General features: G+C 62.5%; 56 protein-coding genes (2 of these 56 running past the window's edge). 48 read left to right on the forward strand and 8 right to left on the reverse strand.

Annotated elements, in window-relative coordinates; genetic code table 11:
• Positions 1 to 1,985 carry the final stretch of a malto-oligosyltrehalose synthase gene (locus tag RCH10_RS07345; protein WP_409051881.1) on the forward strand. 3,250 nt of this gene lie to the left of the window's left edge, so the window shows 1,985 of its 5,235 coding nt (coding positions 3,251–5,235); its start codon lies beyond the left edge, outside the window; the stop codon is at positions 1,983 to 1,985.
• 29 nt (positions 1,986 to 2,014) lie between these two features.
• On the opposite strand, the gene RCH10_RS07350 is transcribed toward RCH10_RS07345, so the two are convergent.
• Positions 2,015 to 3,631, reverse strand: a complete 1,617-nt coding sequence (locus RCH10_RS07350) for a phospholipase D family protein (protein ID WP_409051882.1) — start codon at positions 3,629 to 3,631, stop codon at positions 2,015 to 2,017.
• 107 nt (positions 3,632 to 3,738) lie between these two features.
• Between RCH10_RS07350 and RCH10_RS07355 the strand changes: the two genes are divergently transcribed.
• The 3 genes from RCH10_RS07355 (at position 3,739) to RCH10_RS07365 (ending at position 7,041) form a co-directional block, all read left to right on the forward strand.
• A complete protein-coding gene (locus RCH10_RS07355) occupies positions 3,739 to 5,892 on the forward strand; it encodes a TonB-dependent receptor domain-containing protein (RefSeq protein ID WP_409051883.1) in 2,154 nt (717 codons plus the stop codon).
• Positions 5,893 to 6,245: 353 nt separating this feature from the next.
• The gene (locus tag RCH10_RS07360; protein ID WP_323494715.1) at positions 6,246 to 6,698 is read left to right on the forward strand and encodes a DUF3429 domain-containing protein; all 453 of its coding nucleotides are present in this window, start codon (positions 6,246 to 6,248) and stop codon (positions 6,696 to 6,698) included.
• 43 nt (positions 6,699 to 6,741) lie between these two features.
• Positions 6,742 to 7,041, forward strand: a complete 300-nt coding sequence (locus RCH10_RS07365; RefSeq protein WP_409051884.1) for a TIGR03643 family protein — start codon at positions 6,742 to 6,744, stop codon at positions 7,039 to 7,041.
• 15 nt (positions 7,042 to 7,056) lie between these two features.
• On the opposite strand, the gene metK is transcribed toward RCH10_RS07365, so the two are convergent.
• Complete coding sequence (gene metK / locus RCH10_RS07370; protein WP_187054503.1) at positions 7,057 to 8,238, reverse strand: methionine adenosyltransferase; 1,182 nt, start codon at positions 8,236 to 8,238, stop codon at positions 7,057 to 7,059.
• A 14-nt stretch (positions 8,239 to 8,252) separates the two neighbouring features.
• Complete coding sequence (locus RCH10_RS07375; protein WP_323494712.1) at positions 8,253 to 8,492, reverse strand: hypothetical protein; 240 nt, start codon at positions 8,490 to 8,492, stop codon at positions 8,253 to 8,255.
• Between RCH10_RS07375 and RCH10_RS07380 the strand changes: the two genes are divergently transcribed.
• Both RCH10_RS07380 and RCH10_RS07385 read left to right on the forward strand, forming a co-directional pair.
• Positions 8,485 to 9,339 (forward strand): lysophospholipid acyltransferase family protein, encoded by an 855-nt coding sequence (locus RCH10_RS07380; protein WP_187054504.1) that lies wholly within the window; start codon positions 8,485 to 8,487, stop codon positions 9,337 to 9,339. The genes RCH10_RS07375 and RCH10_RS07380 overlap by 8 nt on opposite strands.
• Positions 9,336 to 10,211, forward strand: a complete 876-nt coding sequence (locus tag RCH10_RS07385; RefSeq protein ID WP_187054505.1) for a lipid A biosynthesis acyltransferase — start codon at positions 9,336 to 9,338, stop codon at positions 10,209 to 10,211. The genes RCH10_RS07380 and RCH10_RS07385 overlap by 4 nt, the downstream gene beginning before the upstream one ends.
• A 15-nt stretch (positions 10,212 to 10,226) precedes the next feature.
• On the opposite strand, the gene RCH10_RS07390 is transcribed toward RCH10_RS07385, so the two are convergent.
• Both RCH10_RS07390 and yihA read right to left on the reverse strand, forming a co-directional pair.
• Complete coding sequence (locus RCH10_RS07390; protein ID WP_409051885.1) at positions 10,227 to 11,144, reverse strand: alpha/beta fold hydrolase; 918 nt, start codon at positions 11,142 to 11,144, stop codon at positions 10,227 to 10,229.
• Positions 11,145 to 11,168: 24 nt separating this feature from the next.
• Positions 11,169 to 11,894 (reverse strand): ribosome biogenesis GTP-binding protein YihA/YsxC, encoded by a 726-nt coding sequence (gene yihA / locus RCH10_RS07395; RefSeq protein ID WP_323494708.1) that lies wholly within the window; start codon positions 11,892 to 11,894, stop codon positions 11,169 to 11,171.
• A 70-nt stretch (positions 11,895 to 11,964) separates the two neighbouring features.
• On the opposite strand from yihA, the gene RCH10_RS07400 reads away from it, so the two are divergent.
• From RCH10_RS07400 to RCH10_RS07420, 5 genes are all read left to right on the forward strand, one after another.
• The gene (locus RCH10_RS07400) at positions 11,965 to 12,609 is read left to right on the forward strand and encodes a c-type cytochrome (RefSeq protein WP_409051886.1); all 645 of its coding nucleotides are present in this window, start codon (positions 11,965 to 11,967) and stop codon (positions 12,607 to 12,609) included.
• Between the two features lie 199 nt (positions 12,610 to 12,808).
• Positions 12,809 to 15,019 (forward strand): cytochrome c biogenesis protein ResB, encoded by a 2,211-nt coding sequence (locus tag RCH10_RS07405; protein ID WP_409051887.1) that lies wholly within the window; start codon positions 12,809 to 12,811, stop codon positions 15,017 to 15,019.
• Between the two features lie 26 nt (positions 15,020 to 15,045).
• Positions 15,046 to 16,362, forward strand: coding sequence for a c-type cytochrome biogenesis protein CcsB (ccsB, locus tag RCH10_RS07410; protein WP_409051888.1), 1,317 nt, complete (start codon positions 15,046 to 15,048; stop codon positions 16,360 to 16,362).
• Positions 16,363 to 16,465: 103 nt separating this feature from the next.
• Positions 16,466 to 17,464, forward strand: a complete 999-nt coding sequence (msrP, locus tag RCH10_RS07415; protein ID WP_409051889.1) for a protein-methionine-sulfoxide reductase catalytic subunit MsrP — start codon at positions 16,466 to 16,468, stop codon at positions 17,462 to 17,464.
• Between the two features lie 8 nt (positions 17,465 to 17,472).
• On the forward strand, positions 17,473 to 18,156 hold the full coding sequence (locus tag RCH10_RS07420) for a sulfite oxidase heme-binding subunit YedZ (RefSeq protein WP_409051992.1): 684 nt from the start codon (positions 17,473 to 17,475) through the stop codon (positions 18,154 to 18,156).
• Here RCH10_RS07420 and lysA read toward each other — a convergent pair.
• The gene (lysA, locus tag RCH10_RS07425; RefSeq protein WP_323499917.1) at positions 18,123 to 19,343 is read right to left on the reverse strand and encodes a diaminopimelate decarboxylase; all 1,221 of its coding nucleotides are present in this window, start codon (positions 19,341 to 19,343) and stop codon (positions 18,123 to 18,125) included. The genes RCH10_RS07420 and lysA overlap by 34 nt on opposite strands.
• A gap of 80 nt (positions 19,344 to 19,423) precedes the next feature.
• Entirely contained in the window at positions 19,424 to 19,783 is a 360-nt protein-coding gene (lptM, locus tag RCH10_RS07430; protein ID WP_409051890.1) for an LPS translocon maturation chaperone LptM, read from the reverse strand.
• A gap of 12 nt (positions 19,784 to 19,795) precedes the next feature.
• Here lptM and cyaY point away from each other — a divergent pair, with 12 nt between their 5' ends.
• Positions 19,796 to 20,128: an iron donor protein CyaY gene (cyaY, locus tag RCH10_RS07435; RefSeq protein WP_323494700.1), complete on the forward strand. Its 333-nt coding sequence runs from the start codon at positions 19,796 to 19,798 to the stop codon at positions 20,126 to 20,128.
• A gap of 22 nt (positions 20,129 to 20,150) precedes the next feature.
• On the opposite strand, the gene RCH10_RS07440 is transcribed toward cyaY, so the two are convergent.
• Positions 20,151 to 22,556: a penicillin-binding protein 1A gene (locus tag RCH10_RS07440; RefSeq protein WP_409051891.1), complete on the reverse strand. Its 2,406-nt coding sequence runs from the start codon at positions 22,554 to 22,556 to the stop codon at positions 20,151 to 20,153.
• 231 nt (positions 22,557 to 22,787) lie between these two features.
• Between RCH10_RS07440 and RCH10_RS07445 the strand changes: the two genes are divergently transcribed.
• The 36 genes from RCH10_RS07445 to RCH10_RS07620 form a co-directional block, all read left to right on the forward strand.
• Positions 22,788 to 23,867 (forward strand): pilus assembly protein PilM, encoded by a 1,080-nt coding sequence (locus RCH10_RS07445; protein WP_187054894.1) that lies wholly within the window; start codon positions 22,788 to 22,790, stop codon positions 23,865 to 23,867.
• Positions 23,864 to 24,481 carry a PilN domain-containing protein gene (locus RCH10_RS07450; protein ID WP_409051892.1) on the forward strand — a complete coding sequence of 206 codons (618 nt, stop codon included), beginning with the start codon at positions 23,864 to 23,866 and terminating at the stop codon, positions 24,479 to 24,481. The genes RCH10_RS07445 and RCH10_RS07450 overlap by 4 nt, the downstream gene beginning before the upstream one ends.
• A 6-nt stretch (positions 24,482 to 24,487) precedes the next feature.
• A complete protein-coding gene (locus tag RCH10_RS07455; RefSeq protein WP_409051893.1) occupies positions 24,488 to 25,168 on the forward strand; it encodes a type 4a pilus biogenesis protein PilO in 681 nt (226 codons plus the stop codon).
• Positions 25,165 to 25,704 carry a pilus assembly protein PilP gene (locus RCH10_RS07460; protein WP_409051894.1) on the forward strand — a complete coding sequence of 180 codons (540 nt, stop codon included), beginning with the start codon at positions 25,165 to 25,167 and terminating at the stop codon, positions 25,702 to 25,704. Before RCH10_RS07455 ends, RCH10_RS07460 begins: the two co-directional genes overlap by 4 nt.
• Positions 25,701 to 27,845, forward strand: coding sequence for a type IV pilus secretin PilQ (gene pilQ / locus RCH10_RS07465; RefSeq protein ID WP_409051895.1), 2,145 nt, complete (start codon positions 25,701 to 25,703; stop codon positions 27,843 to 27,845). The genes RCH10_RS07460 and pilQ overlap by 4 nt, the downstream gene beginning before the upstream one ends.
• 25 nt (positions 27,846 to 27,870) lie before the next feature.
• Entirely contained in the window at positions 27,871 to 28,422 is a 552-nt protein-coding gene (locus RCH10_RS07470; protein ID WP_323499914.1) for a shikimate kinase, read from the forward strand.
• A 30-nt stretch (positions 28,423 to 28,452) separates the two neighbouring features.
• On the forward strand, positions 28,453 to 29,553 hold the full coding sequence (gene aroB, locus RCH10_RS07475) for a 3-dehydroquinate synthase (protein WP_409051896.1): 1,101 nt from the start codon (positions 28,453 to 28,455) through the stop codon (positions 29,551 to 29,553).
• Complete coding sequence (locus RCH10_RS07480; RefSeq protein WP_323499912.1) at positions 29,538 to 30,677, forward strand: deoxyguanosinetriphosphate triphosphohydrolase; 1,140 nt, start codon at positions 29,538 to 29,540, stop codon at positions 30,675 to 30,677. The genes aroB and RCH10_RS07480 overlap by 16 nt, the downstream gene beginning before the upstream one ends.
• Positions 30,665 to 31,924, forward strand: a complete 1,260-nt coding sequence (locus RCH10_RS07485; protein WP_409051897.1) for a CynX/NimT family MFS transporter — start codon at positions 30,665 to 30,667, stop codon at positions 31,922 to 31,924. Before RCH10_RS07480 ends, RCH10_RS07485 begins: the two co-directional genes overlap by 13 nt.
• Positions 31,925 to 31,952: 28 nt before the next feature.
• On the forward strand, positions 31,953 to 32,531 hold the full coding sequence (locus tag RCH10_RS07490; RefSeq protein ID WP_409051898.1) for a DUF1415 domain-containing protein: 579 nt from the start codon (positions 31,953 to 31,955) through the stop codon (positions 32,529 to 32,531).
• On the forward strand, positions 32,528 to 33,424 hold the full coding sequence (locus RCH10_RS07495; RefSeq protein WP_409051899.1) for a class I SAM-dependent methyltransferase: 897 nt from the start codon (positions 32,528 to 32,530) through the stop codon (positions 33,422 to 33,424). The genes RCH10_RS07490 and RCH10_RS07495 overlap by 4 nt, the downstream gene beginning before the upstream one ends.
• A 9-nt stretch (positions 33,425 to 33,433) precedes the next feature.
• Complete coding sequence (locus RCH10_RS07500; protein WP_409051900.1) at positions 33,434 to 34,129, forward strand: transposase; 696 nt, start codon at positions 33,434 to 33,436, stop codon at positions 34,127 to 34,129.
• Between the two features lie 181 nt (positions 34,130 to 34,310).
• Positions 34,311 to 39,056, forward strand: a complete 4,746-nt coding sequence (locus RCH10_RS07505; protein ID WP_409051901.1) for a glutamate synthase-related protein — start codon at positions 34,311 to 34,313, stop codon at positions 39,054 to 39,056.
• A 52-nt stretch (positions 39,057 to 39,108) separates the two neighbouring features.
• A complete protein-coding gene (locus RCH10_RS07510; RefSeq protein ID WP_409051902.1) occupies positions 39,109 to 40,587 on the forward strand; it encodes a glutamate synthase subunit beta in 1,479 nt (492 codons plus the stop codon).
• A gap of 69 nt (positions 40,588 to 40,656) precedes the next feature.
• Positions 40,657 to 41,511 carry an ABC transporter ATP-binding protein gene (locus RCH10_RS07515; protein ID WP_409051903.1) on the forward strand — a complete coding sequence of 285 codons (855 nt, stop codon included), beginning with the start codon at positions 40,657 to 40,659 and terminating at the stop codon, positions 41,509 to 41,511.
• Positions 41,508 to 42,290, forward strand: coding sequence for a lipid asymmetry maintenance ABC transporter permease subunit MlaE (mlaE, locus tag RCH10_RS07520; protein WP_409051904.1), 783 nt, complete (start codon positions 41,508 to 41,510; stop codon positions 42,288 to 42,290). The genes RCH10_RS07515 and mlaE overlap by 4 nt, the downstream gene beginning before the upstream one ends.
• Before the next feature lie 13 nt (positions 42,291 to 42,303).
• The gene (gene mlaD / locus RCH10_RS07525; RefSeq protein WP_323494684.1) at positions 42,304 to 42,810 is read left to right on the forward strand and encodes an outer membrane lipid asymmetry maintenance protein MlaD; all 507 of its coding nucleotides are present in this window, start codon (positions 42,304 to 42,306) and stop codon (positions 42,808 to 42,810) included.
• The gene (locus RCH10_RS07530) at positions 42,807 to 43,556 is read left to right on the forward strand and encodes a VacJ family lipoprotein (RefSeq protein WP_409051905.1); all 750 of its coding nucleotides are present in this window, start codon (positions 42,807 to 42,809) and stop codon (positions 43,554 to 43,556) included. The genes mlaD and RCH10_RS07530 overlap by 4 nt, the downstream gene beginning before the upstream one ends.
• Positions 43,557 to 43,698: 142 nt before the next feature.
• Positions 43,699 to 44,358, forward strand: coding sequence for a phospholipid-binding protein MlaC (locus RCH10_RS07535; protein WP_409051906.1), 660 nt, complete (start codon positions 43,699 to 43,701; stop codon positions 44,356 to 44,358).
• Between the two features lie 24 nt (positions 44,359 to 44,382).
• Complete coding sequence (locus tag RCH10_RS07540) at positions 44,383 to 44,661, forward strand: lipid asymmetry maintenance protein MlaB (protein ID WP_409051993.1); 279 nt, start codon at positions 44,383 to 44,385, stop codon at positions 44,659 to 44,661.
• Between the two features lie 83 nt (positions 44,662 to 44,744).
• Positions 44,745 to 45,692, forward strand: coding sequence for an ABC transporter ATP-binding protein (locus RCH10_RS07545; protein ID WP_409051907.1), 948 nt, complete (start codon positions 44,745 to 44,747; stop codon positions 45,690 to 45,692).
• On the forward strand, positions 45,689 to 46,453 hold the full coding sequence (locus tag RCH10_RS07550; protein WP_323494680.1) for an ABC transporter permease: 765 nt from the start codon (positions 45,689 to 45,691) through the stop codon (positions 46,451 to 46,453). The genes RCH10_RS07545 and RCH10_RS07550 overlap by 4 nt, the downstream gene beginning before the upstream one ends.
• Before the next feature lie 5 nt (positions 46,454 to 46,458).
• The gene (locus RCH10_RS07555) at positions 46,459 to 46,701 is read left to right on the forward strand and encodes a BolA family protein (RefSeq protein WP_409051908.1); all 243 of its coding nucleotides are present in this window, start codon (positions 46,459 to 46,461) and stop codon (positions 46,699 to 46,701) included.
• Positions 46,702 to 46,754: 53 nt separating this feature from the next.
• A complete protein-coding gene (gene murA / locus RCH10_RS07560; protein WP_323494678.1) occupies positions 46,755 to 48,044 on the forward strand; it encodes a UDP-N-acetylglucosamine 1-carboxyvinyltransferase in 1,290 nt (429 codons plus the stop codon).
• Positions 48,041 to 48,685, forward strand: a complete 645-nt coding sequence (hisG, locus tag RCH10_RS07565; protein ID WP_323494677.1) for an ATP phosphoribosyltransferase — start codon at positions 48,041 to 48,043, stop codon at positions 48,683 to 48,685. The genes murA and hisG overlap by 4 nt, the downstream gene beginning before the upstream one ends.
• Positions 48,686 to 48,735: 50 nt before the next feature.
• Complete coding sequence (hisD, locus tag RCH10_RS07570) at positions 48,736 to 50,067, forward strand: histidinol dehydrogenase (RefSeq protein WP_409051909.1); 1,332 nt, start codon at positions 48,736 to 48,738, stop codon at positions 50,065 to 50,067.
• A 97-nt stretch (positions 50,068 to 50,164) separates the two neighbouring features.
• Entirely contained in the window at positions 50,165 to 50,515 is a 351-nt protein-coding gene (locus tag RCH10_RS07575; protein ID WP_409051910.1) for a hypothetical protein, read from the forward strand.
• Positions 50,516 to 50,573: 58 nt separating this feature from the next.
• Positions 50,574 to 51,698 carry a histidinol-phosphate transaminase gene (gene hisC / locus RCH10_RS07580; RefSeq protein ID WP_409051911.1) on the forward strand — a complete coding sequence of 375 codons (1,125 nt, stop codon included), beginning with the start codon at positions 50,574 to 50,576 and terminating at the stop codon, positions 51,696 to 51,698.
• Positions 51,695 to 52,351, forward strand: a complete 657-nt coding sequence (hisB, locus tag RCH10_RS07585; protein ID WP_261802568.1) for an imidazoleglycerol-phosphate dehydratase HisB — start codon at positions 51,695 to 51,697, stop codon at positions 52,349 to 52,351. Before hisC ends, hisB begins: the two co-directional genes overlap by 4 nt.
• A 14-nt stretch (positions 52,352 to 52,365) precedes the next feature.
• Positions 52,366 to 53,013: an imidazole glycerol phosphate synthase subunit HisH gene (gene hisH, locus RCH10_RS07590; protein ID WP_323494672.1), complete on the forward strand. Its 648-nt coding sequence runs from the start codon at positions 52,366 to 52,368 to the stop codon at positions 53,011 to 53,013.
• A 24-nt stretch (positions 53,014 to 53,037) separates the two neighbouring features.
• Positions 53,038 to 53,781 (forward strand): 1-(5-phosphoribosyl)-5-[(5-phosphoribosylamino)methylideneamino]imidazole-4-carboxamide isomerase, encoded by a 744-nt coding sequence (hisA, locus tag RCH10_RS07595; RefSeq protein ID WP_409051912.1) that lies wholly within the window; start codon positions 53,038 to 53,040, stop codon positions 53,779 to 53,781.
• A 143-nt stretch (positions 53,782 to 53,924) separates the two neighbouring features.
• Positions 53,925 to 54,767: a D-hexose-6-phosphate mutarotase gene (locus RCH10_RS07600; RefSeq protein WP_409051913.1), complete on the forward strand. Its 843-nt coding sequence runs from the start codon at positions 53,925 to 53,927 to the stop codon at positions 54,765 to 54,767.
• 44 nt (positions 54,768 to 54,811) lie between these two features.
• Positions 54,812 to 55,612: an imidazole glycerol phosphate synthase subunit HisF gene (hisF, locus tag RCH10_RS07605; RefSeq protein WP_323494670.1), complete on the forward strand. Its 801-nt coding sequence runs from the start codon at positions 54,812 to 54,814 to the stop codon at positions 55,610 to 55,612.
• Between the two features lie 20 nt (positions 55,613 to 55,632).
• A complete protein-coding gene (gene hisI, locus RCH10_RS07610) occupies positions 55,633 to 56,025 on the forward strand; it encodes a phosphoribosyl-AMP cyclohydrolase (RefSeq protein ID WP_187054546.1) in 393 nt (130 codons plus the stop codon).
• Positions 56,022 to 56,399 (forward strand): phosphoribosyl-ATP diphosphatase, encoded by a 378-nt coding sequence (locus RCH10_RS07615; protein ID WP_323494669.1) that lies wholly within the window; start codon positions 56,022 to 56,024, stop codon positions 56,397 to 56,399. Before hisI ends, RCH10_RS07615 begins: the two co-directional genes overlap by 4 nt.
• A 9-nt stretch (positions 56,400 to 56,408) precedes the next feature.
• On the forward strand, positions 56,409 to 56,570 hold the start of the coding sequence (locus tag RCH10_RS07620) for a hypothetical protein (RefSeq protein WP_187054548.1). The gene runs 228 nt beyond the window's last position; only the first 162 of its 390 coding nucleotides appear in the window; the start codon lies at positions 56,409 to 56,411; its stop codon lies beyond the right edge, outside the window.

The raw sequence follows: 56,570 nt of genomic DNA on the forward strand, positions 1-56,570 counted from the left end.
AGGACACGCAATCATTCGCTCTCGACCTGGCTGCAGCCGGCGTGGTGGACGGGCTGCGTATCGACCATCCCGATGGTCTGTACGACCCGGCCCGCTACTTCCTGCAATTGCAGCAAGGCTATGCGCGGAGGGCGCGCCTGACGTTGCCCGATGTCGATGTGCAGGGTCGACCGGCGCGCCCGCTCTATGTCGTCGCAGAGAAGATCGCGGCGGCCAACGAAGAGGTGCCGGAGAGCTGGCATGTGCACGGCACCACGGGCTACCGCTTTGCCAACGTCGCCAACGGCGTGCTGGTCGATGCCGCGGCGGGGCCTGAGGTCGAACGCATCTGGCGCGACTTCAGCGGTGTCGATGCGTGCTTCGAGGCGCTCTCGCATGTCGGCAAGCGCGACGTGATTCGCACCGCGCTGGCGTCCGAACTCAACGTGCTCGCGACAGAGTTGGTGCGCCTCGCGCGCGCCGATCGCAGCACGCGCGACTACACGCTCAACGCGCTACGCCGCGCACTCGCCGAGGTCGCGGTGTGCCTGCCGGTGTACCGCACGTACTTCGTGCACAGCGCTTCGGAGCAAGACCAGCACTTCATCGCGCGCGCGGTGGAAGAGGCGCGGCGGCAGAGCCAGGACTCGGACTTGTCGGTGTTCGACTTCGTGCACCAGAGCCTGCTGGGCGAAGCCGTGCCGCTGGCATCGGCTGATTTGCAAGGGCGCGTGCACCACTTCGCGCGGCGCTTCCAGCAGTTCAGCGCACCGGTGTCGGCCAAGGGGGTCGAAGACACGGCCTTCTACCGTTACTTTCCGCTGAGTTCGCTGAACGAAGTGGGCGGCGAGCCGGGCACCTTCGGCATGACGGTGACCGAGTTTCACAGCGCCAGTGCCGACCGCGCGCTGCGCTGGCCGCACACCATGCTGGCGACGTCCACGCACGACAACAAGCGCTCCGAAGACGTGCGCAACCGCATCGACGTTCTTTCAGAAATGCCGGCTGCGTGGCAGGCCGCGATGACGCGATGGTCGGAGATGAACCAGCGCGTGCGCGACCGGCTTGAAGCCGAAGGCGCGCCGAGCGATTCACCTTCGCGTGCCGACGAATACCTGCTCTACCAAACCCTGCTCGGCACGCTACCGCCCGATGGATTCGACGATGAAACGCTCGCGCCGTATGCCGAGCGCATCGTGCAATACCTGTTGAAGGCGGCGCGCGAATCGAAATCGCACACGCGGTGGACCGCCCCCAACGAGGCCTACGAAGCGGCGCTCGAAGGCTTCGTACGCGGGCTGCTGTCCGGCGTGCAGGGCAACGTGTTCCTGCGCGATTTGCAGGCTTTTGGCGATACCGTGGCCTGGCTCGGCGCGTGGAACAGCATCACGCTGATGTTGCTCAAGTACGGCTCGCCGGGCGTTCCCGATCTGTACCAGGGCAACGAGTTGATGGACCTGAGCCTGGTCGATCCGGACAACCGCCGACCGGTCGACTACGACTGCCGACAACGCTGGCTGCAACAGCTCGATGACTTGCCGCAAGGGCGGGGTCTGGCCGATGAAGTGGGCTCGCTGGCACGCGCACCGCACGATGGAAGGGCCAAGCTGTGGGTGGTGCGGCGCCTCCTGGCATTGCGTCGCGACAAGTCTGCTTTGTTCCGCGACGGCGGGTATGCCGCGCTCGGCATCGACGGCCCGAAGTCCGAGCATGCATTGGCGTTCGAGCGGCGGCTCGACGACGATGTGCTCATCGTCGCGGCGGTGCGCCGATTCGCAGGGCTCACTGCGACGACCGGGCCGGAGAACGGCGTACCTGCATTGCCGGGTGGCGAGGTCTGGCAGGGCACGGTGCTTCGTCCGCCGAATGCGCCCGAAGGCAGCGCGTGGGAAAACTTGTTGACCGGCGAACGCCTGGTCGTCGAGCAAGGTGCGCTGCAGCTCTCATCGTTGTTCGGCAAGTTCCCCGGCGCGGCGCTCGTGCCGTGGTCGGATCGTTCGGCCTGAAGCGTCGATGCTTCAGGAGATGCCGGGCGTCACAGCAAGTCGCTCGGTACGAACCAGGAGAAGAACAGCAGCTTGAGCCGCACGATCATGCTGGCCTCGGGCTCGTCGTCGAAGACATCGTCGGTGCCGTCCGTGCTGAACCACTGAACCTGGTCGGTGCCGGGCTTCAACTTGAGTCTGTACACGCCCTGGGCTTCATCGATCTGAAACGCTTCGATGAGCTGGTGCGCCAGCTCGAAGCTTTGCACCCGAACGCCTAACTCGGTGTTGAGGCGGGCCGAACGCGGATCGAAATTCATCGAGCCGACCAGCACCGATTCGCGATCGATCAGCGCGAGCTTTGCGTGCAAGCGGCCTCGCGATTGTGCGAACGTCTTGCGCAAGTTGAGGCTGCGCTTGATCTGCACCGAGCTCACTTCGTACAGCTCGACGCCGAGCTTGACCATCGCGACCCGGTAGTTGTTGTAGTTGATGTTGACCAGTGGCTCGTCGGTGTCGGCAAGCGAATTGGTCCCCACTGTCATGTTGACGCCGCGCCCGCGCAGCCGCCGCATCTGATCGAGGCCGGCATCGCCAGGAATGAAGTACGGCGAGATCACCACGATGTCGGATTTGGCGGTGTCGAAGAGCGTGTGCGTGCGGTCGGCCAGCGTCTGCGGCGAGCTGAAGCGGCCGGTGATGGAACTGCCGCTGCCTTCATCGAGCGCCTTCAATGGACTGTCGGCGGCCGCGGTCGCGCTGGCACGGATGAGTTCGATGCGGCCTTGCGCCAAGGCGGCGCCGATGGGCGCATCGCCGAACATGTCGGCGTCGGGCACGGGCTCCGGTTCTGGTGCCGAAGTCGGCGCAGTCAGCACGTCGAAGTTGGCGCGCAGCTGTTCTCGTGAGGCGTGTGGCACGACGATGCGCGCCAACGAATAGACCACCTCGCTGTTCCAGTAGGTGTCGAAGAGCGCCGACAGTTCGGTCACGACCGACCCGGCCATCATCAGGTCGAGGTCGATGAAGTTGTCGCCGGCACCGCGCAGGAAGTATTCGTCGGCGAGATTGCGACCGCCCGCGATCGCCATCGCGCCGTCGGCCACGAAGAGCTTGTTGTGCATGCGGTGGTTGAGTCGCCGGAACTCGCTGGCAAAGCTGATCCAGCGCGTCGCCATGCTCTCGCGGCCGGAGGCGAACGGGTTGAACAGGCGCACTTCGACATTCGGGTAAGACGCCAGGCCGAGGAGCATCGGATCGAGGCCGCCCGTGTAGAAATCGTCCAGCAGCAAGCGCACCCGCACACCGCGCAAGGCGGCGTTGCGCAGTTCTCGCAAGATCAATTTGCCGGTCTTGTCGTTGCCGAGCAGGTAGTACTGCAGGTCGAGCGACGACTGTGCGCGGCGGATGAGCTGCAGCCGCGCATCGAGGGCGAACTCGGGTTGCGGCAGGGCACGAATGCCCGACAGCGCGGTGCTCCCGTCGGGAGGCTCGGCACGGTAGGGCGCGGTGAGGCGCCCCAGTTCGGTCGTGGTCGATGCCGCGATTGCATGCACCGGTGGCGCGGTCGAAGGTGCGGGCAAACCGGCACAGGCGTTGAGCAGCAGCACGGCCAGGGCGAATGACCAGCGCCAGAGGGACGAGCCGCAGTGAAAGACGATGCGCATGCAGTTCCGGCGGTTGAAGACAATCAAGACGATGAGGGGGTCGGGATCGCAGTGGCCCGGGAACCGGAGCATATGCGGGTGTAGACACCTGCAGCAAAATCGATCCGATGAAACGACACATCCTGAAGGTCGCCGCTTTCCAGTCGATCGCTGCGCTGTTGGCGCAAGGGCTCGTGAGTGTGCCTGCCGGTGCCCAGACTGCGACGGATACGGCGCCCACGCTGCCCACGTTGCCCGCAATCACCGTGTCGACGCCCCGTGGCGCTGCCTCGCCTTTCGATGTCGCCGGCTCCGTCGACCGGGTCGAAGGCAGCGATCTGCGCAACGACAAGCTGCAGGTCAACCTCTCTGAAAGTCTGGGCGCGGTGCCCGGCCTGCTGGTGCAGAACCGCCAGAACTATGCGCAAGACCTGCAGTTGTCCATACGCGGCTTCGGTGCCCGATCGACCTTCGGCGTGCGTGGGGTGCGCATCTACGTCGACGGCGTTCCGGCCACGTTGCCGGACGGGCAAGGCCAGACGTCGAACATCGATATCGGCTCGGTCGATCGCGTCGAGGTGCTGCGCGGACCTTTCTCGGCGCTCTACGGCAACTCGTCGGGCGGCGTGATGCAGGTGTTCACCGAAAACGGAGCGGGACCACCCAAGCTCAGCTATTCGTTTGCCGCTGGCGCCTACGGTGCGTTGCGCCAAAGCACGATGGTCAGCGGCTCGTCCGGCGCCGTCGATTACTTGCTAAGCGGCAGCCACTTCAGCATCGATGGTTACCGCGCGCACAGCGCCGCGCAACGCGACATCGTCAACGGCAAGCTGGGCATCGCGCTGGACAACGGCGACAAGCTCACGCTGGTGGTCAACAGCGTCCACTTGAAGGCGCAAGACGCACTCGGCCTCACGGCGGACCAGTACGCGATGGCGCCCCGCAGCGCGCCACTCGCGGTGCAATACGACACGCGCAAGACGGTCGATCAGACCCAGGCCGGCCTGACCTACGAGCGGCGCATCGACGCGTCGCAAACGTTGCGTCTGATGGTCTACACGGGCGAGCGAAAGACGACGCAGTTTCAGGCGATCCCGCCATCGGCTCAATTGAATCCGCTGCAGTCGGGCGGCGTGATCAATCTGGCACGCGACTACGGCGGCATCGACTTGCGCTGGTCTGCCAAGCTGCAACTGGCTGACCGTCCCTTCGACATCGTCGCGGGCCTGGCGTACGACAGCCTGCGCGAATGGCGTACGGGCTATGAAAACTACATCGGTCGCATCACGGCGCCCATCCTCGGCGTGCAGGGCCGGCTGCGTAGAAACGAGCGCAACACGGTGTGGAACCTGGACCCCTACGCGCAGGCGACGTGGCAGTTCGCCGAGCGCTGGACGCTCGAAGCCGGCGTGCGACGCAGTGCGGTGCACTTCGATTCGCAAGACCGCTACATCATCGGCGCCAACGGCAATGACAGCGGCAGCGCCCGGTACGAAAAGACCTTGCCTGTCGTGTCACTGCGCTACGAGGTGACACCGGATGTGGCGGTGTACACCTCGGCCGGTCGCGGTTTCGAGACGCCGACGCTCAACGAGCTGTCGTACCGCGCTGGCGGCGCCAGCGGACTCAACTTCGCGTTGCAGCCGGCCGTCAACGACAGCGTGGAAGTGGGGGTCAAGGCCAAGGTCGGCGGTGGGTTGCTGACCGCCGCGTTGTTCCGCACCGGCACGCGCGACGAAATCGTCACCAACACCAACATCGGCGGTCGCGCCACCTTTCAGAACGCGGGGCGTACCCGTCGCGATGGGTTCGAATTGGGGTGGCAACACGAGACCGCGAACTATTGGCGCACGCAGCTCGCCTACACCTTGCTCGACGCGCGTTACCGGGATCAGTTCTGCTCGCCGTCACCTTGTGCCGCGAACAACACCGTGGCGGCCGGCAATCGAATACCTGGCATCGCGAGGCAGTCGGTCTTCGCGTCGTTCGGCTGGGCGCCTCCGGAGGGCTGGCATGCCGGTGCGGAGCTGCGGGCACTGAGCCGCATCCAGGCCAACGATGTCAACAACGCGCGCGCGCCAGGCTACATGCTGGCCGCACTCGAAGCGGGCTATGCGAAGCGGCTCGAGCATTGGGAGTTGAACGCCTTCGCGCGGGTCGACAACCTGTTCAACCGACGCTATGTCGGCTCGGTCATCGTGAACGAAGGCAATGCGCGCTACTACGAGCCGGCGCCCGGCCGCAACTGGACGGTGGGCGCGGGCGCTTCCTATCGCTTCTGAGGGGATGCACGCCGGCTTTCAAAGCCGGCAATGGGCTGCGAGTTGCAGGGACAAGGCGGCTGAGGGTCCCGCACACCAGCGCCACAGGCTAGGCTGCAAAGCAAGTTCGCATTCCAGAGCCGTCAATGACCGCCGTGACTTACCGAGCCTGACGTTCCAACTTTTTAAAGACCTTCTATGCCAGACGACGAACGCTGTTGCGGAACCGGTACCTGCATCATCGATGCGCGGGGCCACTGCTGGTGCGGCCAACAATGGGACGGAGAAAAAATGTGCCGTCCCAGCCAGCTCGGAGCACCCTCTGGCACGCCCGAAGCGCCGCAAAAGCAGCTGGGCACCCAAGCAGAATCCCCTTGACCGCAACTGTCCCTCGGGGCCCGACCCGTTGGGCCCAGGTGCTTGGCTACGGCGGCTTGATGCCGTTCGCCGGGCTCGCGTTTGCGGTCTGGCTGCTGGAGCCGACCGACCGTGCCCGCAGCCTTTCAGCTCTGGTGGCCTACGGCGCTTCCATCCTCGGTTTTTTGGGTGCCGTCCACTGGGGCCTTGTCATGCGCGATGCGTCGGGTGGTCGGTCGACCGGTTCGCTCGTGTGGGGCGTGACACCCGCTCTGGTCGCCTGGATCGCGTTGCTGATTGACCCGGCAACGGGTCTCTGGGTGGTCGTCGCCGGACTTTGGGCATGTTTTGCGGTGGACCGCGTGACGTACCCCGATTTCGGAGTTCGCGGCTGGTTGCCGATGCGTCTGGTGCTGACTGTGGTCGCGAGTCTTTGCTGCGCTGCGGGGGCGATCAGGGTGATGCAATGAATGCGCCGCAACAGATTGCGCTGCGACCGAACATCACGACCGGGTGCCGACCTGCCGCGACAGGGTCTACGTGATGCCGAGCCCTGATGCCGCCATGACAGGCCTCAGCGATGCAGATATCTCGCGCATCGTTGAAATGGCCTGGGAAGATCGCACCGCATTCGAGGCGATCGCGCTGCAGTTCGGTCTGAACGACTCGGCGGTCGTCGCCCTCATGAGGCGTCAATTGAAGCCCGCCTCGTTCAGGACCTGGCGCAAACGAATGGCCGGCCGGGTGACCAAACATGCGGCGCTGCGCAGCGCCGAAGTGCTGCGCCACCGCGCGACCCACACCCGGCAGTAGCGAGCGTCGCCCGCCTTACAGGCCAGCGGCTGCCCGCAGCTTGGGCGCGATGCTGGTGTTTTCCCAGGTGAACTCGGGCTCTTCGCGGCCGAAGTGGCCGTAGGCGGCAGTCTTCTGGTAAATCGGGCGGAGCAGGTCGAGCATCTGGATGATCCCCTTGGGACGCAGGTCGAAATGCTCGCGCACCAGGGCGGCGATCTTCTCGTCGGAGATCAGGCCAGTGCCTTCGGTGTAGACCGTGATGTTCATCGGCTCGGCCACGCCGATCGCATAGGCCACCTGGATCTGGCACTGCCGCGCGATGCCGGCGGCCACGATGTTCTTGGCCACGTAACGTGCAGCGTAGGCGGCCGAGCGGTCGACCTTCGACGGGTCCTTGCCCGAGAACGCGCCACCGCCGTGCGGGCAGGCGCCGCCGTAGGTGTCGACGATGATCTTTCGCCCTGTGAGGCCGCAATCGCCTTGCGGACCGCCGATGACAAAGCGGCCGGTCGGGTTGATCAGGTAGCGGGTGTTCTTCAGCCATTCCTTCGGTAGCACCGGTTTGATGATCTCTTCGATGATGGCTTCGGTGAACGAGGCCTTCATCTTGGTTTGCGTCTCGCTCTGGTCAGGATGGTGCTGGGTGGAAAGCACCACGGTGTCGATACTGTGCGGCTTGCCATCGAGGTAGCGCATGGTCACCTGGCTCTTGGCATCGGGGCGCAGGAAAGGCAGACGGCCGTCCTTGCGCAATTGCGCCTGGCGTTCCACGAGGCGATGTGCGTAGTAGATGGGCGCGGGCATTAGCTCGGGCGTCTCGTCGCAGGCGTAGCCGAACATCAGGCCCTGATCGCCGGCGCCGGTGTTCAGGTGGTCGTCCGATGCGTGGTCGACGCCTTGCGCGATGTCGTTGGACTGCTTGTCGTAGCAGACCATCACGGCGCAACCCTTGTAGTCGATGCCGTACTCGGTGTTGTCGTAGCCGATGCGCTTGATGGTGTCGCGCGCCACCTGGATGTAGTCGACGTGCGCGTTGGTGGTGATCTCGCCGGCGAGCACCACCAGGCCGGTGTTGGTCAGCGTTTCGGCAGCCACCCGGCTGCGCGGGTCCTGCTCGAAAATCGCATCGAGGATCGCGTCAGAAATCTGGTCGGCAACCTTGTCGGGGTGGCCTTCGGAGACGGATTCGGAAGTGAAGAGAAAGTCATTCGCCATTTTTTGAAACTCCATCAAAGTTGAAAAGGCGCGTTGCCGATTCCTTTGGGATCTCTGGCGAACGCTTTAGCAGAATGCCGATATGGCAATGCACAATCGCCCGGCGCTTGTGCGTGTCGCCCTGCAAGTAGTTCCATTAACTCAGCGACAATTTGCATTCTATTCGAGCTGCGCCGGGTGCGCATCGCCTGTGAATTCCATGTGCCGATGCGCATGCTTCGTGTTTCAAAACCCCCCTCGTTTTCGATGATCACTCTGTTCCGCCTGCTCGCCCGCGTGCCGCTGCCATGGATGCATCGGATCGGCGCGGGGCTGGGCTGGCTGGTGTATGCGTGCTCTCCGACTTACCGCGGACGCATGAAGGCCAATGCCGAGGCGGCGGGTTTCACGCGTGCGCAATACCGGCCGGCCATCGGCGCGGCCGGCAAGATGGTCGCGGAGCTACCGTGGCTCTGGCTGCGACCACCCGGCGTCAGTGTGCTGACGCGTGTGCGCTGGTTCAATGAAGACGTGTTCGAGCAGGCACTCGCCACGGGGCGCGGCGTCATTCTCGCGACGCCCCATGTCGGCAGCTGGGAGATGATCGGTCAGGCCATCGCGGAGCGCTTCGCACCGGAGCACGGGCCGCTCACCGTGCTGTACCGCCCGGCGCGCAAGGCCTGGCTTGCGGACCTCACCGCAGGGTCGCGCGACCGGCCCGGCCTGAAGGCGCTGCCCACCACGCTGGCCGGCGTGCGCGGCCTGATGCGCGTGATGCGCAGCGGCGGCTACACCGGTCTGTTGCCCGACCAGGTCCCACCGCAAGGGCAGGGCGTGTGGGCGCCGTTCTTCGGCCGGCCGGCCTACACCATGACCTTGCTGGCCCGCCTTGCGCAGCAGACCGGCGCGCAGGTCCTCATGACCTGGTGCGAACGGCTGCCCGATGCGCGTTTTGTGATCCACTTCGAGGCAGTCGATGCGCCCGCGCTGCACGACGCCGGCGCGACACCCGAGGCCGCCGCCACCGCAATGAATGAGACCTTGATGCGACTGATCGAACGACTGCCCGGACAGTACCTTTGGGGCTATGGCCGCTACAAGCGACCGAGGGACGAAGCGTGAGCCTGGGTGCCAAGCTCGGCATCGGCTTCATGCGCATGCTGGCGCACGTGCCGCTGCCATTGATTCGCGGTTTCGGTGCCGCCATGGGCGTCTTGCTTCACACCGTCGCGCGACCGCGGCGGCACGTGGTCGACGTCAACCTGAAGCTCTGCTTTCCGGACTGGACGCCGCAACGCCGCCGCCGCGTGGCGCGCGAAACCTTCGTGCATGTGGCACAGGCCTGGCTCGATCGCAGCTGGCTGTGGCATGCGCCGCTCGCAGTGGTCCAGGCGCGGTTGAATCTGCACGGCGCCTTGAGCGAGCTCGAAGGCGAGGCGCCGACCATCGTGTTCGCGCCGCACTTCTGTGGGCTCGATGCGGGCGGCACGGCGCTGTCGATCGGCGTTCCGCGCCCATGGACCTCGATCTTCACGCCGCAGCGCAATCCGCTTATCAACGACTGGCTGGAAGTGGGCCGCACGCGCTTTCATCGCGAGGTGCGGGTGTTCGATCGCACCTCGGGCGTGAAGCCGATCGTGAGCGGCTTGCGCAAGGGCGGTTTGTTGTACCTGCTGCCCGACATGAATTTTGGGCCGCAGGAGTCGATCTTCGTGCCGTTTTACGGGGTGCCGGCGGCCACTGTGCCGTCGCTGTCGCGCTTCGCCCGGCTGGGTCGCGCGAAGATCGTGCCGGTGCTCTCGCGGATGACGAAGACCGGCTACGACATCGAAGTGCTCCCATCGTGGCAGAACTTTCCGACCGACGATGTGGAGGCCGATACCGCCTTGATGAACAAGCGTCTCGAAGGCTACATAGACACCATGCCGTCGCAGTATTACTGGGTACACCGGCGTTTCAAGACGCGGCCTGACGGCGAGCCCGCGGTCTATTGACCGCTGGGTGGCCGGCTATCGATTCAGGAAAGTCTCGATCTCCCGTGCCACCAGCGCGGGCTGCTCGTGGACGATCCAGTGGGTCGCGTTCGGCACCTTCTTGACCGTCAGATTCGGCACGTAGTCTTCAAGCCCATCGAGCAGGCCCGGCAGCAGCGCGGCATCGTCGAGCGCCCAGAAGACGAAGGTCGGCACATCCACGGTGAAGCGCTCGCGCGGGAGCACGGGAATGCTGTCGATCCACCCCCCTGCCGCATCAGGCAAAGGCGGCTTCATCGGTGTCACGCGGTACAGGTTGCAAGCACCGGTCAGTCCGGCGCTCCACACCTCGCGGTACTGGTCCTTGACCGCTTCGGTGAGCCAGCCGAAGCCGTCCGGGCCTGCCTTCATCAAAGTGAAGAACGGCCACATGCGCTTGAAGTCGTCGGCTGCCAGCAAAACCTCGGCATCGGGCCGCGACAGGAAGTGCATGTAGCCACTGGCCTTCTGCTGCGCCGGGTTGTCACGCAACTCCCGCATGAAGGTGCCGGGATGCGGCGAATTGATGATGACCAGCTTGCCGACCTGCGCCGGAAAGGCGTTGCCGTAACCCCATGCGAACGCGCCGCCCCAGTCGTGAGCGACCAGCGCGGCCATGCTGCCGTCGGCGCTTTCGGTGGCGACAAGTTGCTGGATGTCCTGGATCAATAGATGCGCCTTGTAGCTGGCCACGTCGGTCGGTGCGCTGGACTTTTCGAAGCCACGCAGATTGGGCGCGACACAGCGATAACCACCGTGCGCATCGCTCGAAAAATACGCGAGCAACTCGTCCCAGATGAACGCTGCCTCCGGAAAGCCGTGCAGAAATACCATCAAGGGCCGTCCCGGCTTGCCGGCGGCCCGGCAGCTCAGCGTGGTGCCGTTGGGCAAGGTGCGTTGAAAGGTCTCGATCATCAGTTCGTCTCCTGTTGTTTTGACTCAGTCTGGATCGGCAGGCGCCTCTTTCGCCGCCGGCTCGGGCACTTCAGGATGGGCCCAACGCCAGATCAACTCGGCCGCCTCGCCGACGCCCTGTTTTTTCAGGGCGGAGAACAGTTTGACCTCGCCGCCGCCGCTCTGCAGTCGCGCAATCGACAGCGCCTTGGCGCCTTCGGAGCGGGTCAGCTTGTCGGACTTGGTGAGCAGCACGAGAAACTTCAGCCCCTCCGCCACGCGGGGACGAATCACGTCGAGCAGGATCTCGTCGAGCTCGGTCAGGCCATGTCGCGGGTCGCACATCAACACGACGCCGCGCAGCGTTTCGCGCGTCATGAGGTAGTTGCCCATCACGCGTTGCCATCGCAGCTTGGCTTCTTTGGGCACGGCTGCGTAGCCGTAGCCGGGCAAGTCGGCCAGCACGGCATCGTCGACCTTTTGCTTGCCGAGGCCGAAGAGGTTGATGTGCTGGGTGCGGCCCGGCGTCTTCGAGGCGAAGGCCAGCCGCGTTTGCTGCGTCAGCGTGTTGATGGCAGTGGACTTGCCCGCGTTGGAGCGCCCGACGAAAGCGAATTCCGGGAGGTCGAGCGGCGGTAAGTGTTCCAGTTGCGGTGCACTGGTCAAGAAATGGGCGGTGTGCAGCCAGCCGAGCGCGATGCGTTCGCGTTCTGCTGTAGCGGGGTCCGGGCCGGGCCGGGTGTGGGCCGGCTTCGGCAAAGGGGTGGTCATCTGTTGGCTTTCGGAACGGGGCGCCATTGTAGAATCGCGCGGTTTTGCGCCATAAATTCGAGCCCCCGATATGAAGTTTGTTGCCCATTTTCTGCTTGCAGCCCTCATGGGCATCGCCGTCAGTCCGAGCTTCGCTGCAGACGAGCCCGCAGCCGCGCCGGCCAAGCCAGCCAAGCCGGATCTGGTCAAAGGCGAGGCGGCGTTCGCTGCCAAGGCCTGCGCTTCGTGCCATAACGCGGACGGTAACTCGGCGGTGCCGGCCAACCCCAAGCTGGCGCAACAACACCCGGAGTATTTGTACAAGCAGTTGGTCGAGTTCAAGGCCGGCAAGCGCAAGAACGCGGTCATGCAGGGAATGGCCGCCACGTTGAGCGACGGTGAAATGCGCGACATCTCGTGGTTCATGGGCTCCACAAAAATGAAGCCAGGTTTCGCTAAAGACAAGGCCACGGTCGCACTTGGAGAAAAGATCTATCGCGGCGGCATCGCCGATCGCCAGATCCCAGCTTGTGCCGGTTGCCACAGTCCCGATGGCGCGGGTATTCCCGCACAGTACCCGCGGCTCGGAGGCCAGCACGCCGACTACATCGCGACCGAACTCACCATGTTTCGCGATAACGTCCGCACGAACAGTATCCAGATGACGGGTGTCGCTGCCAAGCTCAACGACCGCGAGATCAAGGCTGTGTCTGATTACATCGCCGGATTGCGCTGAACTCGCCCCCAGGTTGGCTCACTGCGTGTAGCCGCCCACCCCCTACCGGGGGCAGCACCAGCGGCCCGGCTAAGCCGGTTCCGCGGTGCTTCACGAACAGAAGCGCATGAAACGCAGCATTCGTTTTTTTGAACTAACCGCCAATAAATCAGACCAACAGGCGGGCTTATCCAGGGGGATGGCCCGCTTTTTTGCTTTCATGTCCATCTCCACCCACGGTCTTCGTGTTCGTCGCGGCCCGCAATCGCTTCGCGCGGCGGTGGAACTGTTTTCGTCGATGCGGTTCGCGATCTCTTTGCTGACCATCATCTGCATCGCATCGATCATCGGCACGGTGCTGAAGCAGCACGAACCGATCGGCAATTACATCAACCAGTTCGGCCCGTTTTGGTCCGAGCTTTTTCATGCCGCCAAGCTCGATTCGATTTACGGCGCTTGGTGGTTTTTACTGATCCTGCTTTTTCTGGTGATCAGCACGTCGTTGTGCATCGGGCGCAACACGCCGCGTATCGCGGCCGACCTCAAGACTTTCAAGGAAGACATCCGCGCGCAGAGCCTGAAGGCTTTCGGCCAGCGCGCCGAAACGGTGCTGGCTGAAACGCCGGAGGCCGCGGCCAATCGCATCGGGCAGTTGCTCGCGGGCGGCGGCTGGAAGGTGAAGCTGCAGCGGCGGGACTTGTCGGCGAGCGCCGCCAACGGCTCGCCGGATGCTTCAGGCTGGATGGTCGCTGCGCGCGCCGGCGGCGCCCACAAGCTAGGCTACATCGCGGCCCACAGCGCCATCGTCTTGATATGCCTTGGCGGCCTGCTCGATGGCGACCTCGTGGTGCGTGCGCAGACCTGGTTCAACGGCAAGAGCGTGTTCACCGGCGGCGGCATGATCGCCGACGTCGCGCCAGAGCATCGCCTGTCTGCCAGCAATCCGACCTTTCGCGGCAACATCCTGGTGCCCGAGGGCGGCCGATCGAGTGTCGCGATCCTGAACCAGTCCGACGGTGTATTGCTGCAGGAGCTGCCGTTCTCGATCGAACTCAAGAAGTTCATCGTCGACTACTACTCGACCGGCATGCCCAAGCTCTTTGCCAGCGAAGTGGTGCTGCACGACCGCGAAACCGGCAAGGAGACGCCGGCGCGCATCGAAGTGAACCACCCGGCGAGCTACAAGGGCGTCGAGATCTACCAGTCGAGCTTCGACGATGGCGGATCGAGCGTGAAGCTCAAGGCGGTGCCGATGGCGGCCGCCGCCAAGCCTTTCGAGGTCGAAGGCGTGATCGGCGGGCCGTCCGTCGACATCACCAACGGGGCCGACAAGCTCACGCTCGAGTTTGCCGCGCTGCGGGTTATCAACGTCGAGAACTTTGCCGACCCGCAGGCCAACGGCGCGGTCGACGTGCGCAAGGTCGACCTTCGGCACGATTTCGAGTCGCGCCTGGGTGCCGCGAACAAAACCGACAAGCCCAAGACGCTGCGCAACATCGGCCCGAGCATCGGCTACAAGCTGCGCGACGCAGCGGGGCAGGCACGCGAGTACCAGAACTACATGATCCCGGTCGACACGGGCGACGGCCAGCCGGTGTTCTTGCTCGGCATGCGCGAACGGCCCGAAGATCAGTTCCGTTACCTGCGCGTGCCGGCCGACGATCAAGGCTCGATGGATGGCTTCGTGCGCATGCGAAGCGCGCTGGCCGACCCGGCCCTGCGGGCCCGCGCCATCGATCGCTACATCGCGCGCGCCGCCGATCCGAAGCGGCCAGAACTCGGCGAGCAGCTGCGTACCTCGGCGACGCGCGCGCTGGCCTTGTTCTCCGGCGCTGAACGAGCACGCTCCGACGCGGTGAGCGCCGGCGGCTGGCAGGCCATCGCCGAGTTCATGGAGGTCAATGTGCCGAAGGCCGAGCGCGAGCGGGCCGGCGCGGTGCTGGTACGCATCCTGAACGACGTGCTGTTCGAGGTGCTCAACCTGAGCCGCGAAACGGCGGGCCTCGCTGCCTTGCCGCCCGATGACAAGTCGCAGGCTTTCCTGACGCAATCGGTGCTGGCGATAAGCGACGCGCACTTCTATCCGGCGCCGGTCGCGATGATGATGACGGACTTCAAGCAGGTGCAGGCGAGCGTGTTCCAGGTGGCGCGCGCGCCGGGCAAGAGCGTGGTCTATCTCGGCTGCCTGTTGCTCATCACCGGCATTTTTGCGATGCTGTACGTACGCGAGCGTCGGCTCTGGATCTGGCTTTCGCCGAAACGCGCCGAGGGTGACGTGGTGTCGGGCACCGACGCATCGATGGCCTTTTCGGTGAACCGCAAAACGCTCGACAGCGACCGTGAGTTCGAGCATCTGAAGCACAAGTTGCTGGCCTTCTCGAAGCAGAATCCGGTTTCTCCAGTTTCCCCAGACTCCCCCCAGACTCCCTGACAACGCGGGTATCCAGGACAAAGCGCATGAACACGACGACCCTCACTCTCAACGACAGCTGGCGGTCGCGCCGCGACACCTTCGATTGGGTGTTTGCCACGCTGGTGCTGGCCGGCGGGCTCTTCGCGTTCACGCGCTACGGCGCCTCGATGGACTATTACGAAAAGCCCATCCTGCTGGCCGCGATGGTCGCCGGCGTGTCGCTCGGCTGGTTCTGGCGGCCGCTGCGGGTGTTGGCCCTGGTCGTCGCCTTCGCGTCGCTGCTGGCGATCAGCTCGTACCAGGGTGACCTCGGGCGTGCCGATTCGGTGTTCTGGCTCAAGTACTTCCTGTCGAGCCAGTCGGCCATCCTGTGGATGAGCGTGCTGTTCTTCATGAGCACGACCTTTTACTGGCTCGGCTTGTTCGGGGGACGTCAAGGCAACGCATTCGAACTCATCGGCTCTCGCATTGCCTGGGCCGGCGTCACCATGGCGCTGATCGGCACCATGGTTCGCTGGTACGAGAGCCACCTGCTCGGCCCCGACATCGGCCACATCCCTGTCAGCAACCTGTACGAAGTCTTTGTGCTCTTCAGCTGGCTGACGACCAGCTTCTATCTCTACTTCGAATCGACCTACAAGACTCGCTCGATGGGCGCCTTCGTGATGCTGGTGGTCAGTGCGGCGGTCGGCTTTTTACTCTGGTACACGCTGGTCAAAGGCGCACATGAGATCCAGCCGCTGGTGCCGGCGCTGCAAAGCTGGTGGATGAAGTTGCACGTGCCCGCCAACTTCATCGGCTACGGCACTTTCTCGCTGGCCGCGATGGTCGCTTTTGCCTACCTCATCAAGGAACAGGCGCAAGAAAAACGCTGGTACAAGCTCACGCCCATCTGGCTGCTGGGTGTGGCGCTCTGCTTCGTGCCGGTGGCGTTTCGCCAGCGTGTGCAGGAAGCCGGCGGCAGTTACTGGGTGGTGTATGCGGGCATCTCGGCGCTGATCGCCGCCGGCATTTTGCTGGGTCGCAGGCGCATCGCCGCACGGTTGCCGTCGAACGAGGTGCTGGACGATGTCATGTACAAGTCCATCACCGTGGGCTTCGCCTTCTTCACGATCGCGACGGTGCTCGGCGCGCTGTGGGCGGCGGACGCCTGGGGCGGCTACTGGAGTTGGGACCCGAAGGAAACCTGGGCGCTGATCGTCTGGCTCAACTACGCGGCCTGGCTGCACATGCGGCTCGTCAAGGGTTTGCGCGGCACGGTGGCGGCCTGGTGGGCGCTGGGTGGCCTGGCGGTGACCACCTTCGCGTTCCTGGGCGTCAACATGTTCCTGAGCGGGTTGCACAGCTACGGGACGTTGTAGGGTCGATTCAGCGTCCATCGAATCCGGGCAAGCGACTTGCGCGTAACCAAAGCAGGGTCGCGCACGAACTAACTTTGCAACAACGATTCCGCGAAAGGTTTCCATGTCGATCGGTTCACGTCAAGATGGCTTCATTCACTCGTCTTCCAGCGAGATCACCCCACGCAGCATCTACGAGGGCCGGCGCGACCTCTTGAAGCTGATGGCTGGCGGCGCCGCTGGTGCGGCACTGGCCGGTTGGGCTTCGCGCGAAGCGATGGCGGAAACATCCGGTCCCGGCAAGCTTGCCAAACTGCCCGGCGGAAAATCTGCCGTGGCGGGGGCGATGTCGACCGAAAAGGTGAGCGACTACAAAGACGCCACCACGTACAACAATTACTACGAGTTCGGTACCGACAAGGCCGATCCTGCAAAGAACGCCGGCACGCTCAAGACCCATCCGTGGACGGTGGAGGTCGAAGGCCTGGTCAAAAAGCCGGGCAAGTACGGCATCGAAGACCTCATCAAGATGAGCGCGCAGGAAGAGCGCATCTACCGCCTGCGCTGCGTCGAAGGCTGGTCGATGGTGATCCCATGGGTTGGCTACTCGCTCGCCGAACTCATCAAGAAGGTCGAGCCGCAAAGCAATGCGAAGTACGTTGAGTTCGTGACGCTAAATGACCCGAAGACGATGCCATTCGTCGGCTCGCGCATTCTCGATTGGCCATACGCCGAAGGGCTGCGAATGGACGAGGCAATGCACCCCCTTACGCTGCTGGCCTTCGGCATGTATGGGGAAGTGCTGCCGAACCAGAACGGTGCGCCGGTGCGCATCGTCGTGCCATGGAAGTACGGCTTCAAGTCGGCCAAGTCGATCGTCAAGATCCGCTTTGTCGAAAAAGAGCCGAGCACTGCCTGGAATAAGTCGGCAGCAAACGAATACGGCTTCTATTCGAACGTGAATCCGAACGTCGACCATCCGCGCTGGAGTCAGGCCACCGAGCGACGCATCGGCGACGGCGGCGGCTTGTTCGCCAAGCGGCGCAAGACAGAAATGTTCAATGGCTATGAAGCACAGGTCGGCCAGCTCTACGCCGGCATGGACTTGAAGAAGTTCTACTAGCCATGGCAATGTCTGGGCCCGTGCTCGTGCTCAACAAGCTGTTGCTGCACCAGGCCGCAAAGCCGATCATCTTTCTGATCTGCCTGCTGCCATTCATTCGGCTGGGCTACGGTGCTTTCACCGACGGACTTGGCGCCAATCCGGCGGAATTCCTGATCCGTGCGGCGGGCGACTGGACGCTGCGCTTTGTCTGCATCGTGCTGGCGGTCACACCACTGCGTGTGATGACCAAGCTAAGCGGCTTGGCGCGATTCCGCCGCATGCTCGGGCTCTTTGCCTACTTCTACGTCGTGTTCCACCTGTTGAGTTACAGCTGGTTCGACATGGGTTTCGACGTCGCAGACATCGCGAAAGACATTGCCAAGCGGCCGTTCATTCTGGTGGGCTTTGCGGCCTTCGTGCTGCTCACGCCACTCGCGGCAACATCGTTCAATCGGGCTATCAAGGCGATGGGCGCCAAGCGCTGGCAGATGCTGCACAAGCTGGTTTATGTAATCGCCGGGCTCGGGCTGCTGCACTTCTTCTGGATGCGTGCGGGCAAGAACAACTTCAACGAAGTATTCGTCTACGTCGCGATCGTTGCAGCACTCCTCGGCTGGCGCGTCTGGTACTTTTTCAGCAAGAAAAAGAAGATGCAATCGTCACCGGTGGTGCGTCCTCAGCCTTCGCGGGGAAGCTCGCTGCGGAGCTGATCCTCGAGAGTTTCGCGACGGCGGATCAACGTGGCGCGGGCGCCGCTGACCATCACTTCGGCGGCGCGGCCTCGCGTGTTGTAGTTGCTCGACATACTCATGCAATACGCGCCTGAAGAGAGCACTGCGAGCAGATCGCCGGCTTGCACGTTGAGCGAACGGTCCCGGCCGATCCAGTCGCCGCTTTCGCAGATCGGACCGACCACGTCGTAAATCGTCCCCTCATCCGATCCACCAGATCGCATCTGCAGCGGCACGATATTCTGAAACGCCTGGTACATCGCAGGACGCGGCAGGTCGTTCATCGCCGCATCGATGATGCAGAAGTTCTTGTCTTCACCCGGCTTGACGTAGAGCACTTCTGTCACGCACACCCCGGCGTTGCCCACCAGTGAACGACCGGGTTCGATGATCAGCTTGCGATTGCCGAAACCGCGCGCATCGAGCCGGGCCAGCAACTGCTTCCATAGCGCATCGGCAGCCGGTGGCACTTCGCCGTTGTAGTCGATGCCCAAGCCACCACCAAAGTCCAGATGACGGATTGGTACGCCCGCGGCCTCGATGGCTTCGACCAGATCAAGGATGCGTTCGCACGCATCCAGGTAAGGAGACATCTCGGTGATCTGCGACCCGATGTGGCAATCGATTCCTACGACGTCCAGTCCTGGCAGCTTCGCCGCATGGCGGTATGCGTGCAGTGCACGGTCGTGCGCGATGCCGAACTTGTTCCCCTTGAGACCCGTAGAGATATACGGATGCGTCTTAGGGTCGACGTTCGGGTTGATGCGAATGCTGATGCGGGCTCGTTGGTTGCTGGTCGATGCCACCTCGTTCAACACGTCGAGTTCGGCTTCGCTTTCAACGTTGAAGCAACCGATGCCGGCGTCGAGCGCCTGCTTCATCTCTGCGCGCGTCTTGCCGACACCCGAAAAAATGATGCGGGCCGGATCGGCACCGACCGCCAGTGCACGCGAGAGCTCGCCGCCCGACACGATGTCGAAGCCACAACCGGCTTCGGCAAAGACGCGCAGCACGCCGAGCGACGAATTGGCCTTCATCGCATAACAGATCAGCGCGTCTCTGCCGTCGAAGCCGCGTTGATAAGCGCCGAGCGCATCGAGCATCCACTGCTTCGAATAGACGAAAAGAGGCGTGCCGTGTTCGCGCGCCAGCGCAGCGAGCGACATGGCCTCAATTTGCAGTATGTCGTCTCGTCGCGCGATGTGGGGATGGCCTGGAAGCGTCGCGGTTTCCTGGAGCTCTGACGTCACTTGGTGGTCTCGCTTGTTTCAGGCGATCCGGGCGTGGTCGTCGTGGCTCGTGTTCCGGTTGCGCCCGGAGTTGCCTCGGTGCCGCGCGGTTCTGGCGTTGCCGGCGTTGCAATCGGGGCATCCGTCGAGCCAGGCAAGCGTGGCGTCAAAAGGTCGGGCAGGGTTGCGCGATTCTTGGCTGCCGCATCCTTGGAAAGATAGAGCGGTCCGCGCTGACCGCAGCCGCTCAGTACGACCAGTGACGCCGCGCACAATACAGCAGCGAACATCGACGCGCGAGCCGTATGGCGGCTTCTGCAGACCCTGTGCAGGTCGCGGCCGTGGTCGCTCACTAGAATTTGGAGAACATTCAACATGGCGAAATTGTAATGACCGACCTCGAATATCTGGACCGCGCTGAATCCGCGCTCGCCGCCATCGAGCAAGCTTGCGATCGTATCAACGACGCGACCGATGCGGACATCGACAACCAGCGTGTCGGGGGAATGATCACGATCACTTTTCCCAACGCAAGCCAGTTGATCGTGAACCTGCAAGCGCCGTTGAAAGAGATCTGGCTCGCGGCGCGGTCGGGCGGTTATCACTATCGTCACGATGGCGCGGCTTGGGTCGACACCAAGACCGGCAGAGAGTTGTTCTCGCAATTTTCAGAAGAAGCCAGCACGCAAGCGGGGCTGCCGCTCGAGTTCACCGCCGACTAACTGCCGATCGAACGAACCCAGCCTAGTTCCGGAACAGATCCAGGATTCGATTGCGCTCTTCGGGTGGCGGCGTCGGCGCAACGGGCGCGCCGGTGAGCGCCTCGGCTGGCACCACCGGCGCCGTGTCCAGACCCAGGCTCGCCACACCACGGCCTGGCGCGTAGTCGTCGAAGTACCACTCGCCACCGACGTTGACCACGCCCGATGGCGGGGGAAGCTCGGCCACCGGGACGCCCTTGAGGGCAGTCTCCATATACGAGATCCAGATCGGCAGACTCAGCCCGCCGCCCGTCTCGCGGTCGCCGAGCTTGCGAGGCGTGTCGTAACCCATCCAGGCGATGGCTGCCATGGTCGGTTGGAAGCCGGCAAACCAGGCATCGAGCGAATCGTTGGTGGTACCGGTCTTGCCATAAATGTCGGTGCGCTTGAGCGTAGCCTGTGCCTTGGCCGCGGTCCCGCCGCTGGCCACTGACTGCAGCAGGCTGTCGATCATCCAGGCATTGCGCTGAGGAATTGCGCGGATGGTTTCGTTCAAAAGCGGCGGCTGCTTTTCGACGAGCACCTTGTCCTTGTGATCGGTGACTCGGGTCACGAGATACGGGTTGACGCGATAGCCGCCATTGGCGAACACCGAATACGCCGTCGCCATCTGCATCGGTGTGACCGAACCGGCGCCGAGCGCCATCGGTAAATAAGCCGGATGCTTTTCGCGGTCGAAGCCGAAGTTGGTGATCCAGTCTTGCGCATAGTGAGTGCCAATCGACTGCAGGATGCGGATCGAGACCAGATTCTTCGACTTCATCAGCGCCCGGCGCATCGACATCGGCCCTTCGAAGCCGCCGTCGTAGTTCTTGGGCTCCCACGGCTGACCGCCTGTGGTGCCGGCATCGAAGAAGAGCGGGGCGTCGTTGATGACGGTCGCCGGCGAGAAGCCTTTTTCGAGCGCCGCCGAGTAGATGAAGGGCTTGAAGCTGGAGCCCGGCTGTCGCCATGCCTGGGTGACGTGGTTGAACTTGTTCTTGTTGAAGTCGAAGCCCCCGACCATCGCCTTGATCGCGCCATCGCGCGGATCGAGCGCGACGAACGCGCCTTCGACCTCTGGCAGCTGGGTGATTTCCCAAGTGTTCTTGGGGGTCTTGGCAACACGGATCACTGCACCACGGCGAATCTTGATGTTGGGGGGTGCCTTGTCGGACAGTCCGGATTGCGGCAGCTTCAGGCCTTCGCCGGTGATCTGAACCGCCTCGCCATCGGCACGCACCGCATTGACTTCTTTCGGCGAAGCTTTGAGTACGACCACCGAAAGCAAGTCGCCGTTGTCCGGATGGTCGCTGAGCGCGTCGTCGATAGCTTCGTCGAATTCCTTCGGGTCGGCCGGCAAGTCGACGAATTTCTCGGGGCCGCGGTAGATCTGGCGGCGCTCGAAATCCATGATGCCTTTGCGCAGCGCTTTGTAAGCGGCTGCCTGGTCGGCGGCCACGAGCGAGGTGTAGACCTTGAGGCCGCGTGTGTAGGTGCTGTCTCCGTATTGCGCATACATCAGCTGACGCACGGTCTCGGCCACATATTCGGCGTGCAGCCGGGTCGTGTCCTGGCCGTCGCGAAGCTGGAGGTCTTCTTTCTTTGCCACTGCCGCCTGCTCGGCTGTGATGAATCCTGCTTCCTGCATGCGGTCGATCACGTACAGCTGTCGGCCGCGCGCGCGAGACGGATTGTTGACGGGGTTGTTGGCGCCCGGCGCCTTGGGTAACCCTGCCAGCATGGCGGCCTGCGCGATAGAAATATCTTGCAGCGGCTTGCCGAAGTAAGCCTCCGAGGCGGCCGCGAAGCCGTAGGCGCGGTTGCCCAGATAGATCTGGTTCAGATAGATCTCGAAGATCTGGTCCTTGCTCAGCATGTGCTCGAGCTTGAAGGTCAGCAAGATCTCATAGATCTTGCGGGTGAGCGTCTTTTCCGAGCTCAAGTACACGTTGCGCGCCACCTGCATCGTGATCGTGGAGGCGCCCTGGCTTTTCACGCGGTTGACGTTGGCCAGCCCGGCGCGAACCACGCCCTTGTAGTCGACGCCGCCATGTTCATAGAAGCGGGCATCTTCAGCCGCGAGAACTGCGTCTTTCATCACCTTCGGGATGGTGGCGATCGGGGTAAGGTTCCGGCGTTCTTCGCCGAATTCGCCGATCAGCGTGCCTTCCGAAGAGAAGACTCTCAGCGGCAACTTGGGTCGATAGTCAGAGAGCTCGGAAATGTCTGGAAGGTTGGGATATGCCACCGCCAACGCAACGGCGATCACACACAGAATCGACACCACTGCGGCAACAGCAAGCCCCAATGTCCAGAAAATGATCCGCAAAAGCCAGGTCAGCCATACCGACCTTTTAGGAGTTGGAGCAGGCTTGCGGGGCCCGTCGGGGCGTGTTGAGTCGGGCATTGAGCGGGATGGAGTCACCGCGCATTATAAAAAGTGAAATGCGCCGTATTGAAAGCGCCGCGGCGCATAAAGTCGGCCGCGAAAATTCGTGACCTTTGTTGCAGGTCTCGTGACCTTTTGACAACGGATGCGCGCCCTACACCTTCTTCAGCTTTGTTGCCGGTGATTGTTGCTGATAGCATGCAACCACTCGCAAATATTTCCAATCGTTACAACCGACAGGACCGTAACTTGACCGACTTGGGATCGCTTTTTCGCCGGCAGCCTGCGCCATTGCTTGGCTTGGACGTCAGTTCGTCCAGCGTCAAGCTGGTAGAACTCGGTCGCGATGCCACCGGGAAACTGGTGCTGGAACGTTGCGCCATCGAACCGCTGGAACGCGGATGGATCACCGACGGCAACGTCGAGAAGTTCGACGAAGTTGCTGAAGCCGTGCGCCGCGTGGTCCGTAAAAGCGGCACCCGCACTAAAAACGTCGCACTGGCTTTGCCGCCTTCTGCCGTGATCACCAAGAAGATCGTACTTCCGGGCGGTATGAGCGAGCAGGAACTCGAACTGCAGGTCGAGTCCGAAGCCAACCAATACATTCCCTTTTCGCTTGACGAAGTTAGTCTTGACTTCTGCGTGATGGGGCAGAGCGCCAACTCCACGGGAGACGTCGAGGTGCTCATCGCGGCATCCCGCAAGGAGAAAGTACAGGATCGTCAGGGTCTGGCAGAAGCTGCCGGCCTGAAAGCAATGATCCTGGATGTCGAGTCTTATGCTTCCCGCCTTGCAACTGCAAGGTTGATCGAGCAGTTGCCCGGTCAAGGCCGCGACGCCGTCGTCGCGCTGTTCGAAGTCGGCGCGTTCACTACCAGCATGCAGGTGCTTCGGAATCAGGAAGTGCTGTATGACCGGGATCAGGCTTTTGGCGGCGCTCAACTCACTCAATTGATCGTGCGGCAATACGGTTTTTCGGCAGAAGAGGCTGAAACCAAAAAGCGCAGCGGCGATCTGCCTGACGACTACGGTTCCGGCGTGCTCCGGCCGTTCGTGGCCAGCATTGCGCAGGAAATTGCGCGGGCGCTCCAATTCTTTTTCACCAGTACGCCGCACAACCGTGTCGACTACGTACTTTTGGCCGGCGGTTCGGCTGCTTTGCCCGGCTTGACCAGTGCCGTCACCCGTCAAACTTCGTTTGCATGTTCGTTGGTCAATCCCTTCGACGGTATGGAAATCGGCGCAAATATCAGGGAGAAGAAGGTGCGTCGTGAAGCGCCCTCCTACCTGACTTCTTGCGGTTTGGCGATGCGGAGGTTCCTGCAGTGATTTTGATCAACCTGCTTCCGCACCGCGAAGCGGCTCGCAAACGCCGGAAAGAGACCTTTTACGCCTCGCTGGGTGCGGCTGCTTTGCTCGGCGTGCTGCTTGCCGGCGGCGCCTACGTTTGGTACCAAACGCAAATTTCGGGTCAGCAGTCCAAAAACACGTATCTGCATTTCGAGATCACCAAGCTCGAAAGCGAGATCAAGGAAATCTCGACGCTCCAATCTGAAATCGCAGCACTGCGCGCGCGGCAGACCGCCGTAGAAGATTTGCAGGGCGATCGCAATCTGCCGGTGCATCTGCTCAACGAATTGGTCCGCCAGTTACCGGATGGGGTTTACCTCACCAGCATGAAGCAGGACAACCAGACGGTGACGTTGCAAGGCATGGCGCAGTCGAACGAACGCGTCTCTGAACTGCTGCGCAACCTGGGCAACAACAGCCCCTGGCTTGTCAAGCCGGAACTGGTCGAAATCACGTCCGCCAGCGTAAACCTCACGCCGCGCGACCAGCGTCGGGTGGCTAACTTCACCATGCGCATCGGCGTCAAGCGACCGACCGATGTGGAAAAGGGCGCACCTGGCGCACCAGTGGCATCGGCCGCTGCAAAGGGGTAGGAAGCCATGGCAACACGACGCCCCACACGCAATATCGATTTCGCCGCTTACATGCGGCGGTTCGGTGATCAGTTTCGCGGACTGAACCCTAACGATCCTTCGATGTGGCCATTAGCGCCACGCTTCGCGCTGTTCATTGCGGTGGTCATCGCCGTGCTTGCGGCGCTCTGGTTCGTCTGGCTGACAAATTCAAATGACGAGTTGGAGGCAGAGCGCGCGAAGGAAGTGGCTCTGCGCGTCGACTTTCAAAAGAAGGTCGCACTGGCAGCAAACCTCGACCTGCTTAAAAAGCAGCGCGAGCAGGTCCAGCAATACGTGACGTTGCTTGAGAAGCAGCTGCCCAGCAAAGCTGAAATGGACGCTTTGTTGTCGGACATCAACCAAGCCGGATTGGGTCGAAGTCTTCAGTTCGAGCTGTTCCGCCCTGGGCAAATCGTAGTGAAGGACTATTACGCTGAACTGCCTATCGCGCTGAAGGTGACCGGGCGCTATCACGATATGGGCGCCTTTGCCGCCGACGTCGCCAACCTGTCTCGCATCGTGACGCTGAACAATCTGGCGATAACGCCGCAGAAAGATGGCGGGCTCACCATGGACGCCACTGCGCGTACGTTCCGCTACCTGGATCCTGACGAGCAGGCTTCCCAACGCGCTGCCGCCGCAGCTGCAGCAAAGGTCAAGAAATGAGCGCGCGTGCCTTGCTATGCATAGGTGCCGCGGCGTTTGCGCTCACGGCATGCGGCAACTCCGACCGGGACGATCTTCAGCGCTGGATGGCAGAGCAGCGCGCGCAGGTCAAGCCGACCGTGCCGCCGATTTCCGAGCCCAAGAAATTCACCCCGCAGGCCTACACAGAGGCGGCTTCGTTCGAGCCCTTCAACATGCAGAAGCTGACGCAGGCTTTGCGTCGCGATTCGAGCCAACCGAGCAGCTCGGGCTTGATCGCCCCGGAGCTCTCCCGTCGGAAAGAATCGCTTGAAGCGTTTCCGCTGGATTCGATGGCGATGGTCGGTAGCCTGACCCGCAATGGGCAGCCGGTTGCGCTCGTGAGCGTTGACAAGCTGCTCTACCAGGTGCGTGTGGGCAATCACCTTGGCCTTAACTACGGCCGCATTACCAATATCAGTGAAACCGAACTCGGCCTGCTTGAAATCGTGCAGGACGCCGCCGGTGAGTGGATCGAACGCGTGGCGACGTTGCAGTTGCAAGAGAAGGCAAAATGAACCGACAAAAAACAGTGCTTGCTCGGTGGCTGCGCGCCACCAGCGTAACTCTCGTGGCGCTTGGAGTGGCTGCCATCGCGCAAGCGCAAAACGCCATTGAATCGATCACAAGTTCGGTCCAGTCGGGCACGGAAGTCATCCGCATCGATTTGACCCAGCCGCTGTCGGCGGTGCCAACCGGCTTCGTCATCCAGGCGCCTGCGCGCATTGCGCTTGATTTTCCGGGCATAACCAATGCCATCGGTCGTTCCACTGTCGATGTCAACCAGGGTAACTTGCGTTCTGTGAACGTTGTCCAGGCAGGCGATCGGACGCGCCTGGTTATGAACCTCAAGCAGGCGACTGCATACAAGACCGAGATCCAGGGCAAGTCCCTGATCGTGTCGCTCGAGCCGGTGGCAGGTACCGCATTGGTTGCTTCGACCCAGTCGTCCTTCGCTGAGAACCGCAACCGCGACATGGTGCCGCTGCGTGATGTCGATTTCCGGCTCGGCGCCGACAACACAGGGCGTGTGATCGTCGATCTGGCGAACAACCAGGTCGGCGTCGACATCAAGCAGCAAGGCAAGAACCTGGTGGTCGAATTCACCAAGTCGACGTTGCCTGAAGGCCTTCGCCGTCGCCTCGACGTGTCCGACTTCGGTACGCCGGTACAACTCATCACCACCCAACAAGCCGGCGATCGTGTTCGCATGGTCATCGAGCCGCGCGGCGAGTGGGAGCACAGCGCCTACCAGAGCGAGAACCAATTTGTCGTCGAAGTGCGTCCCCGCAAGGTCGACCCGACGAAGCTGACGCAAGGTGTGGGCTACAACGGCGAAAAACTGTCGCTGAACTTCCAGAACATCGAAATTCGCTCGCTACTCCAGGTTATCGCGGACTTCACGAACTTCAATATCGTGACGTCGGATTCGGTGACCGGCGCCCTGACGCTGCGTCTGAAAGACGTGCCTTGGGACCAAGCCCTCGAAATCATCATGCAGGCCAAGAACCTGGGCATGCGCAAGAACGGCACCGTGCTCTGGATCGCGCCGAAAGACGAAATCAATGCCAAGGAGAAGGTGGAGTTCGAAGCCAAGGCGGCGATCGAAAATCTCGAACCGTTGCGCACGCAATCGTTCCAGCTGAACTACACCAAAGCGGTGGACTTGCAAGGACAGATCACCGGTTCGGGGTCGGCAAGCGGCGGTTCTGGTTCCAGCAGCGCGCGCCTGTTGACAGCCCGTGGCAGCGTGATTGCCGAGCCGCGTACCAACCAGTTGTTCGTGACCGATATTCCGGCGCGGTTGGCTCAGGTCGCTGAAATGATCACCAAGCTGGACATTCCGGTTCGCCAAGTTCTGATCGAAGCACGGATCGTCGAAGCATCCGACACCTTCGGCAAATCGCTTGGAGTGCGGCTCGGTGGTGGCATCGGTGGCGGCGTTGTCGGATCAAACAACGGCAATCGCGTTTTCGGCAACCTCGGCGTGGGGCCGACCGTGAGGCCTGCCACTGCGACCACTGCTGGCAGCGCGCTCACTACGTTCACCAATTCGAACTTCATCAATTTGCCGGCGACCAGCCCCAGCGGTACTGGCAATGCACCCGGCACCTTCGCCATCTCCCTCTTCAACTCCAGCTTCTCCCGGATGCTGAACCTGGAAATCTCCGCGCTCGAAGCCGACGGCAAGGGCAAAGTGGTGTCCGCTCCCCGCGTCGTGACCGCCGATCAGACCAAGGCGCTGATCGAGCAAGGCACAGAACTGCCATACCAAGTGGCGACGTCCAGCGGTGCGACCTCGATCGCTTTCCGAAAGGCGAACTTGAAGCTCGAAGTGACGCCGCAGATCACGCCGGAAGGCAACATCATCCTGACGCTCGACGTCAACAAGGACACGGTCGGACAGGCGACGACCGCCGGTTTCGCGATCAACACCAAACACGTGCAGACGTCGGTGCTGGTTGAGAACGGCGGCACTGTGGTGATCGGTGGTATCTTCGAACTCACCGAATCCAACGATGAATCGCGCGTACCGGTGCTCGGTGAAGTGCCCTACCTTGGCGCACTGTTCCGTACGCGCAATCGCGTTGCAAACAAGACCGAAATGCTCGTCTTTATCACCCCGAAGATGATTACCGACCGCAACGCCGCGCGCTGATCGCGCGCAGCGTCAGCCGACCCGCGTGGCGGTCGCATTCGTCGGTCTGCCCGGCGCCGGAAAATCCGCAGTAGGACGGCGCCTGGGTCAGCGCCTGCAGCTCCCTTTCGTCGACACAGACCAGGTTATCGAGCACCGCATCGGCTGCTCGATTCGCGAATTTTTCGATCGTGAAGGCGAAGTCGCTTTTCGGGACATCGAACAACAGGCGATTGCCGATCTGGCTGCGAACGCACACGGCGTGCTGGCCACGGGCGGTGGTGCTGTGCTCCGCGAAGCCAATCGAACGCAGCTGCGCGATCATTTTCACGTCATCTATTTGCGTTCTTCGCCCGAGGATTTGTTTCGCAGACTGAGACACGACGTCAAACGCCCTTTGCTGCAGGTTGCCGATCCGCTGGGACGGCTCCGTGAATTGCATGACGCGCGCGACCCCCTGTATCGAGACACCGCGCACGATGTCGTGGACACGGGCAGACCATCGGTTGCAATGCTGGTCAACATCATCGTGATGCAGCTGGAACTTGCCGGCATCGTCATCCCGGAGCCCCAGCCTCAGATCGCGCCGCCGCTTTGACGCGTTGCCGTCACCTCTACACTCGGGGCCATGCCACAGACAGCACTTCGTGACCGTGTCGAGATCGATCTCGGCGACCGCAGCTACCCCATCCTGATTGCTGCCGACCTGCTCGACGAACCCGATGCGTTCGACGCAGCGCCCGTCGCTTCGATGGCGTTGATCGTTACCAATACGACGGTTGCGCCGCTGTATGCCGCCGCCTTGAAAACGACGCTCTCGAAGCGCTACCGCAGGGTCGAGACGCTCGTATTGCCTGATGGCGAAGTGCACAAGGATTGGGCGACGCTCAATCTCATCTTCGACGCGTTGCTCGGGCACGGCGCCGATCGCAAGACCGTGATGTTCGCGCTCGGCGGTGGTGTCGTCGGCGACATGACCGGCTTTGCCGCAGCGAGCTACATGCGCGGCGTGCCGTTTGTCCAGGTGCCGACGACGTTGCTGGCGCAGGTCGATTCGTCGGTGGGTGGCAAGACTGCCATCAACCATCCGCTCGGCAAGAACATGATCGGCGCGTTCTACCAGCCGCATCTGGTGCTCTGCGACCTTGCCACACTGCAAACGCTACCACCGCGCGAACTGAGCGCCGGGTTGGCGGAGGTGATCAAGTACGGTCCGATCTACGACATGGTGTTCTTCGACTGGATCGAGGCCAACGTCGATGCGCTGGTTGCGCTGGAGCCTGCCGCGCTGGCTCATGCGGTCAAGCGCAGTTGCGAGATCAAGGCCGAAGTGGTGGCGCAGGACGAGCGTGAAACAGGCCTTCGGGCAATCCTCAATTTCGGTCACACATTCGGTCATGCGATCGAGTCCGGTCTGGGATACGGCAAGTGGCTTCATGGCGAAGCGGTTGGTTGCGGCATGGTGATGGCGGCCCATCTTTCACACAAATTGGGAGGCGTCGACGCAGCGTTCGTCGCGCGACTCACCCGCTTGATTCAGCGAGCCGGCTTGCCGATCACAGGGCCGGCCCTGGGGGCAGAGCGGTACCTCGAACTGATGCGCGTCGACAAGAAATCGGAAGCCGGCGAGATCCGGTTCGTGGTCATCGACACGCCCGGCTCAGCCAAAGTGGCCGCTGCGCCTGAAGCCATGGTGCGCGAGGTGCTTGCTCAATGTTGCGAGGCCTGATCGCGCCTTACGCCTGCGACCCGGCGCAGTCGCGTGGCCGGCTGCATGACGAGCCACCAGCGCCCACGCGCGATGACTTTCAGCGTGACCGCGACCGCATCGTGCACTCCACCGCGTTCAGGCGGCTGGTCTACAAAACACAGGTGTTCCTGAACCACGAGGGCGATCTCTTTCGCACCCGCCTCACGCACTCGCTCGAAGTCGCGCAATTGGGACGCTCCATCGCGCGTGCACTCCAGTTGAACGAAGACCTTGTCGAAGCGATCGCGCTGGCGCACGACCTTGGCCACACGCCCTTCGGCCATGCTGGTCAGGACGCGCTCAACGACTGTATGCGGACGCATGGCGGCTTCGAGCACAACCTGCAAAGCCTGCGCATGGTCGACACGCTCGAACATCGCTATCCGCAGTACGACGGGCTCAACCTCAGCTTCGAGACACGCGAGGGCATCCTCAAGCACTGCTCGCGCGCCAACGCCGAACGCATCGAAGCCGAAGAGCCCAATGGTGTGGCCCGGCGCTTTCTTGACGGCACACAACCCGCGCTTGAAGCGCAACTCTGCAATCTGGCCGACGAGATCGCCTACAACGCGCACGACATCGACGACGGAGTCCGCTCGGGACTGATCACCGTCGAAAGCCTGGCCGAGGTCGAACTGTTCGAGCGGTATCGGCGAGAAGCGCTGCAAGAACATCCGCAACTGCACGGACGGCGCGTGCTGTACGAGACGATTCGACGGATGCTCAGCGCGCAGGTCTACGACGTCATCGACGCAACCAAAGCTGCGCTCGCTGCTGCGACACCGGCCGATGCGGACGCCGTGCGTCGCGCTTCACCGTTGGTGCGGTTCAGTGAGCCGATGCGTGCGCAATCGATTCAACTCAAGCGGTTTTTGTTCGCTAACCTGTATCGTCATGCGCAGGTGACTGCGACCTCGGAGCGCGCCCAGGCTGTGGTACGCGGACTGTTCGCGGCCTACCTCGATCGCGCGGACGACATGCCCGAATCGTTCGCCGCTCGTACCGATCGCCATCGTGCCGTGGCGGACTACATCGCCGGCATGACCGATCGCTTCGCGATGCGCGAGCACGAGCGCCTGACCGGACAGCGATGGATGGCGTAGCGCCCGCCAACGTTCCGACGGCGCGCATACCTGCAGCAGCGTTCGCGGTGATCGCGGCCGGTGTGGGCGCAGCGCTTCATCTCGGCAAGCTTCCGCCGGCAGTGCCCGCGCTTCAGGCCACGTTCGGCATAGGTCTTGTGGAAGCAGGCTTTATGTTGTCTTTGGTGCAAGCTGCCGGCATGACTTTGGGGCTGCTGGTCGGGTTAGCCGCCGACACGATCGGACTGCGACGCAGCATGCTGATCGGGTTGCTCGTCGTCACTCTTGCCAGCATCGGCGGCGGCTGCGTGACGCCGGGGCCGTACGCGCTGCCGTTGCTTATGGTGCTGCGCGCATTGGAAGGCCTCGGCTTTCTGCTGACGGTGATGCCCGCGCCTGGGCTCATTCGGGCCGTCGTCCCTGCCGGCCTAGAGAAGTTGGCGATGGGTTTTTGGGGCGCCTACATGCCGTTGGGGGTCGCTCTCGCGTTGCTGCTAGGTCCGATGCTTATCGCGTCGATGGGATGGCAAGGCTGGTGGTGGGCTTTGTCCGCCGTTTCAGCATGTGCTTGTGTCTGGGTTTGGCGGTCGGTGCCGGCCGATCGCGCGATCGCTGCGGTCGGCGCGCAAGGCGGCCCACGTTGGACGTCGCGGCTCGGCGAAACCTTGCGCGCCGCAGGCCCGCGCCGCGTTTCGCTCGCCTTCGCCGTGTACTCGTCGCAGTGGATCGCGGTCATCGGTTTCCTGCCGGCGATCTATGCAGAAGTCGGCGTGCCGGCGGGTTGGAACGCAGTGCTGACCGCTCTGGCGGCAGCGATGAACATCATCGGCAATCTGGTCGGTGGACGTCTTCTGCAGCGGGGCGTCGCGCCCGCGTTCGTGTTGCGATGCGGTTTCGGAACGATGGCGGTCGCCGGCATCGTGGCGTTTGCCCAATGGGGCCACGGCGTCGACGCAGTGGTGTTGCCGCCGGCAGTTCGGTATGCGGCGGTGTGCCTCTTTTCGCTCAGCGGTGGGGTGGTGCCGGCGACGCTTTTCATGCTTGCCGTGCGAGTGGCGCCCAGCCCCACGACGATTTCCACGACCGTTGGCATGATGCAGCAGGCGTCGGCGCTCGGCCAGTTTCTTGCACCGCCCGTTGTGGCCTGGTTGGCGCATCGCGTCGGGGGATGGCAATGGACGTGGGCCGTCACGTTGGCGTGTTCGGTGGTGGGCATCGTGCTGGCGGCCAGGCTAGGCAGCCCACGCACTTCGATGGGTGCGGCGTGAGCGTCCCATGGGTACCCATCATCGTGACATGAGCATCGCTGCCACAATCCCAGGGAAGCAGGCAGAGGCCGATACGCGACACTGGCTCGAGCGTGCTGTCATCGGGCTCAACTTGTGTCCTTTCGCGAAGGCGGTGCACGTCAAGGGGCAGATCCGGTACGTCGTTTATTCGGCAGGAAATGACGATGCCGGCTTGATGGAAGCGCTGATGCGCGAGGCGGCGGAGCTGGCGAAATGCGCGCCCTCCGAGCGGGACACCACACTTTTGATCGCACCCAACACCTTGGTGGATTTTTTGGACTTCAACGATTTCACGCAGCGTGCCGAGCGCCGACTGGCGCGGGCCGGTTTCGACGGCGAGCTTCAGCTCGCGAGCTTTCATCCGCTCTTCGAGTTCGCGGGGGCCGCGCCGGACGACATCGCCAACGCCACCAATCGCGCGCCGTATCCGACGCTGCATCTGCTACGTGAAGAGAGCGTGAGTCGCGCCGTCGATGCCTTTCCCGAGGCGGACGCCATCTTCGAGCGAAACATTGAAACGCTGACAACGCTTGGGGCTGAAGGATGGGCTGCGCTCGATGTCGGCCCGGGAGGCTCATTCCGATGAGCACCATTGTCAAAGCCGCTGGTGCGCACAAGACAGCGAAGGTCGGGAAAGCAGCGAAGGCCGAAGCGGATGTGCTCCAAGAGCTGCGCCCTGGGCAATCGATCGAGTTGCTGAAAGAGCTCCACATTCTGACCCGCGAAGGCCGGCTGAACCAGGATTCGCGGCGCAAGCTCAAGCAGGTGTATCACCTGTTCCAGTTCATTGAAAAACTGCTGCGGGAGTTGCCGGATGGCGGCGCGCATGCAACGCTGGCAGACCATGGTGCCGGCAAGTCTTACTTGGGTTTTATCGTCTACGACCTTTTCTTCAAGGCGCTTGGCGACGGTCACGTGTATGGCATCGAGACGCGTGCGGAGCTCGTTGAAAAGTCACGCGTGCTGGCCGCTCAGCTCGGCTTCGGACGCATGTCTTTTCTCAACCTGACTGTGGCCGAGTCGACCGAATCTCTGGCGTTGCCCGACCGCATCGACATGGTGACCGCGCTGCATGCGTGCGACACCGCGACGGACGATGCCATCGCCTTCGGACTGGCCAAACAAGCGGCCTTCATGGTGCTGGTGCCGTGCTGTCAGGCCGAGGTGGCCGCATGCCTTCGCGAAACGAAAGCGCTGTCGCTCTCGCGCACGCCGCTCGCCGAGCTCTGGCGCCACCCGCTTCACACACGCGAGATCGGCAGCCAGCTCACCAACGTGCTGCGCTGCCTGCTGCTGGAAGCCCATGGCTATCAGGTCACCGTGACCGAATTGGTCGGCTGGGAACACAGCATGAAGAACGAACTGATCATCGCGCGCCGCACCGGCCAATTCAAAGCCAGTGCAGCGGAGCGATTGAAGGGATTGCTGGGCGAGTTCGGCCTGTCGTCGTTGCTCGAAACTCGTTTTCGGCTGCCCTGAACGCGCGCTATGGCACGGCTGCCTCGACTCACGCTGGCGGACCTTCCGCACCACGTGATCCAGCGTGGCAACAACCGGCAGCCCATCTTTACGGACCGCATCGATCGCGAGCGACTGCTCGCACTCGTGGCGGAGGCTGCCCCGCGATTGGGCGTGGCGTTGCATGCGTACGTGTTGATGGACAACCACTTTCATTTGCTGCTCACGCCTTCGACCGTCAGCGGTCTGCCACAGCTGATGCAGGCTGTGGGCAGAGGCTATGTGCGTTGGTTCAACGACCGGCATGGCCGCAGCGGCACCTTGTGGGAAGGCCGATATCGGTCGACCGTCATTCAGTCCGAGCTTTGGATGATGAGATGCATGGCCTACATGGACCTCAATCCATTGCGTTCGGGTGCGGCGATCGACGTCGCCGAATTTGCCTGGTCGAGCTACGGGCATTACGCTGGCCAACGGCATGACAAAGCGCTCACTCCGCCGCCGCAATACTGGTTGCTGGGCAACACGCCTTTTGCACGCGAGGCGGGTTATGTGGAACTGGTACGGCGGGGAATTTCGGTCTCCGAAGCCATGTCATTGACCGACGCTGCCTTGCAAGGATGGGCATTGGGAGACGCGACGTTCGTCGAATCGTTACAGAAGACAACAGAGCGCCGGGTCATCAAGGCGAAGGCAGGCCGACCAGTGCGCGAACCCGCACCTTAGAAGCGCCCGCGATGCATTGCCAATGCTGACATGAATGCTATTGTTTTTGATATGTCCCTTATTTAACTCAACAACACTGGCTTTTGAATAAATCGGAATCTGACCCCAAATAAAGTATTTGGCATTGTTTGTGCATCGCAATATCCTCGACATCCCTGCGAAAAAAAATTAAGGAGCGCCCATGACCACGGACGACGAAATCAAGCATCTCGAACAACACGGTCTGTATTCGACCTCGAATGAGCACGACGCCTGCGGCCTCGGCTTCGTCGCCCATATCAAGGGCGAAAAGCGCCACGACATCGTGACGCAGGCGCTCAAGATCCTCGAGAACATCGACCATCGCGGCGCAGTCGGTGCAGACAAGTTGATGGGCGATGGTGCCGGCATCCTGATCCAGATTCCCGATGCGCTGTACCGCGAAGAGATGAGCAAGCTGGGCGTGATGTTGCCGCCGTATGGCGAATATGGCGTCGGCATGATCTTCTTGCCGAAAGAGCATGCGTCGCGCATGGCCTGCGAGCAGGAGATGGAGCGTGCCATCAAGGCCGAAGGCCAAGTGCTATTGGGCTGGCGCGATGTGCCGGTCAACCGCGAAATGCCGATGTCGCCGGCGGTCAAGAAGACCGAACCGATACTGCGGCAGGTGTTTATCGGTCGTGGCAACGACGTCATCGTGCAGGACGCGCTGGAGCGGAAGCTCTACGTGATCCGCAAGACCGCGAGCGCCAACATCCAGAACCTGGCGCTCAAGCACAGCACCGAGTACTACGTGCCGAGCATGTCGAGTCGCACCGTGGTCTACAAGGGCCTGCTTTTGGCCGACCAGGTCGGCACCTACTATTTCGACTTGCTCGACGAGCGCTGCATCTCGGCCATCGGCCTGGTACATCAGCGCTTTTCTACCAACACTTTCCCGAAGTGGCCCCTGGCGCATCCATATCGCTACGTGGCGCACAACGGCGAAATCAACACGGTGCGCGGCAACTACAACTGGATGAAGGCGCGCGAAGGCGTGATGGCCTCGCCGGTGCTCGGCCCTGACTTGAAGAAGCTTTATCCGATCAGCTTTGCCGGTCAGTCGGACACCGCCACCTTCGACAACTGCCTCGAGCTGATGACGATGGCCGGCTATCCGATCAGCCAGGCCGTGATGATGATGATCCCGGAGCCGTGGGAGCAGCACACCACGATGGACGAGCGGCGTCGCGCGTTCTACGAATACCACGCCGCGATGATGGAGCCGTGGGACGGCCCGGCATCGATCGTCTTCACCGACGGCCGCCAGATCGGCGCCACGCTCGACCGCAACGGTCTGCGTCCATCCCGCTACTGCGTGACCGACGACGACCTGGTCATCATGGCCAGCGAGTCGGGCGTGCTGCCGATTCCCGAGCACAAGATCCTGCGCAAATGGCGCCTGCAGCCGGGCAAGATGTTCCTGATCGACCTGGAACAGGGTCGCATGATCGACGACGACGAGCTCAAGGCCTACGTCGTCAACACCAAGCCGTACAAGCAGTGGATCGAGAACCTGCGTATCAAGCTCGACAGCGTCGGCTCGACTGTGACGCCGGTGGAAATTCCTGTTAGCGCGGTATCGCTGCTCGACCGTCAGCAGGCCTTTGGCTACACCCAGGAAGACATCAAGTTCCTGATGAGCCCGATGGCGCAGGCCGGCGAGGAGGCCATCGGCTCCATGGGCAACGACAGCCCGCTGGCGGTGCTCTCCAACAAGAACAAGCCGCTGTACAACTACTTCCGGCAGATGTTCGCGCAGGTGACGAACCCGCCGATCGACCCGATTCGCGAAGCGATCGTCATGTCGCTGGTGTCATTTGTAGGCCCCAAGCCCAACCTGCTGGACATCAACCAGGTCAACCCGCCGATGCGGCTGGAGGTGAGCCAGCCGATTCTCGACTTCGCCGACATGGCCAAGCTGCGCGACATCGAGCGGCACACGAAGGGCAAGTTCAAGAGCACGACACTCGACATTACCTACCCGGCCGATTGGGGGCGCGAAGGCGTCGAGGCCAAGCTCGCATCGCTCTGCGCCGAAGCGGTCGACGCGATCAAGAGCGGCAGCAACATTCTGATCGTCAGCGACCGCGCGGTAAGCCTGACGCAGGTTGCTATTCCTGCCTTGCTGGCGTCCAGCGCGATCCATCAGCACCTCGTTCGCGAAGGCTTGCGCACGACCGCCGGCCTGGTGGTCGAAACCGGCAGCGCCCGCGAAGTGCATCACTTCGGCGTGCTGGCCGGCTATGGTGCCGAAGCCGTGCACCCGTACCTCGCGATGGAAACGCTGGCGGCGATGCACGCTGATCTGCCAGGTGACCTGTCCGCAGAGAAGGCTGTTTACAACTACGTGAAGGCGATCGGCAAGGGCCTGTCGAAGATCATGTCCAAGATGGGCGTGAGCACCTACATGAGCTACTGCGGCGCGCAGTTGTTCGAGGCCATCGGCCTGAACAGCGACACGATCGGCAAGTATTTCACCGGCACTGCGAGCCGCGTCGAAGGCATTGGCGTCTTCGAGATTGCGGAAGAAGCCCTGCGCATGCATGCCGCCGCGTTCGGCGACGATCCGGTGCTGGAAAGCATGCTGGATGCCGGCGGCGAATACGCCTGGCGCACGCGCGGCGAAGAACACATGTGGAGCCCCGACGCGATCGCCAAGCTGCAGCACAGCACGCGTGCTAACAACTGGAGCACGTACAAGGAATACGCGCAGATCATCAACGACCAGAGCCGTCGCCACATGACTTTGCGCGGCCTGTTCGAGTTCAAGCTCGATCCGTCCAAAGCGATTCCGGTGGAAGAGGTCGAATCGGCGGCCGACATCGTCAAGCGCTTTGCCACCGGCGCGATGTCGCTGGGCTCTATTTCGACCGAAGCTCATTCGACGCTGGCCGTCGCCATGAACCGCATCGGCGGCAAGAGCAACACGGGCGAGGGCGGTGAAGATCCGAACCGCTATCGCAACGAGCTCAAGGGCATCCCGATCAGGCTCGGCGACACGCTGAAAAGCGTGATCGGCGAGGCCAACGTCGAAGTCGACTTGCCGCTGCAAGCCAACGATTCGCTGCGCTCGAAGATCAAGCAGGTGGCATCGGGCCGCTTCGGCGTCACGGCGGAATACCTGACTTCGGCCGATCAGATTCAGATCAAGATGGCGCAAGGTGCCAAGCCGGGCGAGGGCGGCCAGTTGCCCGGCGGAAAGGTGACCGAGTACATCGGCAAGCAGCGGTATTCGGTGCCGGGAGTGGGCCTGATCTCGCCGCCGCCGCATCACGATATCTATTCCATCGAAGATCTGGCGCAGCTGATTCACGACCTGAAAAACGTCGCACCACACGCCACGATCAGCACCAAGCTCGTGAGCGAAGTGGGCGTGGGCACGGTCGCGACCGGCGTCACCAAGTGCAAGAGCGATCACATCGTGATTGCCGGACACGACGGCGGCACCGGCGCATCGCCGTGGTCATCGATCAAGCATGCAGGCGGCCCGTGGGAAATCGGCCTGGCCGAGACGCAGCAGACGCTGGTGCTGAATCGCCTGCGCGGCCGGGTGCGGGTGCAGGCCGATGGCCAGATGAAGACCGGTCGCGACGTCGCGATCGGCGCGCTGCTGGGTGCCGATGAGTTCGGTTTTGCCACCGCGCCGCTGATCGTCGAAGGCTGCATCATGATGCGCAAGTGCCACCTGAACACCTGTCCGGTGGGCGTGGCCACGCAAGATCCGGTGCTGCGCAAGAAGTTCTCCGGCAAGCCTGAACACGTCGTCAACTACTTCTTCTTCGTCGCAGAAGAGATGCGCCAGATCATGGCCCAACTGGGCATGCGCACGGTCAACGAAATGATCGGCCGCGCCGACCTGCTCGACATGAAAAAGGGCATCGCGCACTGGAAGGCCAGTGGCCTCGATTTCAGTCGGCTGTTCGCGCTGCCGAACGTGCCGGCCGACGTGCCGCGTTTCCATGTCGAAAACCAGGACCACGGGCTGGAGCACAACCTCGACACCAAGCTCATCGAGAAGTCGCGTGCGGCCATCGACAAGGGCGAGAAGGTGCAGTTCATCGAGGTGGTTCGCAACGTCAACCGCACGGTTGGCGCCAAGCTTTCGGGAGCGCTGACGCGGGTTCATCCCGAAGGTCTGCCCGACGATTCGATCCGCATTCAGCTCGAAGGCACGGGCGGGCAATCGTTTGGCGCGTTCCTGGCGCGCGGCATCACGCTGTACCTCATCGGCGATGCCAACGACTACACCGGCAAGGGCTTGTCGGGCGGTCGCATCGTGGTGCGCCCAAGTCTCGATTTCCGCGGCGAAGCGGTGCGTAACACCATCGTCGGCAATACGGTGATGTACGGCGCCACGACCGGCGAGGCCTACTTTTGCGGCGTGGGTGGCGAACGCTTCGCGGTGCGGCTTTCGGGCGCGACCGCAGTGGTCGAAGGCACTGGCGACCACGGCTGCGAGTACATGACTGGCGGCACGGTGGCGGTGCTCGGCAAGACCGGCCGCAACTTCGCGGCCGGCATGAGCGGCGGTGTGGCTTTCGTCTATGACGAAGACGGCCAGTTCGCTTCGCGCTGCAACATGGCGATGGTCACGCTCGAAAAGGTGCTGACCACCGCCGAGCAGACCGCGACCATCAAGCGCTCGATCTGGCACAACGGCATCACCGACGAAGCGCAACTGCGCAAGCTGCTCGAAGAGCATCACCGCTGGACCGGCAGCAAGCGCGCGCGCGAACTGCTCGACGACTGGCCGATGGCGCGCAGCAAGTTCGTGAAAGTGTTCCCGAACGAATACAAGCGCGCGCTCGGCGAGATCCACGACCGGAAGTTGGAACTCGCCAGCAGCGGCAACAACGCGCAGGCGGGGCTCGAATCCAAGGCGGTTCGCACGCCGGCCGCGGTCTGACGCGCAAGCACACAGACCACGACACGATCCATAAAAAAGACAGGACAGCACGATGGGAAAGATCACTGGCTTCATGGAGCATGAGCGCATCGAAGAGGGCTACAAGCCCATCGACGAGCGCGTCAAGCACTACAAGGAATTCGTCGTCGCCCTCACGCCCGACGAGGCCAAGGTGCAAGGCGCTCGCTGCATGGACTGCGGTACGCCGTTCTGCAATAGCGGCTGCCCGGTCAACAACGTCATTCCGGACTTCAACGATCTGGTGTACCGCAACGACTGGAAAAACGCCTTTGCGGTGCTCGACTCGACCAACAACTTCCCCGAGTTCACTGGCCGCATTTGCCCCGCGCCGTGCGAGGCCGCCTGCGTGTTGAATGTGAACGACGACCCGATCGGCATCAAATCCATCGAGCACGCCATCATCGATCGCGCATGGGACGAAGGCTGGGTCAAGCCGCGTGTGGCCAAGCACAGGACCGGCAAGAAGGTTGCCGTGGTTGGTGCCGGCCCGGCCGGACTGGCTGCGGCGCAGCAGTTGGCACGTGTTGGCCATGACGTCACGCTCTTCGAGAAGAACGACCGCATCGGCGGCCTGCTGCGCTACGGCATTCCGGACTTCAAGATGGAGAAGACGCACATTGATCGCCGCGTCGAACAGATGAAGGCCGAGGGCGTGACCTTTCGCACCAGCGTCGTCATTGGCGCTGCGAAGGAGCCGATGGGCAAGGGCTCGAAGGTTGTCAACCTGGCCAAGGAAACCGTCACGCCCGAGCAGCTCGACAAGGAGTTCGACGCGGTGCTGTTGACCGGTGGATCAGAGCAGTCGCGCGATTTGCCGGTGCCCGGCCGCGACCTGGACGGCATTTATTTCGCGATGGAATTCCTGCCGCAACAAAACCGGGTCAATGCGGGTGACAAGGTCAAAGGTCAGCTGCGGGCCGATGGCAAGCACGTCATCGTGATCGGCGGCGGCGATACCGGCTCAGATTGCGTCGGCACCAGCAATCGCCATGGCGCGGTGAGCGTGACGCAATTCGAAGTCATGCCACAGCCGCCGGAGGAAGAAAACCGGCCGATGACGTGGCCTTATTGGCCGATCAAGCTGCGCACCAGCTCCAGCCACCAGGAAGGGTGCGAGCGCGAGTTCGCTATCTCGACCAAGGAATTCATCGGCGAAAAAGGAAAGATCACCGGTCTCAAGACCGTCCGCGTGGAATGGAAGGACGGCAAGATGGTCGAAGTCGCGGGCAGCGAACAGATTCTGAAAGCCGACCTTGTATTGCTGGCGATGGGCTTCGTCAATCCGGTGGCCAATGTGCTCGACGCCTTCGGTATCGAAAAAGACGGACGCGGCAATGCCAAGGCCACGGTGGATTTCACCGGCGGTTACGCCACCAACGTGCCCAAGGTGTTCGCTGCAGGCGACATGCGACGCGGGCAGTCGCTCGTGGTGTGGGCGATTCGCGAGGGTCGCCAGGCGGCAAGATCGGTCGATGAGTTCTTGATGGGGTTCAGCGACTTGCCACGTTGAAGTCATCGCCGCATCTGTAGCTGCAGTACAACGGTTGCCCCCTTATCATGGGGGAAACCCCACGCCGGGATGCCTTACGAGGCGCCCGGCTTTTCTTATTCAATGGACCCTTTGCCGCCTCCTCTCGTCGCGTTCCGTGAAGTCATGTTCGGCTATGGCACGCGTACGATTCTCGATGGCGTCTCCTTCGAGGTGCCACGCGGCAAGGTCACGGCGTTGATGGGTGCGTCGGGCGGTGGCAAGACCACCGTGTTGCGCTTAATCGGCGGTCAGTTGCGAGCGCAACGGGGCCAGGTGCTGCTCGATGGCCAGGATGTGGGCCCGATGAAGGCCGATGCCTTGTACGCGGCGCGCCGACGCATGGGCATGCTGTTTCAGTTCGGCGCGCTCTTCACCGACATGAGCGTGTTCGACAATGTCGCCTTTTCGATCCGCGAGCACACCCGCCTCAGCGAGCCGTTGATCCGCGACATCGTGCTCATGAAGCTCGACGCGGTCGGCCTTAGAGGCGCGAGGAATCTCATGCCGAGCGAGGTGTCAGGCGGGATGGCCCGTCGCGTAGCGTTGGCGCGCGCCATCGCGCTCGATCCCGAACTGGTGATGTACGACGAGCCGTTCGCCGGGCTGGATCCCATTTCCCTCGGCACTGCGGCCCGGCTCATTCGACAACTCAACGATACGCTGGGGCTCACCAGCATTGTGGTGTCGCACGACCTCGATGAGACGTTCCGCATCGCCGACCACGTGATCGTGCTGGCCAACGGCAAGATCGCCGCGCAGGGCAGTCCGAGCGACGTTCGCCAGAGCACCGATCCGCTGGTGCACCAGTTCGTCAACGCGCTGCCCGAGGGTCCGGTGCATTTTCACTATCCCGGTGTCAGTGTCGAAGAAGACTTCGGCCAGGTGAAGGGCGAACCGCTATGAGTTGGTGGAAACCTTCCGACATCGGTTTTGCGGTGCGCAGCAAGCTGGCGAACTTGGGCTACGGTGCGCGGCTCTTCTTGCGCCTGCTGTTCCAGGGCGCGCGCAGCCTTCGTCGCTTCGGCCTCGTGCGCGACCAGATCCACTTTCTCGGTAACTATTCGCTGGCCATCATCGGCGTGTCCGGCTTGTTCGTCGGCTTCGTCTTGGGGCTACAGGGCTACTACACGCTGCAGCGCTACGGCTCCTCCGAGGCGCTCGGATTGCTGGTCGCCTTGTCGCTGGTACGCGAGCTCGGTCCGGTGATCGCCGCACTGCTTTTCGCGGGCCGCGCCGGCACGTCGCTCACGGCTGAAATCGGTCTCATGAAGGCGGGCGAACAACTGAGCGCGATGGAAATGATGGCGGTCGATCCGGTGCAGCGCATCCTGGCGCCGCGCTTCTGGGCGGGCGTGATCACCATGCCGTTGCTCGCGGCGGTATTCAGTGCAGTTGGTGTCGGCGGCGGCTATGTGGTGGGCGTGCTGATGCTCGGCGTCGACCCGGGTGCTTTCTGGGGCCAGATGCAGGGCGGCATCGATGTCTGGCGTGACGTCGGTAACGGCGTGCTCAAGAGCATCGTCTTCGGCTTCACGGTCACCTTCATCGCGCTGCTGCAAGGCTTCGAGGCGCAGCCCACGCCTGAAGGCGTCTCGCGCGCCACCACCCGCACCGTGGTGGTGGCTTCGCTGGCCGTCCTCGGGCTCGATTTTCTGCTGACGGCAATGATGTTCAGCATCTAGTAGGACTACATCAATGCAACGCTCTAACAAAGATATATGGGTCGGGCTCTTCGTGCTGATCGGCGCAGCGGCGCTGCTCTTTCTTGCACTGCAATCGGCTAACTTGCTGAGCCTTAACTTTCAAAAGACATACAGCGTCACGGCCCGCTTCGACAACATCGGTGGCCTCAAACCACAAACGGCGGTCAAGAGTGCCGGGGTAGTGGTCGGGCGCGTCGAATCGATCACGTTCGACGACAAGAACTTTCAGGCAAGCGTGACGCTTGGGTTGCAGACCCGCTACAGTTTCCCAAAAGACAGTTCCCTCAAGATTTTGACGAGCGGTCTGCTGGGTGAGCAATACATCGGGATTCAGGCCGGCGCAGACGAGAAAAATCTCCAGGCAGGCGACACGATTACCGACACGCAGTCGGCCGTCGTGCTCGAGAACCTGATCAGCCAGTTTTTGTTCAGCAAGGCGGCAGATGGAAATACATCGCCAGCAGCTCCAGCGACCCAAGCGACTCCAAATAAAAAATGAAAACTACGATTCAACCGCGAGACGCCACGATAAATATGGCGCGCTTCGCCCAGTGGGCGATTGCTGCCGTCGTGCTTGCGTCGACGTTCGGTTGTGCGACTGTCAGCGGCCAGGCGCCGAATCCGATCGACCCACTCGAGCCGTTCAACCGAAGCGTTTTCCGTTTTAACGAAGGCGTCGACCGCGCTGTGCTCCGCCCTGTTGCGACGGTCTACCGCGACACACTTCCGCTGATGGTGCGCACCGGTGTCAGCAACTTCTTCGGCAATCTCGGAGACGTCTGGAGCCTGGCAAATAACGTGATGCAGCTCAAGCTGCAAAACAGCGCCGAGACTTTCATGCGTCTTAACGTCAACACCATCTTTGGTCTGGGTGGCTTGCTCGACATCGCCTCGGAAGCCGGCATCGAGCGTCATCGCGAAGATTTCGGGCAGACACTTGGGCGCTGGGGTGTTCCGACGGGGCCCTATGTGGTTTTGCCGTTGCTTGGCCCGTCGACGGTCCGCGATACCGCCGCGTTGCCTGTCGATCACTATGGTGATGTGCTGTCGGTCGTGCATGACATTGGCGCACGAAACTCGCTCTACGCCTTGAGAGTCGTCGACGAGCGCGCCACTTTCTTGCGAGCCGGTCAGATGCTTGACGAAATAGCGCTCGACAAGTATTCGTTTACGCGGGACGCGTTCATGCAGCATCGTCGCAGTGAAGTCTCGGGTGGCGGCGCCTCGGGCGGTGACGGCGAGTAGGCCGAAAAATGGCCACTGGCAATTCCTTTGTGCTTTGCATCCGTTTACAAGCAATGGCGATTGCCCTGGGGAACCCTGTAGTCGGCGCCTCGCTCCAAACCGTTTCGACAGCTACACAGTTATTTTGCAGAGACTGAATCAAATGAAATCCACGACCATATTGCAGCGCAGAACTCTTGGGCAATTCGTGCTGGCCAGCGCGCTGCTGCTGGGCGGCGCCTTGGTTGCCGTATCGTCCGCTCGGGCCGCGGATGAGTCGCCCGATGCGCTTGTCAAGCGCATTACCGCCGACGTCCTCGACACGATCAAAGCGGACACGTCGATCAAGGCCGGCGACACACGCAAGATCATGGCGCTGGTCGACAGCAAGATCATGCCGAATCTCGACTTCCAGCGCATGACCTCGTCGGCGGTCGGACCGGCTTGGCGCCAAGCCACCCCTGAGCAGCAAAAGCGGCTGCAGGATGAGTTCAAGTTGCTGTTGGTCCGTACGTACGCTGGCGCGTTGGACCAGGTGAGCGATCAAACCGTGACGGTTCGCCCGTACCGTGGGTCGCCGGACGACAAGGAAGCACTGGTGCGTACCGAAGTGCGTGGCCGTGGCGATCCGGTTCAACTGGACTACCGCCTGGTGCGCACGCCGGGCGATGGCAGCGGCTGGAAGGTCTACAACCTGAATGTTTTGGGCGTCTGGCTGGTGGATACGTACCGCACCCAGTTCGCCGAGCAGATCAACAGCAAGGGCATCGACGGTTTGATCGCGGCGCTGGCGGCACGCAACAAGACCGACGCCAAGAGCTGATATCGCCACCGCTTCAAACACATGATGCTTGTCCTGCCCTCCAAGCTCACGCATGAAGAGGCGCCTGCGTGCATGCGCATGCTGCAGCAGGGCATGGCAGGCCAGTCGGAGCCCGGTACGGCGACAGTCATCGATGCCAGTGCGCTGTCGCATTTCGATTCTTCGGCGATCGCGGTGCTGCTCGAATGCCGTCGTGAAGCCAGCGCGCTCGGGCGCGGTTTTGCCGTCAAGGGGCTCTCGTCCCGCTTGCGTGAACTGGCCTCGCTCTACGGCGTTGCCGGCCTGTTGCCTGCCGCTCCCTGAAGTGGTGCCTGTGGTCGAATAAGCGCTGTGCTGCCCCTACGGCGCCCCAGAATCGCGCCGACCCGTAAAATCATGGGTTCCCCATGCCAGCGATCTCCTTTCAATCGGTCTCCAAGACCTACCCTCCCTCCCGTCAACAGCGCGCTCAAGGCAAACCCGGCTTGCGCGCGGTCGACGATGTCAATTTCCAGATCGAAGAGGGCGAATTCTTCGGCCTCCTGGGCCCGAACGGTGCGGGCAAGACGACGCTGATCAGCATGCTCGCCGGGCTTTCGCGCCCGACGACAGGCAGCATCAGCGTCCGCGGCTTCGACGTGCAACGCGACTTTGCCGATGCGCGACGCCAGCTCGGCGTGGTGCCGCAAGAACTCGTCTTCGACCCGTTCTTCAATGTGCGAGAGTCGTTGCGCATTCAGTCGGGCTACTTCGGCATCAAGAACAACGACGTCTGGATCGACGAGCTGTTGCAGAGTCTTGGTCTGGCCGACAAGGCGACCGCAAACATGCGCCAGCTCTCAGGCGGTATGAAGCGTCGCGTGCTGGTGGCTCAGGCGCTGGTGCACAAGCCTTCAGTGATCGTGCTGGACGAGCCTACCGCCGGTGTCGATGTCGAGCTGCGCCAGACGCTCTGGCAGTTCATCGCCAAGCTCAACAAGCAGGGCAGCACGGTGCTGCTCACCACGCACTACCTCGAAGAAGCCGAAGCGCTATGCAATCGCATCGCGATGCTGAAACAGGGCCGTGTGATTGCGCTCGATCGCACCAGCGCACTTCTCAGTTCGGCGGCCAGCAACGTGCTGCGTTTCAAGACGGATGCGTCGCTGCCTTGGGCCATCGCCCAACACGCCCGCATCACGGGGCGCATCGTGCAGTTGCCTGCGCAAAACGCGCACGAAGTGGAACAACTGCTGACCGCGATTCGCGAAGCCGGCGTGGCGGTGGAAGACGTCGAGATGCGCAAGGCCGATCTTGAAGACGTGTTCATCGACCTGATGGCGGGCGAGCAGGCGCCGTTGGAGGTGGCGCGATGATCGCCGTCACCGGTTGGCACGCGTTGCTATACAAGGAGGTGCTGCGTTTCTGGAAGGTTGGATTCCAGACGGTCGGGGCGCCTGTTCTCACCGCGGTGCTTTACCTCATGGTGTTCGGCCACGTGCTTGAAAACCACGTCAAGGTTTATGGCTCCGTCAGCTACACCGCGTTCCTGATTCCTGGTCTGGTGATGATGAGCGTGCTGCAAAACGCGTTCGCCAACAGTTCCTCGTCGATCATCCAGAGCAAGATCATGGGCAGCATGGTGTTCGTGTTGCTGACGCCGCTGTCGCACTGGGGCTGGTTTTTTGCTTATGTCGGTTCGTCGATCATCCGCGGCTTGGCAGTGGGGCTCGGCGTTTTCATCGTGACCATCTTCTTCGCCATGCCGCAGTTCGCAGCGCCAGTGTGGATCCTCGTGTTCGCATTTTTGGGCTCGGCGATGCTCGGAACACTCGGTTTGATCGCTGGCCTGTGGGCCGAAAAGTTCGATCAAATGGCGGTGTTCCAGAACTTCCTCATTATGCCGATGACCTTTTTGTCGGGAGTGTTCTATTCAATCGGATCGCTGCCGCCGTTCTGGCAAGCCGTCAGTCACCTCAATCCATTTTTCTACATGATCGACGGCTTTCGCTACGGCTTTTTCGGCGTGAGCGATGCGTCGCCCTGGCTCAGCTTCGGCATTGTCGGAGTCGCTTGGCTCGTCGTGAGCGCGATCGCCGTCAACCTGCTGCGCATTGGTTACAAGATTCGGGGCTGAACAAGATGACATCCGAAGAACTTCAATCGATCATTCAATCCGGTCTCCCTTGCGAGCACATTGCTCTCGAGGGCGACGGCAGGCACTGGTACGCGACCATCGTGTCGACTGAATTCGAAGGCAAGCGCGCCATCCAGCGACATCAGCGCGTTTACGCCACCCTCGGTGCGAAAATGCACACCGACGAAGTGCACGCACTGTCGATGAAGACTTTCACACCGACCGAATGGGCGGCGTCGCAAACATAGCGGCTGGCTTTTGACGGCCATCCAATGGCCCTGATTTTTTCGCTGGATTCTCGATGGACAAACTTCTTATTCGCGGTGGGCGCACGCTCCAGGGCGAAGTGCTTATTTCCGGCGCCAAGAATGCCGCGCTGCCCGAACTGTGCGCGGCGCTGTTGACCGACCAGCCCGTGACGCTGCGCAACGTGCCGCGCTTGCAAGATGTGTCGACGATGCTCAAGCTGGTCCGCAATATGGGCGTCGCGGCCGAGCGCGACGACAACGGCATGGTGCGGCTCGACGCGAGCGATCTGACCAATCCGGAAGCGCCGTACGAACTGGTCAAAACCATGCGCGCCTCGGTGCTGGCGCTCGGCCCGCTGCTGGCGCGCTTCGGTCACGCCAAGGTGTCGCTGCCGGGCGGCTGCGCCATCGGATCGCGTCCAGTCGACCAGCACATCAAGGGCCTGCAGGCGATGGGCGCCGAGATCGTCGTCGAGCACGGTTACATGATCGCGCGGCTGCCGGAGGGCCGTACGCGGCTGCGTGGCGCCAGCATCCTGACCGACATGGTGACGGTGACCGGCACCGAAAATTTCTTGATGGCTGCAGCCCTGGCCGAGGGCGAAACGCTGCTCGAAAATGCGGCGCAAGAACCCGAGATCGTCGACCTTGCTGAAATGCTCATCAAGATGGGCGCGAAGATCGAAGGCCACGGCACCAGCCACATCCGTGTCCAGGGCGTCGCCAAACTGCATGGCTGCGAACACGCGGTGGTGGCCGACCGCATCGAGGCCGGCACGTTCCTCTGTGCGGTGGCGGCTACCGGCGGCAATGTGCTGCTGCGCCATGCACGCGCCGAGCACATGGACGCGGTGATCGACAAGCTGCGCGAGGCCGGCTGCAAGGTGACTTCGGAAGCGGGCGGCGTGCGCATCAGCTCCCAGGGGCCGGCGCACGCGCACCTTACGGCGCAGAGCTTCAGCACCACCGAGTACCCGGGCTTTCCGACCGACATGCAGGCGCAGTTCATGGCACTCAACGTGATCGCCAAAGGCGCCTCGATGGTCACGGAAACCATCTTCGAAAACCGCTTCATGCATGTGAACGAGATGGTTCGTCTCGGCGCGACCATTCACGTCGAAGGCAAGGTTGCGATGGTCGAGGGTGTAAAGCAACTTTCGGGTGCCACGGTGATGGCGACCGATCTGCGAGCCTCGGCCAGTTTGGTCATCGCCGGTCTGGTTGCCGACGGCGAGACACTCATCGACCGCATTTACCACCTCGACCGCGGCTACGACCGCATGGAAACCAAGCTGCGTGGCCTGGGTGCAGATATCGAGCGTCTGGCAGGAGCGTCTGCTTGATCACGCTGGCCTTATCGAAAGGGCGCATTTTCGACGAGACGCTGCCCATGCTGGCCGCGGCCGGGATCGAGGTCACCGAAGACCCCGAAAAATCACGCAAGCTGATCCTCGCGACCAACCAGCCCGATGTGCGCGTGGTGCTTGTCCGGCCGTCCGATGTGCCTACTTATGTGCAATGGGGCGGTGCCGATATCGGGGTCACCGGGCTCGACACCATGATCGAGCACGGCAACGCCGGCTTGTATCTGCCGCTCGACCTGAAGATCGCCGCCTGCCGCATGAGCGTGGCGGCACGCGCCGACTTCGACTACGCCCATGCAGTGCGACAAGGCGCGCGCCTGAAGATCGCCACCAAGTTCGTCGGCATCGCGCGCGACTTCTTCGCCGTCAAGGGCGTGCACGTCGACCTCATCAAGCTCTACGGCAGTATGGAACTGGCGCCGCTCACCGGGCTGGCCGACGCGATCGTCGACATCGTCTCGACCGGCAACACGCTGCGGGCCAACAACCTGGTCGAGGTCGAGCACATCATGGAAATCAGCGCCCGACTGGTGGTGAACCAAGCGGCGCTCAAGCTCAAGCGCGAGCCCATCCGCCGCATCATCGATGCGTTCGCGTCGGCGATTGCGACGACACCTTGATCCTCGCGCCGTGACCCTTTCCGCCATCCTCCCTGCGATCCTTTGACGTCATGAAATTGACCGCATTTCCCGCGCGACTCTCCACCGCATCGGCCAATTTCGAGGCCGAGTTCAAAGCGCGACTTCATTGGTCCGCCGAGGCGGATGCCGCCATCGAAAAAGTGGCGGCCGACATCCTCGCCGACGTACAACAGCGCGGCGATGCGGCGGTGCTCGCGTACACGCGCCGCTTCGACGGGCTCGATGCCGCATCGATGCAGCAAATCGAGCTCACGCAGGCGGAAATGAAAGCCGCTTTCGAGGAGTTGCCCGCCGTGCAGCGCGAGGCGCTCCAGTCCGCGGCTGCACGAGTGCGCAGCTTCCATGAGGCGCAGAAAAAGGCATCGGGCGAGAGCTGGCGTTATCGCGACGCCGACGGTACGCTGCTCGGCCAAAAGGTCACGCCGCTCGACCGCGTCGGCATCTATGTGCCGGGCGGCAAGGCAGCCTATCCGTCGAGCGTGCTGATGAACGCCATTCCCGCCCACGTCGCCGGAGTTGGCGAAATCATCATGGTCGTGCCGACGCCGCGCGGTGAAAAGAACCCGCTTGTGCTGGCTGCGGCTTATGTCGCCGGCGTTACGCGCGGCTTCACGATCGGCGGCGCTCAGGCCATTGGCGCGCTGGCTTACGGCACGCAAACCATTCCGGCCGTCGACAAGATCACTGGTCCGGGCAACGCCTACGTGGCGGCCGCCAAGCGCCGCGTGTTCGGCACCGTCGGCATCGACATGATCGCCGGCCCAAGCGAAATCCTGGTGTTGGCCGACGGCACCACGCCACCCGACTGGGTTGCTATGGACCTCTTCAGCCAGGCCGAGCACGACGAGTTGGCGCAGAGCGTGTTGTTGAGCCCCGATGCGGCGTACATCGATCGCGTGCAGCAGGAGATCGATCGGTTGCTGCCCGACATGCCGCGCGCCGGCATCATCGCTGCGTCGTTGAACGGCCGCGGTGCGCTCATCCACACGCGCAGCATGGAAGAAGCCTGCGAAATCAGCAACCGCATCGCGCCCGAGCATCTGGAGGTGTCGAGCAGCGAGCCGCATCGGTGGGAGCCGCTGCTGCGCCACGCCGGGGCTATTTTTCTGGGCGCTTTCACCAGTGAAACGCTCGGCGACTACTGCGCTGGGCCGAACCATGTCTTGCCGACGTCCGGCACGGCGCGCTTTTCAAGTCCGCTCGGCGTCTACGATTTTCAGAAACGCAGTAGTCTGATCGAGGTGAGCGAGCAGGGCGCGCAAACGCTCGGCCCGATAGCCGTCACGCTGGCCGAAGGCGAGGGGCTGTTCGCCCATGCCCGTGCAGCGGCGATGCGACTGCGCAACTCCCGGGGTTCCTGATTTCAGTCCTTCAGTCCTTCAGTCCCGCAACCAATTCGCGATGTCCGGTATGTTTTCTATGCTGAGGCGCTTGGCCACCTTTCATCGAATTTCAACGTTGACCAATTTGGGCGCGATGTTCGTATTTGCGGTGCTGTGCACGACTGCCGCCAATGCGATGACGATCCGCCAGTTCAAGCTGCTCGAAGCAAACGAGAAAAACGGCAAGGTCTACGCCGGCTACTACCTGGTCGGCGTGATGGAGGGTTTGCGCGAGGCCAGCGAGGCGTCGCAGCGCGAAGGCCGGAAGCCACCGTTCTGCGTCGAGAATCGCAAGCTCGATCCTGAGATGGCGCGCTCGCTCTACCAGACAGAATTGAAGCGCAACGCCGAAAGTTATGAAGCCGATATGCCCGTTCAACTGGTGCTGTCGGCAGCGCTCCGCAACAGTTACCGCTGCACGCACTGACCGATCCCCGCGACGCACAATCTTGTGACCTCGCAACCTTTCGATCTCCTGATTGCCCATGACTCCTGCATCGTCCGCCGACGTTTCGAACCCCGCGCTGCAACGCTTTCGCGCCGACGTGAAATCAATGCATGCCTACGCGGTGCAAGACGCGAACGGCATGGTCAAGCTCGACGCGATGGAAAACCCGTTCGGCCTGCCTCCTGCGCTGCAGGCCGAACTGGGCGCGCGGCTTGGCGCGCTGGCCATCAACCGTTATCCCGGCGATCGAGGTGTGGACCTGCAGCGTGCGCTGGCTGCGCACGCCCGCATGCCCGAGGGTTTCGCGCTGATGCTCGGCAATGGGTCGGACGAGCTGATTTCGCTTTTGGCGCTGGCGTGCGACCTGCCCGGTGCGACGGTGCTGGCGCCGGTGCCCGGCTTTGTGATGTACGCGATGAGCGCGCACTTGCAGGGGCTTCGGTTCGTCGGTGTACCGCTCACCGCTAACTTCGAACTCGATGAAGCGGCGATGCTGGAAGCGATCGCGCTTGAGAAGCCCGCCATCGTCTACCTCGCTTATCCGAACAATCCCACCGCTAACTTGTGGGACGACGGCGTTATCGAGAAGATCGTCGATGTGCAAGGCGCGCAGGGCGGCTTGGTCGTGATGGACGAGGCCTACCAGCCCTTCGCTGGCAAAAGCTATATCGGCAGGATCGCTAAGCATAGGCATGTGCTCTTGATGCGCACGCTGAGCAAGTTCGGGTTGGCCGGCGTGAGGCTCGGTTACCTGATGGGCCCGGCAGCGCTCATCGCCGAGGTCGACAAGGTGCGCCCGCCCTACAACATCAGCGTGCTGAATTGCGAGTGCGCGCTGTTCGCACTTGAGCATGCCGCGGTGTTCGAGGCACAGGCCGAAACCATCCGCGCCGAGCGCGCCAAGTTGCTCGCCGCGTTGACAGCGTTGCCCGGCGTGACCGTTTGGCCGAGCGACGCCAACATGATCCTGGTGCGCATCGAGGGGGATGGGCAGGCCGGCGGCGACCGCGCCGGAAAAACCTTCGATCGCATGAAGGCGCACGGCGTGCTCGTGAAGAACGTTTCTAAAATGCACCCACTGCTCGCGAACTGCCTGCGCCTCACAGTCGGAACCGCCGACGAGAACGCTCAGATGCTCGCGGCGATCCGAAAATCCTTATGAATACCCCCACGGCACCCGATCAGGTTCTCGCGGCCGCGGCCGGCGTTTCTTCCGGCGTGCCCGGCGCGCGTACGGCCTCCGTTACCCGCAACACGGCGGAAACAAAGATCACCGTCAGCGTCAATCTCGATGGCTCCGGCAGGGCGAAACTGTCAACCGGCATCGGTTTCTTCGACCACATGCTCGACCAGATCGCGCGCCACGGCCTGATCGATCTCGACATCCATTGCGAGGGCGACCTGCACATCGACGGCCACCATACGGTCGAAGACGTGGGTATCACGCTGGGCCAGGCGGTCGCCAAGGCGATCGGCGACAAGAAGGGCATTCGCCGCTACGGCCACGCCTACGTGCCGCTGGACGAAGCCTTGAGCCGTGTCGTGATCGATTTTTCGGGCCGTCCCGGGCTGGTCATGGACGTGCCGTTCACCAGCGGGATGATCGGCACTTTCGACAGCCAGCTTACCTACGAATTTTTTCAGGGCTTCGTGAACCACGCGTTCGTCACGCTGCACATCGACAACCTGAAAGGCGTCAATGCGCACCACCAGTGCGAGACGGTCTTCAAGGCGTTTGCGCGGGCCGTGAGAGCCGCGCTCGAAGTCGATCCGAGATCGATCGGCGTCATTCCGTCGACCAAAGGCTCCCTCTGAAAGATTCGAACGGCATGGCCAACACGGTTGCGGTGGTCGACTACGGCATGGGCAACCTGCGCTCGGTGTCGCAAGCCGTGCAGCACGCCGCCGACCAGGTCGGCGTACAGGTCTTTGTGACCTCCGACCCCGACGTCGTGCGCAAGGCTACGCGCGTGGTGCTGCCGGGCCAGGGTGCCATGCCCGACTGCATGCGCGAGCTGCGTGATTCGGGCCTGCAGGCGTCGGTGCTGGAGGCCGCAGCCAGCAAGCCACTGTTCGGCGTGTGCGTCGGCATGCAGATGCTGCTCTCGCACAGCCACGAAGGGCCGACCGATGGCCTCGGGCTCATTCCGGGTGACGTGGTCAAGTTCGACCTTGCGGGCAGGATGCAGCCCGACGGCAGCCGCTACAAGGTGCCGCAGATGGGGTGGAACCAGGTCCGCCAGGCGCAGCCGCACCCGATCTGGGCGGGTGTGCCCGACGGGAGCTACTTCTATTTCGTGCACAGCTTCTACGCGAAGCCGACCAATGCGAAGCACAGCGTCGGCGAGGCGGACTACGGCGCGCCCTTCACGGCCGCCATCGCACGCGATAATATTTTTGCTACCCAGTTTCATCCCGAAAAGAGCGCCGACCACGGTTTGCAGCTCTACCGCAATTTTCTTCACTGGAACCCTTGAGCCCCGTTTCCGGGCCGCCATGCCATGTTGCTGATTCCCGCCATCGATCTCAAGGACGGCCACTGCGTTCGCCTCAAGCAGGGCGACATGGGCCAATCGACCATCTTCAGCGAAGACCCGGCCGCCATGGCGCGCAAGTGGGTCGAGGCCGGCGCGCGGCGCCTGCATCTTGTCGACCTGAACGGCGCTTTTGCCGGCAAGCCGCAGAATCACGCCGCGATCAAGGCGATCCTGCGCGAAGTCGGCGACGAGATTCCGGTGCAGCTGGGCGGCGGGATTCGTGATCTCGACACCATCGAGCGCTACATCGACGACGGCCTCCGCTACGTGATCATCGGCACCGCCGCCGTCAAGAACCCGGGCTTTTTGAAAGATGCCTGCGTGGCGTTTGGCGGCCACATCATCGTCGGCCTCGACGCGAAGGATGGCAAGGTCGCGACCGATGGCTGGAGCAAGCTCACCGGCCACGAAGTCGCCGATCTGGGCAAGAAGTTCGAAGACTACGGCGTCGAATCGATCATCTACACCGACATCGGCCGCGACGGCATGTTGTCGGGCATCAATATCGAGGCGACGGTGCGGTTGGCGCAGGCGCTGACGATCCCGATCATCGCCTCCGGCGGCTTGTCGAACATGCACGACATCGACAAGCTGTGCGCGGTCGAAAGCGATGGTGTCGAGGGCGTGATCTGCGGTCGGGCGATCTATTCCGGCGATCTCGACTTCGCACTGGCGCAGGAACGCGCCGACGAACTCGGCGCGGCCTGACAGCCTGAGCCGGCGGCGACCCGGCCTGCCCCGTGCGAGACGCCGACAGCGAGGGTCGATCAGCCTCTCGATCAGCCTCGGAAATACGTCCGACACGATGAAGGTGGACGGACCGACGCCGCACGCTCCATAGAATCGAGCGCATGCCGACTCAATCTCTACTTTTTCGCGGACAGCCAGCGCTGGCAGTGGCGCTGCCCGGCGGCGATCGCGCGGTGGTGGCGTTGCACGGCGCGCACCTGTTGTCGTGGACCACGGCCGATGGCATCGAGCGGATTTACCTGAGCCCGGCCGCGCAGTTCGACGGGAAGAGCGCGATCCGCGGCGGTGTGCCGGTGTGCTGGCCGCAGTTCAACGAGCGTGGCCCTCTGCCCAAGCATGGTTTTGCGCGGAACGTGCTCTGGGAGGCCGTGACCGAAGCTCCGGAAACCAAGGCGGGCGAGCTGACGCTGGTGCTGCGCGACAACGACGCCACCCGGGCGCTCTGGCCCCACACCTTTGATTTGCGCCTTGGTATTTCGCTGACACCCGGCAGCTTGCGCACCACTCTCGTGGCCATCAATACCGACAGTGCACCGTGGAGCTTCGCCGCCGCGCTGCACAGCTATCTGCACGTCGACGACATCGCCGATGTTCGGTTGGAAGGCCTGCAGAACGCGAAGCGCTGGGACTCGGTACGCAATGAACGGCACGTCGAGATGACTGAATCGCTGCACTTCGACGCCGAGTTCGACAGCGTTTACGGTGCACCGGTGGCGCCGCTGAAACTGGTCCAGCCTTCCGGCACACTGCAGATCGCCCAAAGCGCGAGTTGCACCGAAACCGTGGTCTGGAACCCAGGCGCCGCGCTCAGCGCCAAGATGACCGACATGCCGGATGACGGCTACAGGCACATGCTTTGCGTGGAAGCCGCGCGCATCGACGAGAACGTGCTGCTGGCACCCGGCGCGCAGTGGCAGTGCTGGCAACAATTCACCGTGCTCTGAATCTCTGTTTTTTCGATTTTCTGCTGACTCTTTACGACCGACCCATGCTCGCCAAACGGATCATTCCTTGCCTCGACGTCACCGGTGGCCGTGTCGTCAAGGGCGTCAACTTTCTCGAACTGCGCGATGCCGGCGACCCAGTGGAAATCGCAGCGCGCTACAACGCACAAGGCGCCGACGAACTCACGTTTCTCGACATCACCGCCACCAGCGACGGTCGCGATTTGATCCTGCCGATCATCGAAGCGGTGGCGTCGCAGGTATTCATTCCCCTGACCGTCGGCGGCGGCGTGCGCACCGTCGAAGACGTGCGCCGGTTGCTCAATGCCGGTGCCGACAAGACCAGCTTCAACTCGGCCGCCATCGCCAACCCGCAGGTCATCGACGACGCCTCACACAAGTACGGCGCGCAATGCATCGTGGTTGCGATCGATGCCAAGCGCCGCAGTGCCGAGGAGGCCGAGCGCATCGGGCCGAACGGTCTGCGCGTCGGCCCCGGATGGGATGTGTACAGCCATGGCGGGCGGCAGAACACGGGATTGGATGCTGTGCAATGGGCCATCGAAATGGCACGCCGCGGCGCCGGCGAAATCCTGTTGACCAGCATGGACCGCGACGGCACCAAGAGCGGCTTTGACCTGGAACTCACGCGTGCCGTGAGCGATGCGATCGGCATCCCGGTGATCGCTTCCGGCGGCGTCGGCACACTGGCCGATCTGGCGGACGGCGTGCAGACCGGCGGTGCCGATGCGGTGCTGGCGGCGAGCATCTTTCATTACGGTGAGTTCACGGTCGGCGAGGCCAAGACCCTGATGGCCTCCCGTGGCATCCCGATGCGGATTTAGCGATCCGGGACAATGCACCAATGAATTGGCTCGATGAAGTGAAGTGGGACGCGAACGGCCTGGTGCCGGTCATCGCGCAGGAGCGCGGCAGCAACGACGTGTTGATGTTCGCCTGGATGAACCGCGAGGCGCTCGAAAAGACCGCCGAGCTCGGCCGCGCGGTGTATTACAGCCGGTCGCGCGAAAAGTTGTGGTTCAAGGGCGAGGAGTCGGGCCATGAACAAAAGGTCCACGAGATCCGGATGGACTGCGACAACGACGTCGTGTTGCTCAAGGTCACGCAACTCGGCCATGAACCCGGCATCGCCTGCCACACAGGGCGCCACAGCTGCTTCTTCAGCAAGTACGAAGGCGGGCAATGGACGGCGGTCGAGCCTGTCCTCAAAGACCCTGAAACGATCTATAAATCATGAGCACGAGCCGAATCGACGACGCACTCGATCGCCTTGCTGCGGTGATCGAAAGCCGGTTGCCCGCCCGCGGCGGCGATCCGGACACGAGCTACGTGGCCCGGTTGTTGCATCGTGGCCCGGATGCCTTTCTGAAAAAGATCGGCGAAGAAGCCACTGAAGTCGTGATGGCCGCCAAAGATGCGGACCACGGCGGCGACGCCAAAAAAATAGTGAACGAAGTGGCCGACCTGTGGTTCCACAGTATGGTAGCGCTGGCACATTACGGGCTGTCGCCGCGTGACGTGGTGGCCGAACTGGAGCGCCGCGAAGGCACCAGCGGCATTGAAGAAAAGTCCTTGCGCAAGGCGCAAGACCGCGAAGCATCAAACGACTGAAAGGACGTCATGGCCAACGACATCGTGACCGTTCAACCCGACAACTCGCTCAAGACCTGGGGCTGGGTCAGCTACGTGCTGCATTTGGTGGTCGCCATCGGCGCCGTGTTGCCCGGCGCCCAGGTGTCGGTCGTGCTGCTGCTGGTGGCGCTGGTGATCGACGTGGTCAAA

The organism is Variovorax sp. GrIS 2.14, assembly GCF_046115955.1.
GTDB lineage: Bacteria > Pseudomonadota > Gammaproteobacteria > Burkholderiales > Burkholderiaceae_C > Variovorax.

Excerpts from the sequence above, each read along its gene's own strand:
- RCH10_RS07540 (WP_409051993.1), top strand. The coding sequence starts at position 44,383 with ATGCTTGTCCTGCCCTCCAAGCTCACGCATGAAGAGGCGCCTGCGTGC.
- RCH10_RS07500 (WP_409051900.1), top strand. The coding sequence starts at position 33,434 with ATGGCACGGCTGCCTCGACTCACGCTGGCGGACCTTCCGCACCACGTG.
- RCH10_RS07460 (WP_409051894.1), top strand. The coding sequence starts at position 25,165 with ATGAGCGCGCGTGCCTTGCTATGCATAGGTGCCGCGGCGTTTGCGCTC.
- RCH10_RS07495 (WP_409051899.1), top strand. The coding sequence starts at position 32,528 with ATGAGCACCATTGTCAAAGCCGCTGGTGCGCACAAGACAGCGAAGGTC.
- lysA (WP_323499917.1), bottom strand. The coding sequence starts at position 19,343 with ATGTCGCTCGCTGCGCTGGCGCGCGAACACGGCACGCCTCTTTTCGTC.
- lptM (WP_409051890.1), bottom strand. The coding sequence starts at position 19,783 with ATGTTGAATGTTCTCCAAATTCTAGTGAGCGACCACGGCCGCGACCTG.
- RCH10_RS07380 (WP_187054504.1), top strand. The coding sequence starts at position 8,485 with ATGATCACTCTGTTCCGCCTGCTCGCCCGCGTGCCGCTGCCATGGATG.
- RCH10_RS07390 (WP_409051885.1), bottom strand. The coding sequence starts at position 11,144 with ATGATCGAGACCTTTCAACGCACCTTGCCCAACGGCACCACGCTGAGC.
- hisF (WP_323494670.1), top strand. The coding sequence starts at position 54,812 with ATGCTCGCCAAACGGATCATTCCTTGCCTCGACGTCACCGGTGGCCGT.
- RCH10_RS07355 (WP_409051883.1), top strand. The coding sequence starts at position 3,739 with ATGAAACGACACATCCTGAAGGTCGCCGCTTTCCAGTCGATCGCTGCG.
- RCH10_RS07490 (WP_409051898.1), top strand. The coding sequence starts at position 31,953 with ATGAGCATCGCTGCCACAATCCCAGGGAAGCAGGCAGAGGCCGATACG.
- RCH10_RS07480 (WP_323499912.1), top strand. The coding sequence starts at position 29,538 with ATGTTGCGAGGCCTGATCGCGCCTTACGCCTGCGACCCGGCGCAGTCG.
- RCH10_RS07455 (WP_409051893.1), top strand. The coding sequence starts at position 24,488 with ATGGCAACACGACGCCCCACACGCAATATCGATTTCGCCGCTTACATG.
- RCH10_RS07530 (WP_409051905.1), top strand. The coding sequence starts at position 42,807 with ATGAAAACTACGATTCAACCGCGAGACGCCACGATAAATATGGCGCGC.
- RCH10_RS07545 (WP_409051907.1), top strand. The coding sequence starts at position 44,745 with ATGCCAGCGATCTCCTTTCAATCGGTCTCCAAGACCTACCCTCCCTCC.
- msrP (WP_409051889.1), top strand. The coding sequence starts at position 16,466 with ATGTCGATCGGTTCACGTCAAGATGGCTTCATTCACTCGTCTTCCAGC.
- cyaY (WP_323494700.1), top strand. The coding sequence starts at position 19,796 with ATGACCGACCTCGAATATCTGGACCGCGCTGAATCCGCGCTCGCCGCC.
- RCH10_RS07400 (WP_409051886.1), top strand. The coding sequence starts at position 11,965 with ATGAAGTTTGTTGCCCATTTTCTGCTTGCAGCCCTCATGGGCATCGCC.
- RCH10_RS07555 (WP_409051908.1), top strand. The coding sequence starts at position 46,459 with ATGACATCCGAAGAACTTCAATCGATCATTCAATCCGGTCTCCCTTGC.
- hisD (WP_409051909.1), top strand. The coding sequence starts at position 48,736 with ATGAAATTGACCGCATTTCCCGCGCGACTCTCCACCGCATCGGCCAAT.
- murA (WP_323494678.1), top strand. The coding sequence starts at position 46,755 with ATGGACAAACTTCTTATTCGCGGTGGGCGCACGCTCCAGGGCGAAGTG.
- RCH10_RS07505 (WP_409051901.1), top strand. The coding sequence starts at position 34,311 with ATGACCACGGACGACGAAATCAAGCATCTCGAACAACACGGTCTGTAT.
- aroB (WP_409051896.1), top strand. The coding sequence starts at position 28,453 with ATGCCACAGACAGCACTTCGTGACCGTGTCGAGATCGATCTCGGCGAC.
- RCH10_RS07550 (WP_323494680.1), top strand. The coding sequence starts at position 45,689 with ATGATCGCCGTCACCGGTTGGCACGCGTTGCTATACAAGGAGGTGCTG.
- hisH (WP_323494672.1), top strand. The coding sequence starts at position 52,366 with ATGGCCAACACGGTTGCGGTGGTCGACTACGGCATGGGCAACCTGCGC.
- pilQ (WP_409051895.1), top strand. The coding sequence starts at position 25,701 with ATGAACCGACAAAAAACAGTGCTTGCTCGGTGGCTGCGCGCCACCAGC.
- yihA (WP_323494708.1), bottom strand. The coding sequence starts at position 11,894 with ATGACCACCCCTTTGCCGAAGCCGGCCCACACCCGGCCCGGCCCGGAC.
- RCH10_RS07615 (WP_323494669.1), top strand. The coding sequence starts at position 56,022 with ATGAGCACGAGCCGAATCGACGACGCACTCGATCGCCTTGCTGCGGTG.
- RCH10_RS07515 (WP_409051903.1), top strand. The coding sequence starts at position 40,657 with ATGCCTTACGAGGCGCCCGGCTTTTCTTATTCAATGGACCCTTTGCCG.
- RCH10_RS07420 (WP_409051992.1), top strand. The coding sequence starts at position 17,473 with ATGTCTGGGCCCGTGCTCGTGCTCAACAAGCTGTTGCTGCACCAGGCC.
- hisC (WP_409051911.1), top strand. The coding sequence starts at position 50,574 with ATGACTCCTGCATCGTCCGCCGACGTTTCGAACCCCGCGCTGCAACGC.
- hisI (WP_187054546.1), top strand. The coding sequence starts at position 55,633 with ATGAATTGGCTCGATGAAGTGAAGTGGGACGCGAACGGCCTGGTGCCG.
- RCH10_RS07510 (WP_409051902.1), top strand. The coding sequence starts at position 39,109 with ATGGGAAAGATCACTGGCTTCATGGAGCATGAGCGCATCGAAGAGGGC.
- hisB (WP_261802568.1), top strand. The coding sequence starts at position 51,695 with ATGAATACCCCCACGGCACCCGATCAGGTTCTCGCGGCCGCGGCCGGC.
- mlaE (WP_409051904.1), top strand. The coding sequence starts at position 41,508 with ATGAGTTGGTGGAAACCTTCCGACATCGGTTTTGCGGTGCGCAGCAAG.
- RCH10_RS07535 (WP_409051906.1), top strand. The coding sequence starts at position 43,699 with ATGAAATCCACGACCATATTGCAGCGCAGAACTCTTGGGCAATTCGTG.
- RCH10_RS07440 (WP_409051891.1), bottom strand. The coding sequence starts at position 22,556 with ATGCCCGACTCAACACGCCCCGACGGGCCCCGCAAGCCTGCTCCAACT.
- ccsB (WP_409051888.1), top strand. The coding sequence starts at position 15,046 with ATGAACACGACGACCCTCACTCTCAACGACAGCTGGCGGTCGCGCCGC.
- RCH10_RS07350 (WP_409051882.1), bottom strand. The coding sequence starts at position 3,631 with ATGCGCATCGTCTTTCACTGCGGCTCGTCCCTCTGGCGCTGGTCATTC.
- metK (WP_187054503.1), bottom strand. The coding sequence starts at position 8,238 with ATGGCGAATGACTTTCTCTTCACTTCCGAATCCGTCTCCGAAGGCCAC.
- RCH10_RS07600 (WP_409051913.1), top strand. The coding sequence starts at position 53,925 with ATGCCGACTCAATCTCTACTTTTTCGCGGACAGCCAGCGCTGGCAGTG.
- RCH10_RS07405 (WP_409051887.1), top strand. The coding sequence starts at position 12,809 with ATGTCCATCTCCACCCACGGTCTTCGTGTTCGTCGCGGCCCGCAATCG.
- mlaD (WP_323494684.1), top strand. The coding sequence starts at position 42,304 with ATGCAACGCTCTAACAAAGATATATGGGTCGGGCTCTTCGTGCTGATC.
- RCH10_RS07485 (WP_409051897.1), top strand. The coding sequence starts at position 30,665 with ATGGATGGCGTAGCGCCCGCCAACGTTCCGACGGCGCGCATACCTGCA.
- hisA (WP_409051912.1), top strand. The coding sequence starts at position 53,038 with ATGTTGCTGATTCCCGCCATCGATCTCAAGGACGGCCACTGCGTTCGC.